Consider the following 56,727-nt stretch of genomic DNA (forward strand, 5'->3'; position numbering starts at 1 on the left):
CGTAAATGATGAAGCAGCTCCTGTAACGGAGATTTCAGAATATACTGAGCCTGTTGGTACAGTAGGCGAAGAAGCAGCACCGACGGTGGAAGTTCCAGAATTCGAAGGTGGCGTGAATGCGGTACAAGCACTAGTTAATGAACTCCCAGAATTCGAAGGTGGCGTGAATGCAGTACAAGCGCTAGTTCATGAACTTCCAGAATTCGTAGGAGGTGTCAATGCGGTACAAGCGTTAGTTCATGAACTTCCAGAATTCGTAGGAGGTGTCAATGCGGTACAAGCGTTAGTTCATGAACTTCCAGAATTTGTAGGAAGCGTTAATTCAGTAGCGTCTCTCAAGAATGAGGTTCCAGAGTTCGTGAGTGGAGTAAGTACAATAAAAGCCACTAAAAACGAATCGTTAGAATATAAGAGCGAGAAACGTCCAGTGGAAATTCTAGTAGTACAGCAAGATAAGACTTACCAAGCTCCTGCAGCCCAACAACTAACCCTTCCTGAAACAAGAAGTGAAGTTTCAACCTCTTTAGTATCTCTGGGAATAGTTGGTACACTTTTAGGATTATTTGGAATGGCCAAGAAGAGAGAAGATTAAAGCCATTTAAGAAAGAATAATAGGCTTAGAATGAAAGAGTCTGTGACGATTGTTTGTCACAGACTCTTTTCTTTCTAGAAAGCCAATAAAGTAATGATAATAGGAATCGAAGATGATTCAGGAAACAAGCAATCTCTGAAACTACTTTCAGAAGAATCTGTTTCATAAAATTGTTTTGAAACTTCAATCTATTATAACACAAGGTATTGAAAGCGCTTTAAAAAAGATATATAATAAACCCGTAAGAAAAAAGAAAAGGAGGAAAGTAGATGCCACAAATTACTAAAGAAGCTTTGATTGAGCAGATTAAAGATGGGATCATCGTTTCTTGTCAGGCCCTTCCTCACGAACCGCTGTATACAGAAGCGGGGGGTGTTATGCCCTTGCTAGCAAAAGCAGCTGAGCAAGGTGGAGCAGTGGGTATCCGAGCAAATAGTGTTCGAGATATTAAGGAAATTCAAGAGGTCACAAAACTTCCGATTATTGGAATTATCAAACGTGATTATCCACCACAAGAGCCATTCATCACTGCTACCATGAAAGAGGTCGATGAATTAGCAGCTCTGGACATTGAGGTTATTGCTCTTGATTGTACCAAGAGAGAACGCTATGATGGTTTGACTATTCAAGAATTTATCCGCCAAATCAAAGAAAAATATCCAAATCAACTCTTGATGGCTGACACAAGTACCTTTGAAGAAGGTCTAGCAGCAGTAGAAGCAGGAATTGACTTTGTTGGAACAACCTTATCGGGCTACACATCATACAGCCCGAAAGTGGATGGTCCAGACTTTGAATTGATTAAGAAACTTTGCGATGCAGGAGTAGACGTCATCGCTGAAGGAAAAATTCACACGCCAGAACAGGCTAAGCAAATCCTAGGCTATGGGGTGCGAGGCATTGTAGTTGGTGGAGCTATTACTAGACCAAAAGAGATTACGGAACGATTTGTTGCGGGTCTCAAATAAGACAATTAAAACACGAGGAGAGTGGTTCATTAACAAAACAAAATGTAAACGTATACAAAGTCGCCAATACTCATTATCCACTTCGGATACGCTTATCATCATTTAGGAGAATACTAATGAAATTTAAAAAACTAGCTTGTACAGTACTTGCGGGTGCTGCAGTTCTATCTCTTGCTGCTTGTGGCAAGTCAGACGCTAAAAAAGACGCTGCAAGTGATTCAGGAAAAACTGAAATTACTTGGTGGGCATTCCCAGTATTTACACAAGAAAAAACTGGCGATGGTGTAGGAACCTACGAAAAATCTATCATCGCAGCTTTTGAAAAAGCAAATCCAGATATCAAGGTTAAACTAGAAACAATCGACTTCAAATCTGGTCCTGAAAAAATCACAACAGCAATCGAAGCAGGAACAGCTCCAGATGTACTCTTTGACGCACCAGGACGTATCATTCAATACGGTAAAAATGGTAAATTAGCTGACTTGAACGACCTCTTTACAGCTGACTTTGTAAAAGATGTTAATAATGAAAATATCATCCAAGCAAGTAAAGCCGGCGACAAAGCTTACATGTATCCAATCAGTTCAGCACCATTCTACATGGCTATGAACAAGAAAATGTTGGAAGAAGCTGGTGTCGCAAACCTTGTTAAAGAAGGTTGGACAACAGATGACTTTGAAAAAGTTTTGAAAGCTCTTAAAGATAAAGGCTATACACCAGGTTCATTGTTCAGTTCAGGTCAAGGGGGAGACCAAGGAACACGTGCCTTCGTCGCTAACCTTTATGGCGGATCTGTAACTAATAAAGAAGTAAATAAATATACAACTGACGATCCTAAATTCGTTAAAGGTCTTGAAAAAGCATCTAGCTGGATTAAAGACGGTTTGTTGAACAATGGTTCACAATTTGACGGTGGGGCAGACATCCAAAACTTTGCAAATGGTCAAACTTCTTACACAATCCTTTGGGCACCAGCTCAAAACGGTATCCAAGCTAAACTCTTGGAAGCAAGTAAAGTTGAAGTTGTTGAAGTACCATTCCCATCTGATTCAGGTAAACCAGCTCTTGAATATCTTGTAAACGGATTTGCAGTATTTAACAATAAAGACGAAAAGAAAGTCGCAGCAGCTAAGAAATTCATCCAATTCATTGCAGATGACAAAGAATGGGGTCCTAAAGACGTAGTTCGTACAGGAGCATTCCCAGTTCGTACTTCATTTGGTAAACTATATGATGACAAACGTATGGAAACAATTGGTAGCTGGACTCAATACTACTCACCATACTACAACACAATCGATGGATTTGCTGAAATGAGAACACTTTGGTTCCCAATGTTGCAATCAGTGTCTAATGGTGACGAACAACCTGCTGCAGCTTTGAAGACATTCACTGAAAAAGCTAACGAAACTATTAAAAAAGCAGCTAAATAATAAGCCCTAAATTAAAACTGAAATCCCCCCTTTTCCCTGTGCACATCTGTGTAAGAAAAGGGGGGCTTTGATTTTAAAATGTAAGGAACTGACAGGTCAAAATTAAAATGAAGTTCTTACATCGGCTAATCTTTAAAAGAATTTCATTCTGATTTTAGATTAATGTCAGATGACAGTCAAAAAACAAAAACTATTTGAAAGTGAGGTGCCAACTGTGAAAGTCAATAAAATTCGCATGAGGGAAACAATTATTTCTTACGCATTCCTAGCACCAGTATTAATCTTTTTTACCGTCTTCGTTTTAGCTCCAATGATTATGGGCTTCATCACAAGTTTCTTTAACTATTCGATGACTAGCTTTGAGTTTGTGGGCTTGGACAACTATGTTCGTATGTTTAAAGATCCTGTCTTTACAAAATCTTTAATCAATACGGTAATCCTTGTTATCGGGTCTGTACCAGTCGTAGTACTCTTCTCACTCTTTGTAGCATCACAAACATATCAACAAAATGCTATTGCTAGATCTTTCTACCGTTTTGTCTTCTTCCTTCCTGTAGTAACAGGTAGTGTTGCCGTAACAGTAGTTTGGAAATGGATTTACGATCCACTATCAGGTATTTTGAACTTTGTGCTTAAGTCAAGTCACATCATCAGCCAAAACATTTCTTGGCTGGGAGATAAGAACTGGGCTTTGATGGCGATTATGATTATCCTTTTGACAACATCAGTTGGTCAACCAATCATTCTTTATATCGCTGCAATGGGTAATATTGACAACTCACTTGTAGAAGCAGCTCGTGTTGACGGTGCGACTGAATTCCAAGTATTCTGGAAGATTAAATGGCCAAGCCTTCTTCCAACAACACTTTATATCGCAATCATCACAACCATCAACTCTTTCCAATGTTTCGCCTTGATTCAATTGTTGACATCTGGTGGTCCGAACTACTCAACAAGTACACTTATGTACTACCTATACGAAAAAGCCTTCCAATTGACTGAATATGGCTATGCCAATACAATCGGTGTATTCTTGGCAGTCATGATTGCCCTTGTCAGCTTCGCTCAATTCAAGATCCTCGGAAACGATGTAGAATACTAAGGAAAGGAGACAGCTATGCAACCTACACAACAAAAGAAACCTTTAACAGCCTTTACTGTTATTTCTACAATCATTTTGCTCTTGTTGACTGTACTGTTTATCTTCCCATTCTACTGGATCTTAACAGGTGCATTCAAATCACAACCAGATACCATTATGATTCCACCGCAATGGTTCCCTAAAGCTCCAACTATGGAGAACTTCCAACAATTGATGGTGCAAAACCCAGCTTTGCAATGGATGTGGAACTCAGTTTTCATTTCCTTGGTAACCATGTTCTTGGTTTGTGCAACCTCTTCACTAGCAGGTTATGTATTGGCTAAGAAACGTTTCTATGGACAACGTATCCTCTTTGCAATCTTTATCGCTGCCATGGCACTTCCAAAACAAGTTGTTCTTGTGCCATTGGTACGTATCGTCAACTTTATGGGGATCCACGACACTCTTTGGGCAGTTATCTTGCCTTTGATCGGATGGCCATTTGGGGTCTTCCTTATGAAACAATTCAGTGAAAACATTCCTACAGAATTGCTTGAATCTGCTAAAATCGATGGATGTGGTGAGATTCGTACCTTCTGGAGTGTAGCCTTTCCAATTGTGAAACCAGGGTTCGCAGCACTTGCAATCTTCACCTTCATTAATACTTGGAATGACTACTTCATGCAATTGGTAATGTTGACTTCACGTCAAAACTTGACCATCTCACTCGGGGTTGCAACCATGCAGGCCGAAATGGCAACCAACTATGGTTTGATTATGGCGGGGGCTGCTCTTGCAGCTGTGCCAATCGTAACAGTCTTCCTTGTCTTCCAAAAATCCTTCACTCAAGGTATTACTATGGGAGCTGTCAAAGGATAGTACTCTACGAAAATCGAATCTCGTACAATCTGTTTATCAATATACAGAAATATATTTGATAGACAAAAAGAATATAGGCTTATAAGTGTCTGCAAAATGGAGAGTATTTCTTACTCTGTGAAGTTTTGTTAGACACTTATAAACTTATTACTTAGACATTTTTTAATTTAAGATAACAGTCCAGTAAAGGAAACAGTATGATTTTTGATGATTTAAAAAACATTACTTTTTACAAAGGTATTCATCCCAATCTAGACAAGGCCATTGATTATCTCTATGAGCATCGTAAAGATACTTTTGAATTGGGTAAATACGAAATTGATGGGGATAAAGTCTTTCTAGTTGTGCAAGAAAATGTTCTCAACCAAGAAGAAAATGATCGCTTTGAGCATCATAAAAACTATGCAGATTTGCATTTGTTGGTTGAGGGACATGAATATTCTAGTTACGGTTCTCGTGTAAAAGACGAGGCTGTAGCCTTTGATGAAGCCAGTGATATCGGCTTTGTTCATTGCCATGAACAATACCCACTCTTGTTGGGATATCACAATTTTGCAGTCTTTTTCCCAGGTGAACCACATCAACCTAACGGTTATGCGGGCATGGAAGAAAAAGTTCGCAAATATTTATTTAAAATTTTAATTGATTAGTCAGATAGGAGAACAAACAATGGCACATAAAGGATCTAGATTGATAAAAGCGGCATTCGATACAGATAATTTTCTCATGCGTTTTAGTGAGAAAGTCCTAGATATTGTGACTGCTAATCTACTTTTTGTGGTGTCTTGTTTGCCTATTGTGACGATTGGAGTAGCTAAAATCAGTCTCTATCAGACAATCTTCGAAGTTAAGAGCAGTCGTCGTGTTCCGGTTTTTAAAACTTATATGAGAGCCTTTAAGCAAAATTTGAAATTGGGTCTTCAGCTAGGTTTATTAGAACTAGGAATCTTTCTGATTAGTGTCGTTGACCTGTCTCTATTTTGGGGACAAACAGGCCTAGGCTTCCAGCTTATTAAAGCTATTTGCTTAGGAATTCTGATATTTTTAACTCTAGTTATGTTGGCTAGTTATCCAATTGCGGCACGCTATGACTTAACTTGGAAAGAAGTGCTCCAAAAGGGCTTGCTCTTGGTCAGCTTTAATTTCGTGTGGTTCTTCTTGATGCTTGCGATTATCTTATTAATCATTATGCTCCTCTATCTATCAGGCTTTACGCTCGTACTTGGTGGGTCAGCATTTATACTATTTGGCTTTGGTCTACTTGCCTTTTTCCAAGCTGGATTAATGGAAAAATTGTTTGCTAAGTATCAAGCAGATTGAAAATGATATGAAACTACTTTCAAACAAGAAAAACTACTCGAGAGGAATAGAAATTAAAATCTAAGTGACTCGGATGTATTGAAAGCGCTTTTTACAAGGTGTATACTAATAATAGTAAAAAATCATCTGCCCAGTGCAGAAATAAAGATAACTTAGGAGAAATCTATGTCAGATTTAAAAAAATATGAAGGTGTCATTCCCGCCTTCTACGCATGTTATGATGACGAAGGCGAAGTAAGCCCAGAACGTATTCGTGCCTTGGTGCAATACTTTGTTGATAAAGGTGTTCAAGGACTTTACGTTAATGGCTCTTCAGGTGAATGTATCTACCAAAGTGTAGCGGACCGCAAATTGATCTTGGAAGAAGTCATGGCCGTTGCTAAAGGTAAATTGACCATCATTGCTCACGTGGCTTGCAACAATACTAAAGACAGTATTGAACTTGCTCGCCATGCTGAAAGCTTAGGAGTTGATGCTATTGCAACAATTCCACCAATTTACTTCCGCTTGCCTGAATACTCAGTAGCCAAATACTGGAACGATATCAGTGCAGCAGCACCAAACACAGACTACGTTATCTATAACATTCCTCAATTGGCAGGTGTTGCTTTGACTCCAAGTCTTTACACAGAAATGTTGAAGAACCCACGTGTTATCGGTGTTAAAAATTCTTCAATGCCAGTTCAAGATATCCAAACTTTTGTTAGTCTTGGTGGTGATGATCATATCGTCTTTAACGGTCCAGACGAACAATTCCTAGGCGGACGTCTCATGGGTGCAAAAGCTGGTATCGGTGGTACTTATGGTGCTATGCCAGAACTCTTCTTGAAACTCAACCAATTGATTGCAGACAAAGACCTTGATACAGCACGTGAATTGCAATACGCTATCAACGCTATCATTGGGAAATTAACCGCGGCACATGGAAACATGTACGGTGTTATCAAAGAAGTCTTGAAAATCAATGAAGGACTTAATATCGGATCAGTTCGTTCTCCGCTTACACCAGTGACCGAAGAAGATCGTCCAGTTGTAGAAGCAGCTGCGGCATTTATTCGTGAAACTAAGGAGCGTTTCCTCTAATCAACAGGAGGCTTTATGACTAATTACGTTGCAATTGATATTGGTGGAACTAATATCAAATATGGTTTGATTGACCAAGATGGACAACTTGTAGAGTCTCACGAAGTAGCGACTGAGGCTCATAAGGGTGGTCCACACATCCTACAGAAAACAAAAGATATTGTAGCTAGCTACCTAGAAAAAGGACCTGTGTCAGGTGTGGCTATTTCCTCAGCGGGAATGGTTGATCCTGAGAAGGGTGAGATTTTCTATGCAGGCCCACAAATACCAAACTATGCAGGGACTCAATTTAAAAAAGAAATTGAACGTGCCTTTGACATTCCTTGTGAGATTGAAAATGATGTTAACTGCGCAGGACTTGCAGAAGCAGTATCTGGATCAGGGAAGGGAGCAAGTATCACCCTTTGCTTGACGATAGGAACAGGTATTGGTGGTTGCTTAATCGTTGACAACCAAGTTTTCCATGGATTTAGCAATTCTGCCTGTGAAGTTGGTTATATGCATATGCAAGATGGCGCTTTCCAAGATTTGGCGTCTACAACAGCACTTGTCAAGTATGTTGCTGAAGCACACGGTGATGAAGTTGATCAGTGGAACGGTCGCAGAATTTTCAAAGAAGCTACCGAAGGTAATAAACTTTGCATGGAGGGAATTGACCGCATGGTGGATTACCTTGGTAAGGGTCTCGCGAATATTTGTTATGTTGCCAATCCAGAAGTTGTCATCCTAGGCGGTGGTATTATGGGACAGGAAGCTATTTTGAAACCTAAGATTCGTAAGGCTTTGAAAGATGCACTTGTTCCAAGTTTAGCGGAAAAAACTCGACTTGAGTTTGCCCACCATCAGAATACTGCTGGTATGCTAGGTGCTTATTATCACTTTAAAACAAAACAATCCTAAATTGGCTTTGCCAATTTAGGATTTTCCATTTCTACGATTTCTACGATAACCATTTAATTTTTTATTTTCCCAATAGCTGTTAAAGATTTTTTCCTTGCTTTCACGATCAATTTCTAGGAAATAAGCATAGAGCAAATCCACTAAAATGAGCATCGGTAGTTGAGCAGAGATTCGTTGGATATAAGAGGCTTGTTTTTGCATCGCCACTAATACTGTCTCTGTAAATTCTTGGGTATCTTTATTGGGAGAACTTGTAAAGAGAACTGTCTTAGCCCCCATATCCTGAGCATCTAATAGGCTATCAATGATAGATGGTGTTGTCCCTGAGAGGGAAAAACCAAAGACTAAACATTTTTCGTCAATGATGCTAGTTGTCCAGGCAAAACCGTCTGGATCTGTTAAAGCTTCACAGACTACGCCCAATCTCATGAAGCGTAGCTTCATCTCTCTTGCAACCAAACCAGAGCTTCCAGTTCCAAAAAAATACACACGTTCGGATTGGTCAATCATCTGAGCTATGCGTTCCAATTGTTCCTCATCAATCAATTCTTGAGAAATCTCTCGTAGGTTTGCATAACTTCTGAGAACTCTTTGGGTCAAAGGATTCATATCCTGTTGAGGAGTGGTAAGAGTGTCTTTTTGTTGTTGGTATTTAAAAATGAACTCTCGGTAACCTTTAAAACCACATTTCTTGGCAAAACGAGTGAGCGCAGCCTGAGAAATATGAAGTTTTTGAGTAACTTGTTGAGAAGATAAATCATCATGTATCGTATCTGCCTGCAGAAAATAGCGGGCAATCTCTTGTTCCAGATCTGTCATCTCTTCGAAGTGAAGGTCTATGATCGTAGAGATATCTTGCTTATTCATGGGACTCCTTTTATAGCCATTTGCCAGAATTTCCTTTGTAAAACTGACAAATAAAATAGCGCTTACTTCTATTATATCATAGAAACTAAATTTTGTGCCAAAAAGGAAAAGTCTTTTCTTTTTCCATAATTTTCTCCCTAAATTATGGTACAATGAAAAGTAAGATTTTGATTAGAAACGAGATTGATTTGTATGAGAAAATTCAATAGCCATTCGATACCGATACGGCTTAATTTATTATTCGCAATCGTCATTTTGCTCTTTTTAGCAATTATTGGCCGCTTGCTCTATATGCAAGTTCTTCATAAGGATTTCTACGAAAATAAACTAGCCTCTGCTAGTCAAACTCGAGTGACCATGGGTTCTGCTCGTGGAGAAATTTATGATGCAGCAGGAAAACCTTTAGTCCAAAATACTGTTAAGCAAGTCGTTTCTTTCACACGCAGTAACAAGATGACTGCCGCTGATTTAAAGGACATTTCTACTAAATTGTTGAACTATGTCACAGTCACTTCTCCCGAGGTGACAGACAGACAAATGGCGGATTACTACCTAGCAGATGCTGAAGTTTATAAGAAAACAGTCGAGGCTCTTCCAAAAGATAAACGGTATGATTCAGACGGTAATAAATTTTCAGAATCTGAACTTTATAACAACGCTGCAGAGAGCATTGCCCCCAATCAGCTAAACTATTCAGAAGATGAAAAGAAGGCAATCTATCTCTTTAGCCAGCTTAATTCAGTCGAAAATTTCGCAACAGGGAATATTCGAACTGATCCATTAACGGATACACAAATAGCCGTGATTGCTTCTGCTTCAAAGGAATTACCAGGAATCTCCATTTCTACTTCATGGGATCGAAAGGTCTTGGATACTTCTCTTTCATCTATTGTCGGTAGTGTTTCTAGTGAAAAGTCGGGTCTCCCAGCAGAAGAAGTTGATGCTTATTTGAAAAAAGGTTACTCACTCAATGACCGTGTTGGGACTTCCTATCTTGAAAAGCAATACGAAGAAGTCTTGCAAGGAAAACGTACCGTCAAGGAAATCCATTTGGACAAGCACGGAGACATGGAGAGTGTAGAGAATATCGAAGAAGGAAGCAAGGGTAAAAACATCAAATTAACCATTGATTTGGCCTTCCAAGATAGTGTGGACAGTCTTCTAAAGAGTTACTTCAATTCGGAATTATCAAACGGTGGAGCAAAATACTCTGAAGGTGTTTATGCAGTAGCTCTCAATCCTAAGACAGGGGCTGTATTGGCTATGTCAGGGATGAAGCACAATCTGGAAACAGGAGAGTTGACATCAGACTCACTCGGAACTGTCACCAATGTCTTTGTTCCAGGGTCTGTCGTTAAGGCGGCAACGATCAGCTCAGGTTGGGAAAATGGTGTCCTATCAGGGAACCAAACCTTAACAGACCAACCAATCGTCTTTCAAGGTTCTGCCCCTATCAATTCCTGGTATACTCCTTATTACGGTTCTTTCCCGATTACAGCCGTTGAAGCCTTGGAGTATTCATCCAATGCTTACATGGTCCAAACTGCTCTTGGAATCATGGGGCAAACTTATCAGCCGAATATGACAGTGGGAACCAACAATCTTGAATCTGCTATGGGTAAACTTCGTGCTACCTTTGGAGAGTATGGACTAGGAGTTTCTACTGAGATTGACTTGCCAGATGAATCGACAGGATTTATCCCCCAAAAATTTGACTTGGCTAATTATTTAACTAATGCTTTTGGCCAGTTTGATAACTACACACCGATGCAATTAGCCCAGTACGTTGCAACTATTGCTAACAATGGTGTTCGTCTAGCTCCACATATTGTCGAGGGAATATACGACAACAATGATAAGGGTGGCCTTGGGGAATTAATCCAAGCAATAAATACCAAGGAAATCAACAAGGTCAATATTTCTGAATCAGATATGGCAATCTTGCACCAAGGATTTTACCAAGTATCGCATGGAACTAGTCCCCTAACGACAGGACGGGCGTTTTCAGATGGTGCCACTGTTTCTATCAGTGGTAAAACCGGTACAGCTGAAAGCTATGTAGCTGGTGGTCAAAAAGAAGCTAATAATACCAATGCCGTGGCCTATGCTCCAACAGAAAATCCTCAAATTGCAGTTGCAGTAGTCTTTCCTCATAATACCAATTTAACCAAAAATGTTGGGCCAGCAATTGCTCGCGACATTATCAATCTATACAACCAACACCATCCAATGAATTAGAAAGGAAGCCATGCTTTATCCAACACCTATTGCTAAGTTGATTGACAGTTATTCTAAACTTCCGGGTATTGGGATCAAGACAGCAACCCGTCTAGCCTTTTATACTATTGGAATGCCGGATGATGACGTCAACGAATTTGCTAAAAATCTCCTTTCAGCTAAAAGAGAGTTGACCTATTGTTCTATCTGTGGACGTTTAACCGATGAAGATCCCTGTTCTATCTGCACAGATCCAAGTCGGGACCAAACAACTATCCTCGTCCTAGAGGATAGTCGAGATGTAGCTGCTATGGAAAATATTCAGGAATACCATGGGTTATACCATGTATTGCATGGGTTGATTTCACCCATGAATGGAATTAGTCCGGATGATATCAACCTTAAGAGTCTTATGACTCGTCTTATGGCCAGTGAGGTTTCAGAGGTCATCGTAGCTACCAATGCAACAGCTGATGGCGAAGCGACCTCCATGTATCTCTCTCGCTTGCTCAAACCTGCAGGTATCAAGGTTACTCGTCTAGCACGAGGTCTAGCAGTAGGAGCAGATATCGAATATGCAGATGAAGTAACGCTCCTAAGAGCCATCGAAAATCGTACCGAACTTTAGTCTGTAAGGATATAGAACAGGCAATTAACTAGCAGATACGATATATAAGAAATCAAGAGACTAGATTTATTTTTAATCCAGTCTCTTTTGTGCTATTCAAGTTTAAAAAAATAAACAAATGTGATATACTAAAAAGCGAGTATTCTAGTAGAAATAGGACAATCATATGAAACAAACAATTATTCTATTATATGGTGGACGCAGTGCAGAACGTGAAGTATCTGTATTGTCAGCTGAGAGTGTCATGCGTGCGGTCAACTATGACCGTTTTGCAGTCAAAACGTTCTTTATCAGCCAGTCAGGTGATTTCATCAAAACCCAAGAATTTACCCAAACTCCTGGACAAGATGAACGTCTCATGACCAATGCGACTATTGATTGGGACAAGAAAATTGCTCCAAGTGCTATCTACGAAGAAGGCGCAGTTGTTTTTCCAGTTCTTCATGGACCTATGGGAGAAGACGGTTCAGTCCAAGGTTTCCTAGAAGTCTTGAAAATGCCTTATGTCGGTTGCAACATCTTGTCTTCAAGCCTTGCTATGGACAAAATCACGACTAAACGTGTTTTGGAGTCTGCTGGGATTGCTCAAGTTCCTTACGTAGCGATTGTTGAAGGGGATGACTTGGCCTCTAAGATTGCAGAAGTCGAAGAAAAATTAACCTACCCAGTTTTTACCAAACCATCCAATATGGGTTCTAGTGTTGGTATTTCTAAGTCTGAAACTAAAGAGGAACTCCATCAAGCTCTAGAACTTGCCTTCAAGTATGATAGCCGTGTCTTGGTAGAGCAAGGAGTCAATGCACGTGAAATCGAAGTTGGTCTCTTAGGAAACTACGATGTCAAGAGCACGCTTCCAGGTGAAGTTGTCAAAGATGTAGCCTTCTATGACTATGAAGCAAAATACATCGATAATAAGATTACGATGGATATTCCAGCTAAGATTAGCGATGATGTGGTATCGGTAATGCGCAAGAATGCCGAAACTGCCTTCCGTGCTATTGGTGGACTTGGTCTCTCACGTTGTGACTTTTTCTATACAGATAAGGGAGAAGTTTTCCTAAACGAGCTTAACACCATGCCAGGATTTACCCAATGGTCTATGTATCCACTGCTTTGGGATAATATGGGGATTCCTTATCCGGAATTGATCGAACGTTTGGTAGAACTTGCTAAGGAAAGTTTTGCTAAGCATGAAGCACATTTATTGTAAAGACAGGTTAAGGGCGGGGAAGACTCCTTGCCCCTTTTTAAAGGAGTAAACATGAAACTTACCATTCATGAAGTAGCACGTGTAGTTGGTGCTAAAAATGATGTCACGGTCTTTTCAGATGATTCCCTAAACAAGGCGGAATTTGACAGCCGTTTGATCGCGGAAGGAGACCTATTCGTTCCGCTAAAAGGAGCGCGTGATGGTCACGGCTTTATCGAGACAGCTTTTGAAAATGGCGCTGCTCTAACCTTATCAGAGAAGGAAGTAGAAGGTCATCCCTATATTTTAGTAGAGGATGTCTTGACAGCTTTTCAAACTCTTGCAGCCTATTACCTTCAAAAGACAAGAGTAGATGTCTTTGCAGTTACAGGTTCAAATGGGAAGACTACGACCAAGGATATGTTAGCCCATTTGCTTTCTACAAGATACAAAACTTACAAAACACAAGGGAACTACAATAATGAAATTGGACTCCCTTACACCGTTCTTCATATGCCAGATGATACGGAAAAGCTAGTTTTGGAAATGGGACAGGATCATCTTGGAGATATTCACCTCTTGTCTGAATTAGCTCATCCAAAAACAGCCATTGTAACCCTGATTGGAGAAGCTCACCTTGCCTTTTTCAAGGATCGTTCAGAAATCGCGAAAGGGAAATTACAAATTGTCGATGGTATGCCTGAGGGTGGTTTACTCTTGGCACCTAGCGATTCCATTGTTGATCCGTATCTCCCAACTAAGCAACAAGTTGTGCGCTTTGGACAAGGAGCGGAATTAGAAGTTACAGACTTGGTTGAGCGCAAAGATAGTTTGACCTTCAAGACCAATTTCTTGGAGCAGGCTCTTGATTTGCCAGTAACCGGTAAGTACAATGCGACCAATGCCATGATTGCTTCTTATGTTGCTCTTCAAGAAGGAGTGCCTGAGGAGCAAATCCATCAAGCCTTCCAAAATCTAGAATTGACCCGCAATCGTACGGAGTGGAAAAAAGCTACTAATGGAGCAGATATCTTATCAGATGTCTACAATGCCAATCCAACTGCTATGAAGCTGATTTTAGAAACTTTCTCTGCCATTCCGGCCAATGAAGGTGGGAAGAAACTCGCAGTTCTGGCTGATATGAAGGAGTTGGGAGACCAGTCTGTTCAACTTCATAATCAGATGATTTTGAGTATTTCTCCGGATGTGCTTGATACCGTTATTTTCTATGGTGAAGACATTGCTGAATTGGCTCAGTTAGCTAGTCAAATGTTCCCAATCGGTCATGTTTACTACTTCAAGAAAACTGCTGATGAGGATCAGTTTGAAGCAATGACCAAGCAGGTCAAGGAAAGTCTTGGTGCACATGACCAGATTTTACTCAAAGGATCTAACTCTATGAATCTAGCCAAGCTAGTAGAAAGTTTGCAAGAAGACTAAAAGTCTTCAATAAGAAAAAATGCTTCAAGAGTCGATTTTTCTTGAAGGATAGCTTCTTTTACACAAAATTATAAGAAATAAATGTAAGCTAGGTTCTATAGAGATGAGTAAGAGGTCTGCTTATATAAAAACGAGGAAATGCACATGAATTTGTGGGATGTTTTATTTACAACCCAGCCGACGGAACCACCCCAATTTGATCTTCTTTGGTACGGAAGTCTATTTACATTATTGGCAGTGACTGTTTTTCTAGCTTATCGCTATAGAAACAATACAATCTGCCAGCGATTTTTCCAGATTTTACAGGCCACTCAATTAATTCTTCTTTACGGTTGGTATTTAGTAAATCAGATGCCTCTAACTGAAAGTCTACCCTTTTATCATTGCCGTTTGGCTATGTTTGTAGTGCTTTTGACACCAGGAGTGTCTAGAGTCAAACAGTATTTTGCTGTGCTGGGAACCTTTGGGACTTTGGCAGCCTTTGTGTATCCAGTGCCTGATCCCTATCCCTTCCCCCATATCGCTATCCTGTCCTTTATTTTCGGGCATTTAGCACTATTTGGAAATTCCTTGATTTATCTCTTGAAGGACTACGATTCCAGTTTATTGGATTTCAAACGAATTCTAATCATCACGTCTTCACTGAATGCGGTGATCTTTGTGGTTAATCTAATGACGGGTGGAGATTATGGCTTTTTGACAAAACCACCATTGGTTGGAGACCATGGCCGTTTGATCAATTATCTAGTCGTTACCCTATTCTTGACTTGCGCCATTTACTTGGTTTCTAAAGCATTTCATACAATGCTTGAGGAGAAGGGTGAAAGAAGACTGCGAATGGAACGAAAATAAAAAAATATTTTCCCAACCGCTTGACTTTTATCTGAGAATTTTGATACAATAGTAGGCGGTATTGTTTACCCCATTTGTAAGGCCCCGGAACCTTTCAAATACCCTGCGGACCGGAACATCCGCCCTGTAAACAAAAACGACATTCATATAGGAGAAATCATGAACAAAACTACATTCATGGCTAAACCAGGCCAAGTAGAACGCAAATGGTACCTTGTTGACGCAACTGATGTACCTCTTGGACGCCTTTCAGCAGTTGTTGCTAGCGTGCTTCGCGGAAAAAACAAACCAACATTCACACCACACACTGATACAGGTGACTTCGTAATCGTTATCAATGCTGAAAAAGTTAAATTGACTGGTAAAAAAGCATCTGATAAGATCTACTACACTCACTCAAACCACCCAGGTGGATTGAAATCAATATCTGCTGGTGAACTTCGTTCTAAAAATGCAGTACGTTTGATCGAGAAGTCAGTTAAAGGTATGCTTCCACACAATACTCTTGGCCGCGCTCAAGGTATGAAATTGAAAGTATTCGTTGGAGCTGAACACACTCACGCTGCACAACAACCAGAAGTTCTTGATATTTCAGGACTTATCTAAGGAAAGGAACAATAAAGTATGTCACAAGCACAATATGCAGGTACTGGACGTCGTAAAAACGCTGTTGCACGCGTTCGCCTTGTTCCAGGAACTGGTAAAATCACTGTTAACAAAAAAGATGTTGAAGAGTACATCCCACACGCTGACCTTCGTCTTGTCATCAACCAACCATTCGCAGTTACTTCAACTGTAGGTTCATACGACGTTTTCGTTAACGTTGTAGGTGGTGGTTACGCTGGTCAAGCAGGAGCTATCCGTCACGGTATCGCTCGTGCCCTTCTTCAAGTAGACCCAGACTTCCGCGATTCATTGAAACGCGCAGGACTTCTTACACGTGACTCACGTAAAGTTGAGCGTAAGAAACCAGGTCTTAAGAAAGCTCGTAAAGCATCACAATTCTCAAAACGTTAATCAACACGATTATATCAACGTTTACAGACATTCAAGAATTATCTCTTGGATGTCTTTTTTTGTTTAAAAATCAAGAATTTCCCTGAAAATTTCCCTGAGATTTCCCTGAATCATTTTTCGAGATTCCTAAAAGCAATTTCACCGACTGTCTGATCAACGGTATCAGCTGTATTTACATACATTTTTGTTATCTGTTTATCGCTATGAGTTAGAGCTTCAGAAATAGTCTCTAGTGAGACACCAGCTCGTTTCGCTAAAGTAGCACCTGTATGTCTCAATTTATGTGGAGATGCTGGGGCAAGTTCAGGATGTCTTTTTCTTACAGATTTCATTCGGTAGTTGAGATAGTCTGTATGGAGAGGTAAATTTATGTTATTAGTCCGATCATTATATGTAAACACAAATTGTTTCTGTGTTTGTCGTAGTCCAAAAAGTTTGAGTTCTTCTTGTTGTCTAATTTTCCAATTTGCTAGAAGTTCCATCAATTCAGTTGGAGCTTTAAAGAGAGTTTTTTTGTTCCCTTTAGTTGATTTTACATTGCCAAAACGATCTAAAGCTTGTTCTATGAGTATTTCTCCAGTTGAAAAGTTGATGTGCTTCCATTGCAAAGCATAACTTTCTGATTTTCGATCAGATAAGAAGAATGTAGTATAAAAGAGAGTGTAGTCTTTTAGGTCAATAAGTCCTTTCTCTAAATCAGTGTCAAAAGCTTGTAACCATAATTTTAGCTCCTCTTTATCGAGAGAAAGATCTTCTTCACGTTTACTCTCTTTAAGGAGAATTTTTTTATTCGCTTTAATTCTACTAATTGTCTTTCGGAGTTTATTTGATGGAATATACTCAAGCTCCTCAGCCCAATCAAAAACAGAGTTTACATAACTCCTGACTACTTTGAAATTAGCATAACTATTTGCTTTGGGAGTAAGGAGTGACAGAACGAGTTGTTTATTATTTATTAAATGCTCTAGCGAGTATTTTCCTAATATTGGAAGAATATGTAATCTAAAAATACTCTCTGTTTGAAAAACAGTAGCTTTAGTAGGAGGTTTTATAGTAGTAGTGGTTTGACCTGCTTTGTATGGCTCTAACCAGATTTTCTCATAAAAATCTTTAAATAAGATGTTTCCATTAACTTTTGAATCTATAGGTTGTCTACCTAATCGTGCATTTTCAATATCAATGTTTAATTTGATTTCTGCTTCTTTTGCTTCTCGTTTACTTTTATATCTTTTCTCAAAATATTGTCCTAAACCGAGTTTTCCTTGAACTTCTGATGGAATATATACTTTTAGATGGTATGTTCCATTTTTTGTTTTCTTTATTGCCATTGTTTTCCCCTTTTTATGCGCTAATTTCTAATCTTGTCATCCATTGATTGATACTTTCTTTATTAAACCGAATAGACTTTCCAATTCTAATATAAGGGAGTCCCATAGCAATCCAAATATCTAAAGTATTATTTGATACACCTAGATAATTACAGGTTTGCTTTTTATTAAGGAAAGGGCTATCTGCTCCAATATCTTCCTTAAAGTGATTGATTTCATCCTTGATTAATGTTGCGATCATTTGCTGAATTTCTTGAGTTTGTTCTTCAGGTAGTTGTACTAACATATTTTCTCCTTTCTAATGTCCTATAACGTATGTAAATTGTTTGGCAGTTTCTGCATCAAAAGTACGGTAACTTATGATTCCTAATCCCTTAACGTTGCATTCTGAGACAAGAATTGAGCCGTCAGATTTAACTTGCTCGACAAACGAAACGTGTCCGTATATTGGAGCAGCTCCAGCTTGTCCAGGGCTAAATGAAACTGCGGAGTGTTCGGTTGGAGTATGAGTCGTTTGAAAACCTGTAGCATTCATCCACTGCCCACCATTTCCCATGTATTCCCCAAAGTTAACACCAACTTCTTTGCCTCGATTATAAACAAACCATGTACACTGTCCATATGGATAAGATAGCCCAGTATAAGTTGAAGGGTTCATTTCTTTGGTCAAGCTATATCCTGATGGAATTTCAGAAGATGTGACACCACCTCCGTCTCTAGTTTTTCCAGTGGTTTGTTCAGGAGCTTTTGGAGTTCCACCATGTTCGTCTATATAGGCATCGAGTTTTTTCATGGTGTCGGCACGTCTTTTTCCAGATCCTGTAGTATCTGTGAAATAGACACCACCATCAGTAGAAGGATTTAGAGTACCATTCGCAAATTTCTTAGCCTTGTCATCTTGAATTTTAAAGGTTTGGTTTTTATTCCCAATAATGGTTTGTTGGGTTAGTCCTACAACAGCAACTTCATCGTTGAAATGATTTGCATATTCTGGATTGGAGTCATAGGCTCCAAAACCAAACATATTAGCTCCAGGGTTGGTAGCAACTCCAGCAGTTCCAAGAGAGCTTTCATTTAGTGCGATCGCAACAATTCCACGGACATCAAGATTAGATTTAGCTTCCCATTCTAGAAGCTTTTTCCCATTAATTCGGTTCTTATCATAGGAGATTCCTAAAGTATCTAAAAAGCCGTCTAATTGCTCTGCTTTAATTCCATAGCGATGGACAAGTAGGTTATGAGTATAGGGGTCACCATCTGACCAATGATCCGCATAAATCATGCCATTTTGGGATTGGGGAGAGCCACCAGTACCATTTCCCCCGATGGCTCCCATAAGGATGATAATAATAAGTATAGGTAGAAAGAGAGGAATGAGACCAGCTAATAGAAACCATTTTATTTTTTTCATCGAATCTCCTTTCTAGTTAATGTCTGATATAGGCGGTAAATAGAACCGTTCCAAAACGCCATTTGGCATCTAGAACGACCGAATAGGACTTGACCTGTGTGATGATTTTATCTCTTTCTTGTTCTAATACTGGAAATAAAAGAAGGAAATCGACTGAGCGTTTTCCTTCTTGGTAGGCTTGATAAAGGGTTTCTTCAAGGATTCTTGGAAAAGAAGTTCTTGAACGTATTTTAGTATTCATGTCATTCTCCTCTTAGTTGTTTTAAGCGTTCCGTCAATCGATCTCTTCGTTCAATATTGCTCCTTAATTTATCATCTCGGGTCATAGTTTTACGATAAGCACGAGTAAAAGCATTCGATCCTTGAGCTTTGTACATGGCTTGAGGATCTTTATATTCCTCTAATTTGCGCTCAAGACTATTAATTCGGAGTTGTTTAAATGGAGAGATCCATTCTTCTTTAAGGGTTTGGAATTCATCGTCTGAACTTGGAGTTGGCTCTACTGTGATTGGAGATTCTATTGATGGAGTTGGTGCTTTCTCTTCCACTGGTTTAGACTTCTCAATGATTGGTTTTGTTGTAGAAGTACTTGGATCGAGTGTATCTGGTGCTTCAGATGGAGTCATTTCCTCAAATTGGTTCTCGGATTCCTTATTGGTAAAGAAGGAACCAACATTTTGGAAGTGACTCTTGGCATTCATGAGCATTCCAACTCCCAAACCAGCACCTGCTAAAGCAAAATTTCCAAGGTGTTGAGCAGATGAAAGACTTCGTGATGGTACTTGTGAAGCAACTTCTCGAGTTTTTGTGATCCCACTTTCAACTTTATTTCCAATATCACTTGCCACCATTCGAGCTTTGGATCCAAGAATGAATTGGAGCAATTCAGCTTTGTATTTCCATAGAAAGAAATATACGAGTCCTTTTGAGACAACTGAAATGAGTAGTTTAAAGACAAGGCCAAAGATGATCAAGGATGGGAGTGTTTTAAGAATGCCATCAAAGCCTGTAATGATAATGTTTTCGATCATTTTTTCAATATAGAAGACTAATAGAGTTAATAGACTTGTGATAGCTGGGAAAAGTAACCCACCAAACATGACTTTTAGAACTCCAAAGATCAAATCTTGCATTCTTGGTACAAAAGACATCAATAGCACAATTGGAAAGAGCAGGATCATCATCAGAACGAGTGTCTGAGCAATGACATTTAACATTTGAATCAAAATAACTGGTATCGCTAATACAAAAGCATCAAAAATTTTAAATATGACATAAAACATACGAGTAAAGATGAAATCAGGCATTGCCGAAACCCAACGGTTCTTTTCGCCATCGTCATTAGCTCCATTTCCTAGTTCATCTAGATATTTGGAGCGGTCTTTGGATTTAACTGCTGTAAAGTTTCCATTTTTATCGCTTGTTCCTAGTACCTTACTATCGTCAAAAGTTTCTTGTTTTCCGTCTTGGCTATTCTTGTATTTTCCATTTTCTTGTCCAGTATTGACAAAGACATAGGCTTTATAAGATGTTTCTGCTATATAGCTATCTGCCATAGAATCACCGATTTTGATCGTCTTATTTTTTCCATACTCTACTTTAATATGAGTGATATTTTTAGTGACCTCTTTAGAGACATTATTGATGGTATCAAGCAGATAAAGACCACCAGAGGTCCCTGCAACTGTTCCGAAGTAACCAAAGCCAAGGATGAGAACTAGAAAAACATGAAGGAGTGTTCTTGAAAAGGATCCTTTCGAAAAGAAATATTGATAAAAAAGATAGAAAGCTAAAATCAGAAGCAACATTGAAACGAGTGATTGCTTGGCAACTCCACTTCCATTTGAGCCGATAAATCCTTTCCAGATACTCATTGCTCCATTAAATACATAGTTCTTATAGCTAGAGTAGAGATCAATTTTTTCAAGAATTCGAATCAGCAAAGAAAAAAATCCCACCACTGCATTTAGAATGAAAAAGAAGAAGTTGACGAAAAGCTCATTAATCAGTACCCAAGCACCGTTAAAAGAAGCGAACCCAGTCGGCTCCATGTAGGACTTGAGAGAGAAGATATCGACTCCCCTTAATTTGTCAAAAGCTTCTTGCATGGATTCACCTCCTAACTAGCGTACTTATTTTCAAGGCTTGATGATACCGTAGCTTTCATTGGTTTTAGAAGCATATCAATATCTTCAAAGATGTTGTGTACAGAAATCATGTTGAGATTGCCATACACATCATAGTACAGGCATTGACCAGAAATCATGTTATCAATCCATTCGAGATTACTTTCAGTGACTTCTAGATTGACGTGTTTTAAGATATCTTCCCGTTCAGACTTTTCATAAAAGGCAAAGATGGTCCCAAATCCAGTTGTATCATCGTCATTTTCTGCATCATGTACAGATTGAGTAATCAGTGCTAAGGTATTATTTTTGGAGCGTCCAATCCGACGCATATTTTTGATAACGGCTTTTCCTTCTGCGGACTTCATAAGAATCCATGCTTCGTCAAAGAATTCAATGGTATCTTCATTTTCATTTCTTTCTCCAAAATGGGTGCAGAAGGCACCAAGCGCAAACATGAGGGCAATAGAGTTGCGTTCATGATCGGAAATTTTTTTGGAATCGTCCTTTGGTAGTTTGAGGTTATTGACCTCTAGAATGGTCACTCGTGAGTCATAGTTAAGTCCTTGAGTGGTCCCGTCTGAGAAGGCTAGTTCCAAGATAGAATTTGTGACGATTGAAGTCAGATATCGACCAACCGAAGCAATTTCAGAGGAAGTGGAGTCTCTAAGCACTTTTAGGACGTGTTTAAATCCGACTTTCTCACCAGTGACTCGTTTCTCTACAATCGCATTAATAGCTTCTGTGATCGCTGTTTTTTGATCCATTGTGACATCATCTACGGCTTGTAGTAGAAACTCAAGCATGTTTTTTGCGACCTCTACAGCCTGTTCTTTATCTAGAACGACAATAGGATCTAAGACTCCGTGGTTTGATGGCAGTGAGCTATCTAATGTCACAAAGTTAAAGTTCTCGATCTGTCTCTTTCGTTCAGGATAGAGAAGTGCAAATTCAGGTGAGTTGATCACTTCTTGATAGTGATTTCTAAGTTCACGTTTAGGGTCAATATAAAGGGTTTTAACATTTTGTAAAGCCACACTTAAAAAGATGATTTGAGCGAGGAAAGACTTTCCTTGCCCTGTTGCGCCCGTGATAATGATATGCGGGTTCTTAGTAATCTTTCCAGCGATATCTTCTTTATTTCCCACTGTCGCATTATAGAGGACAATGTTCTTTGAAGAATCAATAGCTTTATCGATGTCGTCCCAACGGCCTGTCCAGTTATCTACTCGGCCAATATACCAACCGATACGGTTTCCAGAAGAGGTATTGGTGAAGGGCATGAGTTCTGAAAATCCACGAGCAGTGACCATATGTGTCCAGGTGCGAGTTTTCTTTTGAAGATTTTCTCCATAGAGCAGCGCTTGAAAGAGATAAGGTCCGTCTTGAGAAGCTTCACTAATTTCGACTCCCATATCATCAAAATAGTTCAAAACCACTTGCCGTCTTTGTCGTAGTTGGTTCACGCTAGAAGCAGAGACTATAAGATAGGCTCCATATTCGATGATATCTTCCTTGTTTCCGACTTTCTTCATTAAGTCTTTTAGGGAGATGGACCCCATGATGATCTCGTCTTGTTGGACAGTATCTGTATTTTCTGCCTCTTCCATGATATTCCGATAACGTGTATTCGAACGTCCCATTCGTCCCTTGATCTTGTTGGTATCAATGAACTCTGCCTTGATTTTTAGTTCTACAGGAAAATTAAATCGTTGGATAAATTCGCCAAGATGAAAACCATTGAATTGAACAGGAAATTTACCAACTGGAAGAATAGTTACAAAGGAAGATCCATAAGGGCTTTCTAGCTTGAGAAAGCCACCTTTTAAGACTTTGATCAAGGTATCCGTGATATTGAATTGAGCACGATTAGCGAGCACCTCTTTCTTGTAGTGAGGGATATAGCGGAGGTATTGCATCCGCTGGTAATAAAAGAGTTCTTCATTGGATAAACGCTTTGCCCGAAGAACGGAGAAAGCTTGGAAAATGGTGAATTCATCACTTTTATAGTCTTCATACCAGGTGGGACTTAATTCATATTCATAGCCCAGACCCTTGGCTATTTTTTCAGTGAACTCATTAAAGCTCTCATAGGCCAAGTCTTTTACTGTAGCTCCATGATTTTGTTTGCGTAAAGTCACTCCTACGACCCAGTCAAACTGATAAGGGATTTCCATTTCATCTGTTAGGCGATCCACTGTGTAGAGAAGAAGTTCTTCTCCTAGTTCACGACTGTCATCTGCTAGAGCATCTGAAAAGTCTCTCATTTTCTCTTCTAAGAGATAGTCTTTAGGGATCAGAGATATTTCAAAGAACTTGTTTTTCTGGAGCTTCTTCATCATTTGAGCAACCGTAATTTTATGTTTGCCCTTTTTTTCATCATCTGTAATTGTGATGGGAGTGTTTGGAATACGATAATAAGCAACGACTGTTTGATCTTTTTTGAGAGCTAGATTTTCATGTGTTTCCCTAATAGGATAAGTTAAAGTAATACTCATAGGTCCTCCTTTTCTATAGATTTGTTTTTTCAAAGACAATTTCTTCTACAGGCTCTATTCGATCTTCGTGGTAGATAGCTTTTTTGTTTAGCTTAAAATCCCAAAAGTAAATCAGGTAATCTCCAATAAAGACGTGCATCTTTTTACCGTGAGGCTCGTATTCAGTATAGAACTTGGCCAATTTGTAAGGGAGATACCAATAGAGCAAGAGAGAAATTGAGTGAGTGATTTTTGCGAATGGCACAAAGATAAAACCTCCAAAGAGTAACATGGCCACAAAGACGATGATAAAAACAATGAAAAAGGACAACTGCATGGGTGTCGCAAAGTACCATAGTCGAGTGCCCTTTTTTGTCTTGATTTCTTGGATCCAATAAGGAGCATTTAGGCCCTTACTGTAATCATAAAGTCTTTCTTCATTCATACTTAGAGTCCTGATTCAATACCGAAGAGTCGCAGGAACCAGCCGACTGCTTTTAGGATATCTTGTCCTTTCGCAATTGAAACAATAACGGCATAGAAACCAACGACAGAGAAGAGTTGAAGCCAAGAACTGTTCCGCCAAGCCTTGATCGCTAAGAGCACGGCAATGGCTGTCAGGATCCAAATTCCATCACCCTGAAGGAAGGTTCGTAGATTGTTTGTATTCATAGAGTTCTCCTATTCTTTATCATTTGCATAATTCAGTGGAATGGTGTGTTCTAGTTTTGAGACATAGTAGGTCTTTTCTTTTTCTGAGAGGATAAAAGTGAAGTTTTCCGAGTGAGTGGTCCCTCCAACTTCAAAGGTAGCTTGGACATAAGCGATTAAATCATCACCGTCCTGTTTGAGATAAGTGTAGTCGATCGTTTTGAAAGTGCTATTTGCGATGATATCCACATCCTTAGCAATCAGATTAAGATTATCTTGGCTTGTGGTGTAGTTGGTAAAGAAGACCTTGAGGAATTTCTCTACTTTCTTTCGCTCGCTGTCTGAAAAATGATCATTGGCAGTGAGTTGGAGCTTATCATCTTCGCTAAAGTGTCCAGCTTGTGAGGATTCAATGGCAGAAAACCAAGGAAGGCCAGAAACGTAATATTTTCCATCTTTTTCATCAAAAGGAATATTGAAACCTGTCACAATTTCTTTTTCTTCTGTGTTGTTATCCCGATGGATGCTTTCCTTGTATTTAACCTTATAGGTCGCAACTTCCCCTTCTACAGTCATTAACTGAGAATAGACAAGTGAGCTGGGATTTCGAACTTGCCCTTGAGATTTTACATCAGGGATGAAATTGTAAAATTTATTTAAGTAGTCAACTTGAGCTTTTTGTTTATCGCTTTCTTGTGGAAGAGTGAAATAGGCATAGACGTAGTCATTCAAGTAATACTGGAGTTTATAGTCATATTTTCTACTCGACTCCATAGGCTGTGTCTGTTGCTTTTGGGTGGATTCTACTTGGGCTTGTAGTGTACTTACCTTATTTGAGAGTGTGATAGCACGGATAGATCCCAAGAAACCAACAAAAAGGAGGAAAGAAATTCCTCCTATGACTGCGATATTGACGGTCTTTTTATTGGTGACTTTTAGCTTTGGTGGGCCTCCTTTTTTCTCCACCTTTTTAAAGTGTGAAAGATATTCTTTCGCTTGAAGCAAGTAGCGTTTAGCTTTATCCATAGATCCTCCTTTAGAGACCAGCAAGCTCAATGAGCTTTGATCCTTTTGCATAAAGGCGCTTATTGGCTTTTTCGATCTCGCCATTAATGTAATAGTAGCCTCGTAGCTCAGTTTGGAGTTTTTCGATCAGGTCAGGCTTTAGGTCTTTGGCTTCTTCTTTTTTTAGGAGACTATTTAATTCTCCAGCCTTGGTCCAAGCCTCTCTGTGATCTTTCTTTTTAAGTAATTCTCCCAGTTCATTCGTGACTTGAGAGACTTTCTTTTCAAAAATAGTTTTAGTGGCCATTTCAATTTCCTTTCTAAATTTTTCTTGATTGTCTTTGATGGTCTTTTGGATATAAGTAATGAGTGAGGGGCGCATTTTTTTATTTACACTCAACACTTGACCATCTAGCGTGAAACAGGCATGTTCATAGTCATAGAAACCTTTCGCATCTGGTGGTTTTTCTGTAGATCTTCCAGCGCATTCATAGTAGAAGTCTTTGCCTTTTCGTAAGAGAATGTACATATGCCAGAATTCTTGTTCTGGAAGAAGCAGAAAGTCTGCTTGATAAATCTTCTTTAACATCTCAAGAAGCCTCAAGCAGATCATCGTAGCCTAGAGCTTGGTAGATAAAATCTGAATCAAACCAGAGCCAGTCATTGATTTGTCCTTCTGTTGGAGTATCGCCAGAGAAGATATCTTCACAAATGACGGTTAGAGTATCTACTCCACCACGTTCACGGACAGTGTTCAAGGTGGTTAGTCCACCAGACCAAGCTTTAAAGTTTTCTAGTGAATTGATTTGAACTTTGTATTCCATATAGTTTTTCCTTTCTAGTGTTCATAGTGTTTATTGGCTTTGAGAAGTCGTAACATGGCTTTTCCTCGATCAGTGATCTCTCCGCTATTCTGAATCATTTTCATGTATTCTGTTTGGAGGATCTTGTCCGCTTCAGTGACTAGTGCAAGGGAGTTAGCAACTTGATAGGTCAGCCAGCGAATCGTTCGCTCAATACTGTAAGGCTGTGGGTTAGTTGAGAGCTTTAAGGGTTCGACACCCCCAAAGAGCCGTTGCCATTTTTCGTCGGGTTTATAGGCTCCAAAACGAGTAACTCCATCATAGACTTGGATTTCTTTGTTTATGATACCTCGTGCGATTTCTCCGAGGTCTACACCGTTAATGTATTCCTCCACAATGCCTTGAGCTTTCTGATCTGAAAACCGCAATTCATAGCGATTCCAAATACCAAAAATCTCCAAGGATTCGTCCAAGGAGATGTTTTCCATTCGAGCAATTTCATAGCGCTTTTCATAAAAGTTGAAATAGAGTTGACTTTGACGGCTTCCAAAGTAAATGGACAAGCCGTGATTCGCTTCCATGTCTTCATTATCTGTGAAAGATCCACCACCCGTGATATTCCATTTCTTGATCGTGTCTAGGACAATCTCTTTGGAATAGAGTTTATCAATCAGTTTGGGAATTTGAATTTGTTCGTCCTCGTGACCGTAACCCTTATAGAGTTCATCTAGAGCAATATCGAGACGTTTCACCCGAACATCTTCATAGGAATAAAGAATGTTTTGAAGAAAGATCTGCCAAGTGATCCCCTTGTCTTCTAAAAGCAACTCCAACTCACGGCATCCTTGACCAGATAGTTGAAGGCAAGTTTGGTAGTCATTTGTCACAGACTTATCAAAAAAATCAAAAATCCAGATGTTCCCTCGTTGCCATAAGTGGGTATAGTTCATAAGACGAGTTTCTTGGTCTGTAAATTCACTGAGGTGGCAGTGAAGAAAGTTTTCACAGAAAGCATCTAAATCCTTTAATCGAGGAAAGGTCAATCGTAGATAGTCGATCTGAGCCCGAAGACTGGTTTTATCGCAATCTTGATAGTAACCGAGTTTTTCTTTTAGTTCTCTGAACTTATCAATCGTCAGTCCTCTTTCGCCTGTTTCATAGGAGCGATAGGTTCTTGTAGGGAGATCAACAACTTGTGCAAATGATTTTTGACTAAGTCCTGTTTGTTTTCTGAAATTCTTAATATGAAAAGGACTAATTTTGTCCATTCATCGCAACACCTCTTTCTAACGAAGTGACACACTTTTTTTACGAAAGTGACACACTTCATAAAAATTGAAAACCCAACTCCCATAAGGAATGAGGAGGGGTGGACTTGGCGTTTTTGCCAAATGTAACCCCCCTATTAGAAAACGGGGGTTGAAGTTTCATCATGGCCTAGAAACTTCGGGCTACGGTCTGCGCCTGACCTGCGGTCAGGCTTGCCCTTGCCCTTGTCCTAGCCCATGATGAACAATCGTCGCTTCAACTGCTTTTGGATAAGACCTGCGTCCTCCCTCTTCAAATTGAGCGAGGATTTCAAGAAGAAGTTTTTCTTGAAAAGGATCCACTAGAATAGCGGATACAGTCCGTTCAAAGATGATCCCTTGTTCTGTTAAGAGATAGATAATCTTGCGTAAGGTTGGCATTTTAAGATTTTGTTCGTCCGCAAATTCCTTGAGTGGTCGTTTGTTTGGTTCGTTTTCTATAGACTCTTCTTCCTCTATAGGATCAATTGTTTCAACCGGTGGTTTATATTCTTCAAATACTGAGAATTCTTCTCCTTCAAACTCCATGATCGGAATGTTAGAGTAGGCATCATAGAAGGAAAAACCTTGATCAAGCGGTACATAAGGAGAGAAAAATTCTCCAGCCAGCTCACCGTTGTTTGCGATATAGCCCCGTCCTTTGACCTTGACTCCATTAATTTCATCCAGCTTTTTGAACTCTTTGGTTTTATTAGCATCTCCAAACATCATGTCATATCCTGTTGATTCTAAATGACCGACGGAGAGACGCTTCATAAAATTATCCCGAAGAGCAGTTTTAATAAATTCCCCATCGGGCCGTTGCATAGCAAAGATGATAAAGACTCCAGCTTGACGGCCTTCAAGAACTAACTGGGAGAGGTATTCCATGAGTTCGGACTGTTGGCTATAGTCACGGTCAATCTTTGCCATAAGAGCTGCCCACTCGTCCACTAGAATGAATTTTGGTTTCATATCATAGTGAGTAAAGTTCTTCCCAGCTTGGAATTTTGGCGAAGTAGACATCATTTCATAGCGTTTTTCCATGAACTCTACATTCTCTTTAAAACAGTTGATGATATCTTCCTTACTTGTGTAGACTCGACTATGAAAGACTGGGATTTTCTTTAATCCAGCCAGATCTGAATTCTTTGGATCACAGATATCGACAAAACCGATTTTAGCTAGGGCGTAGATAATGGTCATGAGAACAACGGTTTTTCCTCCACCTGTTCCACCACCGATGAGAAGATGAGGTTCTTCAATATAATCCCAAGATACATCTTTCATGAGCTGAAGTTTGGATCCCTTGACTTTTACTTCATCGATGGTGATTCTGCTATCAATTCGGTTAATAGCAATTTCATATTTGATAAAACGATTATCAAAGGTTTTATTACGAAAGTCCCCGTTAAACATGACTTCAAGCGTGGCTCCAAGGTTGAGAAAGCGATCTTGAAATTTATTACCTTCTAGAATGAAACTTACTTCAATCTTGTAGCGAGATTGTTTGATATACACTTGAGGCAAGGTGACTTTTTCAATGATCTTGTTTTCACGTCTAACCTTTTTAACGAGATAGAGGTTGTTCTCTAGCAAAAAGCGTGAAAGAATTCGAAGACTATTGAGTTTTTGAAAAAAGAGCATCTTCCTGTAGAAAACCCGATTAATAAACCAAGAGAGAAGCAAAGAAAAGAGAAGCCCAGCTCCTAGAAAATATCCTTGGGGTAAAGGATGGACTTTTAATTCTTCTAGATGTATGTAGCTGTAGTAACTAATAGCCAACAAAAAAGGAAACCACCAGATAAACCATGTGATTCCCTTTAGTTTACGATGAAAAACTCGAACTCTTTTTCCACGATAGGTAAAGAGTTTCATCCTGCATCACCTCCTAGTTTTCTTTCTTATTTTCTACCGGTTTGTTTTCTTTAGACGGTGCGCCTCCAGCTTTTTTCTTGATTTTAGAAGCAAAGAGCTTATAGATATCATTACGATTGACGTGGGTATGCGTGATAACAATATCTTCTAGTTCAACCTCTTCACGGTATTTAATTCCTAAGTCTTCAATTTCAGACTCAGACATATCTGCGATAGTGAAAAAGAGGGTTTCATGCTGGACAGAAGAGTGAATCCCTACGACAATCCCACGGATCTCACCCGTATTGACTTGTACAAATGATCCATCAGGATTCCGTTGTGAGCGATCCACTTCAAAGATGATATCAGGGCCCTCAATGCCTCGGAAAGTCAGTTTTCCAAGAACTGCTGGTACATCCAGCCCATCTGTAATGACACGATAAGTTTTGTCAGCAATTTGTAGTTTTTCTCCGTAGTTTAATCCAATTTTAGCCATGTGATTTTCTCCTTTTTATTTCTTATTTTTTAAGTACCAATTTTTCCGCAAAGACATTGAGATAAGGTGCAACAGTGATGCCATTTAAAGCAGTATCTGGGAAAAAGATTGGGTTAACCGCTTCTACTAGAGCATCTTCTGGGAAGACAGTGGTAGAAGCAGGTGTGATAACATGGAAGGAACCATGTATTTCACTGTTTAAAATATGCCGTTGGTATTTGCCTTCTTTTCCAAAAATAAATTTAGGAGCATTTCCCAAACGTTCATAGTAAGCAGGGCCAATAAATTCTGGTTTCATTTTCAATGTTTCTGAGATCATAAGATTTTCCTTTCTGAGTGTAAAATAAAAAGAGTTAAGCTAGTTGCTTCACTCTTGAGTAATAGTGATTAAAAATTTTGCGTTTATACATGCGACTATAGAGATCAATATCCCCATAAGCAAATCCTGTTTCTTTTGCCTTAGAGACTAACTGATCGATATCTACCAGAGCTTGGCTATATAGTTTAGCTAGTAGATTTTCTGAACTATCAAACATCTCATAAGTAAAGAGATAGTTTTCGTAGAGTCGCTTACATTGTAGTGCGAAAAAAGTTTGTCATATCATTCCCCTTTATTATAATAGTAAAAAAGCTACTAAGTGAAAAAAGGAAAGAACTTAGTAGCTTGAGAGTAGGTCTATCTAATTAGATAGACAGCAGTAAAGAAAAGTTACTTGGTTGGAAAGATCCCTCTTTCCACGGTGGCAACGTTTAGCAAGGTGCTTTGCGTCAATTACCATCGCTTTCCCAGCCAATCTCTTTAGGTAGTCATCATCATACCCTTAAGATTCTCTTACGCCCTTTGGCGAAGCCAGTTCACTTTACTATTCGGAAAAGTGCGAAAGTCCGAAATGCGTGGAAGCCCACAAAAATGTTTTATATCTCCACTTCAACCATAAAACGGACTTGACTTTTCTTATCAAAACATTTACAATAAAGGTACGAAGTTTATGTGTTGTTCTGATGATCAGTCCTCTGGTTGTCAGACGCACTTTTTATTTAATTGTCAATGATCAAAACCTTCTAAAATAAGGTTATTATTTTTAGAAGGAATATACTCTCTCGAATATATTTATATTATATACTCATCTGAGTATATTGTCAAGAGGTTATTGAAAAATATTTTAAAATTTATTGAGGAATTAGCAATGGGATTTCCAGAACGATTAAAAGAACTCCGATTAAAAAAAGGATTAACACAAAAGGAAATTGCGGAAAAATTTGGGATCAAACAACCTAATTATCAGCAATGGGAAAGTGGAAAAAGAAAGCCATCGTCTAAAACTTTAGAGAAATTTGCGAATTTCTTTGGAGTTACGATGGACTACCTTGCAGGGAATGATGAGGAACTAGATAATGTTGAGTTACTTTTCCGTATGAACTCAAAAGGTTTAACTAATGAAGAAAAAGAAATATTTAAAAAAGAGTTGATTGAATTTATGGAAGAACGGAAGAAAGCCTTTAAAAAGGGTGGTTTACTTTAAGAGAACTTTTGACAGGTTGTGGGGTTGAAGATATGATAAATTTTTTTAAAAAATATCCTTTTAGACGTAAGATATGGAAGAGGAATTTTCCGCTATCTGATAAAGACTTTAGTTCTCTAGATGATGGTATTTATTATGCTTTTGATCATTGGAACGATTATGGCTATAGAACATTATATGCATTGACGGCAAAAATTGAAGGTGAAATATACGATTTTGGTAGTCTTAAATTATCATTTATTCCTTATAGGCATAATGAGGAAATTGACCTACAATCGATTCTTGATAAAGAGGAAAAATATAATCTGATTTCATTTGGAGATAAAGAGTATTACGAGTTTTTAAATAAGTTTCTAACCTCAGCTGAAAAAGATGAGTATTTCAAAAAAATGGGTGATATTGCCTACGACTTAGATAGGCTAGATGAGGCAATTGAGAATGATTCGATTTATTATCCTGTTGAAGACTATTATTTATTGAAGAATTCTTTTTTACGCAGTGTTACTTTAAGCGAAATCAGAAATCAGTTTCATAGATTAAGTATGGGTGGGAACTACGTTGATGAATATCAAATTAGTATTATTGATAAAAATGGAAACAATGTTTTAGAGTTTAGAAAGGATCCACATTCAATAGAGTATTTTCCGGATACTCTATATGCAATTGTAGGAAATAATGGAGCAGGAAAAACATATTTCATAAAAAACTTGATTGATCTTTATATTGAGAAAAATAGTGATTTATTTAAAAATAGTACTTCCAATATTAATCAATTCGAGTCAATTGTATTAATTTCATATAGTCCTTTTGATACAGGAATCATAAAAAAAGATAGAGAAAATTATAAATTTATTGGTATTGATTTCAATCAGACAACTAATTTAGAAGATTATATTACTGAAGAAATAAAAACTCTTTTTAAGGAGGCGGCGACTCCCAAAAATAAGAATAGAACTAAAAAAATTATAGACAAATTTTCATTTGATCCTTTGTTTATGCGGATTCTTCCGTTAGTCGAAGAAAGAGAATTATCGGAAGATATAATTAATGAACTAAGTTCTGGTCAAAAAATAGTTTTACTTAGTCTATTGAATTTGATTATCAAGGTCTTTGAAAAAACACTTGTAATTATTGATGAGCCTGAGTTATTCTTACATCCACCACTTTTAAAAGCATATATTAGAGGAGTAGAAGAAATTGTTGAGGAAGGAAATGGTGTTTGTTTATTAGCAACTCACTCTGCAATCGTACTTCAGGAAGTACCTAATACAAATATTAGGAAGTTAAAATATGATTTTGAAAGCCATATGGGTAGTATAGTGAAACTATCAAGTAAAACTTATGGAGAGAGTATTAGCTTCATTAATGATACTATTTTTGGTACTGACTTAAGAAATACAGGGTTCTACAAAGTATTACAAGATAAAATAGGCGAAGAACAAATTTCAGATAGTTTTGAAGCAGTTTTGGGTAGTGAAGCAAGAATTATATTACAGCTATCGAGGGAATTAAAAACAAATGAAGAAGATTGACGAACCGGATTTTAAAGTTTCTGATGTATGTGATACTGTAATCACTGATGCTCCAAATAAAGAAGATAAGCACATCAAGGATGTTTTCACACAAGTAGATCCGGCAGGGTGGAAAGCACAACTAGAGCATTATGAGATAAATTATCTTGACAATAGAAATCAATTGTATACTATGGAAGAGATGGACGATGCATATGGAATAACAATTGAGCAAATGAAGGGTATTTTCACATACTGCATGACGGGTAGTCGTACTTATAAGGATAGACTATATTCTCTGGCTCCAGATAGATGTCCTATTTGTGATAAACGGTGGGGATTTAATGATAAAAATTTAGATCATGTTCTACCAAAGTCTAAATTTCCTCAATTTGCTATAACTCCCCATAATCTTGTTACAACTTGCGATACTTGTAATAAGCGAAAACATGATGGATATGGCAAGGATGAATCGACAGGTGTTTTTAATGCGTATTTTCATGAAGTTTCTTTAGCAAAGTATATAAAATGTTATATATATGCCTCTAGGGGGGATATAGTAGTAAATGTTCATTTAATATCTTTTGATGAATCTGAAATACAAGATGAGAATCAATATCAAAGATTAAAGTATTGGTTTGAAAAATTATATGACCTAGACCAGATTTATAATATTAATGTTAGAAATAATATTTTAAAGTTAGTTGATGAATTTGCCAGGAGTGATATACCAGAAGGTTTAATTTCTGAAGAATTCCTACGTAAGGAATTTCAAACGAATTATGATGAATATAATAAATTTGATTTTTCAGATGGTTTGATATCAGATGAATTTTTGATTTTTATAATGTATGATTCTCTAGCAAATAAATCTCCAAATGAATTAATAGCCTTAATTAAGGAAAATATTCTTGCTAGAAAATCAGAGATAGCTTTGGCTAAGTGTGAGGATATATTTTAGAATTTTCAGTAGACAATCGTCTACTTTTTTTATATAATCAAGTCAACCAATTTGGTTTAGTTTTGTGATTCATACATAAAGGAGGTGTCATTCTTTGGATGAATTGTATACAAGAATAAGTAAGTCTACAAAAAATTTGTTATACCAGTACATGAAGGATAACGACATTTCATTACTAAATTATAATTTCAATTACTTCTTTCGACATTGTATTCAAGAATATCAGATTCAAGTAATTAGTCATCACTTCTCAAATCACAAGATTGAAGGATTAACCATTATTGATGAATTAGGTATTAGTTTTTCTTACGAAAAAGATAATCCAATTGTAAAGCAAAATTTTACGCTGTGTCATGAGCTAGGACATTTTATCCTAGAGCATGAAGGTAATTATTTTGCAGAATCTATTGATAATCAGGAGAACCTACTAGAGCGAGAAGCGAATATTTTCTCTGCTGTAGTATTAATGCCTGACATTGTTTTGTTGTCAAAGATTTATTATAGTTGCGACACCTTTCAAAAGATTCAAAATAGTCTGGATGTTTCAAAACAGGCATTGTTTTATCGCCTTTTAGATCTTCTTAGAGAATATTATCCTGGAAAAGAAAGTACCATTAAGCAGGCTATCGATGCTTATATTGATGGACAAAATGCCACACTACTCCTTTTGTTTCACGGTGTCAAAGATCAGATTATAAAGGAATTCAACAAATATCAGACTTCTCTAATCAATAAGATTGAGCAATCAGTAATCAAAAAAGGCTTCGTAACTAGCCAAGAGTATCCCGAACTTCTGAATCAAGAGAATTGGAAAACAATAAAGACTAGCTGTGACAATGTAAAAATATGGCTCATTTATGACAAAGGAAAATCTATAGCTTATGTTTGGGATAAAAATAAGCTAACGGACAAAGAGGCAAAACAAAAAGCTGAATTGAAATTACTATTAATGTGAGGGAAACGATGTACCAACCAGAAAAACTAAGGGCTCGTAGAAAAGAGCTAAAAATGACTCAAAAAGATATTGCAGATCAATTAGGTATTACCTACCAAGCCTATTCTGCATGGGAACGCGGAATAAAACAACCATCTAGAGAAAAAATAAAGCTTTTGGAGCAGATTCTAAATGTTCCAAAAGGTTATTTTACAGAGGTCGAAATCGTCCGACTATATAATACTTTATCGGATGAAGGTAAGAATAATGCACTTAGTTATGTCAGAGGCCTAGTTCAAAAAGAAAAATGTAAGAACATTGTTTCAATGTCAGAAAAACTATACGAATACCATGTTTACGAACAAATGTCTGCTGGTATCGGTTCATCGGTGTATAACGATCAAAACTATGATACTGTCTATTTTGATGAAGAACTAGCCCACGATTTCGCCTCATGGATTTCTGGTGACTCAATGGAACCCAAATATCAAAATGGTTCTGTGGCTCTCATTCGTGAAACAGGGTTTGATTATGATGGTGCAGTATATGCAGTAGTCTGTAATAATCAGACATACATTAAAAGAGTTTACCAGGAAGAACAGGGTTTACGGTTAGTTTCTATCAATCCAAAATATCGAGATATTTTTCTTTCGTATGATGAAGATCCTAGAATTGTAGGGATTATTGTAGGGAATTTCTTACCTGTTGAACAGTGATATTGTTAATGTAAAATAATAATAGTGTACTATTTTTTTGTTTATGGAGATTGAAAATGAAAAAAGAAAATAATGAAATAAAAAAGGCATATGATGAATTACTGAAAACTAAAAATAAATGTGGAAAATACAGTAAAACATTGTTTCACATCCATACCCCAGTATCCCATGATTACAGGTTATTTAAAGTTTGGAACGATTTATCAGAGAAAGAATGGAATAAACTATCTGTAGAAGATTATCTTTTAGAAGTAAAAAATAATAAGCTTTTTCCAGAGGACTTTTTTAAAACAAAAGATGGTGATAGTATTATTTATAATAACTATCAAAAAAATGGTTTTGAAAATGAAAAAGAGCAAATATCATTTTTGGTAGTTGCTCAGAGTTTATATCGAGAAAATATTTCAACAATAGTGGTTTCTGATCATAATACAATTTCAGGAATTAAGAAAATGGAAAAAGCTATAAAAATTGTATCTGAATTGAATATCAATAAAGGTAAGGAGTATATTGAAGTAATAAATGGGGTGGAAATTTCATGTGCTGATAGAATACATGTTCTTGTAGCTTTTCCAAATGAGAAAAGTGAAATTATCAAAAAATGGCTAGAAGAAAACCTTATGGGTATTAAAGAGGGTTCATATAAAGCTAGTTTAGATGTTATTGATACTTTTAATAAGGAAGAATTTATCACTTATATTGCTCATATAAATAGTTCGGATATATTTAAAGATGGAAAACTCTTTACTAATGCTTATAAGAAAAAATTATTTTCGAAAGAATATTTGAAGTATATTGGAGTTTCAAATAAAGACAGTATTTCAAATGTAAGAAATTACATTTCCAAAATAAATAAAGGCGTGAATCCATTTTTTATTCTGGATAATGATTCACATTATATTGAAAATCATTCTATTAATCCCATGTGGATAAAATTCAGTAAGAGAAGTTATAAACAATTGAAAGAATCTTTATCAGAGTATGATGTTACAGTAAAATTAGACAAACCAAATAAAAAAATAAAAAAAGTTATACGAGGTATATATATACCTACGAATAAAGAGGCTTTTTTATCAAGTAATAAGAAATTTAAAATTTTGTTTTCCGACTCATTAAATAGCATTATAGGAGGAAGAGGGACCGGGAAAAGTACTATTTTAGAATTAATTCAATTTGTTCTTTCACAAAAAGCTGACTCAAAACAGAAGTTGGAATTTTTATCTAAACATTCAAAAGTCTATTTATGGTATGAAATGCTTGAAAAACAATACATAATTGAGTTGAATCTTCCTAAACAAAAGGAGAATGAAGACATCTATGATTTATATCAAGTTAGAACAAGAAGTACTGATAAATATTGGTTTCATGAAAATAGAATAAAATCAAAGATAATAGAAAATCATTTATTAATTTATGAAATTCTAGATGATGAAAGAATTATTAAAGTACCAAAAAGAAAGAATCATTACTTAATGAAATGTTTGATAGTAGATATTCTGTTAACGAATTAGTTAATTCTGCGAGTAGTGGCAAAATAGATGATTTTCTACGTGGTACACTTTTCAAGGATAGAAAGAACAAAAAATATATCTTCTCCGAAAAAATTGATAAAATAGAAAAGATAATTCCAGCAATTGAATCTGCTGATGAGAAATTAAGTAAACAATCTAATTTTATAAATTCAATTATTGATAAGTTTAATAACCAACAAACGGGGAATTTACAAATTGTTTATAAGCAGGAACTTAATTATCTTTTACCGGACCGCTTTGAAACATGGTTTTTCCCACCAGGAAAAAATTTAAAAAGGCCTTTCAAAGGGTACATGCTGTCCTGTGAAGATATTATTGACTACTTATCATTTGTTTTTGACAAGATAGGATTTACAAATTTTGTAAAAATGATGAATGATAGGGAAATTCTTTATGAGAATCAACTAATTCAAATTGCAAATCAGAGGATCTCTAATTCAATTTATTCCGACATGTCCTTAATAGAGGTAAAAAAATCAAATGTACATGATATTTTTGATGAAATTTTCAGTATTTGGTACAAACTAGATCTATTTAGAATAGAAGACTATTTAAAGGATACATATAATAATTGTGAAAAGCTCTCTTTAGAATTCAATATAAACTCGAAAGTTACAGATAAAAATAAGAAAGCAATTTTTAAAGATGTTACCAACTTAAGTTTAGGCCAAAAAGTGGTTGCAATGCTTGATTTTATTCTTGCATATTCTGAATTAACTGATGATAATCGTCCATTGCTAATTGATCAACCAGAGGACAACTTAGATTCCAGATACATTTTTAATAATTTGGTCAAAATATTACGAGATGTAAAATCAAATCGTCAAATTATTATTGCTACACATAATGCTACAATTGTGACAAATGCATTGTCAGATTTAGTTATATTAATGAAATCTAATGGTGAACATGGATGGATTGAAAACTCCGGATATCCAAGTGAAGATAAAATAAAAAAATATATTGTTGATTATCTTGAAGGTGGAATAGAATCTTTTAAACATAAAGTTAAAATATATAAAAGTATTATTTAATTAAAATAGTTGAACCATAGTTTTTTGATTTAAAGAAATTCTTTCTACAATAGTTGTTAATAAGAAGAATTATTTTCCTTTAAATTGTAGTAATAAAAAGGGATATTTGCTATCCATTTCACCAATTTTATTGATATTTAAGCATGCTAAAGTAAGGCCAACGTTATCTCTATTATATGACTTTACACAAAGAAAAGTCCATAGAAACTTGGGTTCCAGGACTTTGTCTTCAATCTGAGGGATTGAAATTTTATTTTCAATCCCTTTTTGGATAAAGAAAATAATAATGGTGCTAATTAGGATTAATACCTAAATAAGTTTTAATTTTCTTTTCAAGAAAATCAATATGTTGGTTTATTTCGGTTTGTTGCTTATGAAGCTCATCAAGTTGAAAAAATAGTAGTCTAAGTCGTTGAGGAATTGTGGAGTCTCCTTTATATCTTAGGTCAGCGTATTCTTGCATATTTTTAATAGACATTCCCGTCTTTTTTAATCTAATAATGAATTGAGTCCACGCTATATCAGAGTCATCATAGTATCTACGATTATTTTCTTCTCTATGTGAGTAAATCAATTTTTCTTGCTCATAGTATCGAAGTGTGGAAATAGAAAGTCCAGTTTTTTTAGCAAATTCTCCAATAGAATAGTGAGCCATAATATTTCCCCCTTTTTTTTAATATTTTAGCATAATTTTAAAAAAATCGAAAAATTTTCAGTTTTCTCTTGACATAAAGTGCACTTTACTATGTAAAATACATAGCATCAAAGGAATTTGATATAAAGTACTCTAATTTATGAGTTGATTGAAAATAAAGGAAATTATGGAATCGCTTCTCTGTGTAGGTGGCGGAATGGGAGCAGCGACTCTTATAAAAAATGCAAATAGCAATCTGTAAAGGAGAAAATAGTATGGAACAAACGAAGAATTATACTTGTATTACTGGAGCCAGTGCTGGTATAGGAGCGGAGACAGCAAGACAATTTGCAAAATTAGGAAGGAATCTTATTTTAATTGCTCGGCGTCAAGAACGACTAGAAAAATTGAAGCAAGAGATTTTGAACCATTATCCGGATTTAGATGTTGTTATTAAAGTTGTTGATTTATCGAAGTCCAGTAATGTTTTTGCTCTTTATGAAAGCTTGAAAAAATATCACATTACTACTCTAATAAATAATGCTGGTTTTGGAAATTATGATAAGGTTGAATCTCAAGATTTAGAAAAGATAATAACATTAATCCATCTAAACATTGAAGCTTTAACAATTCTATCAACTCTATATGTGAGAGATTATAAAGATTGTAAAGGCGCTCAATTAATCAACTTATCATCTAGAGGCGGATACATGATGGTTCCAAATGCAGTTACATACTGTGCAAGTAAATTTTATGTTAGTGCTTTTACAGAAGGCTTGGCATTGGAACTAGAGGCAAATCAACATCAATTAAAAGCTAAGGTTTTAGCTCCAGCTGCCACAAAAACGGAATTCGGTCAAGTTGCTACAGATTCTAAAGAATATGATTATGATGAGCATTTTGCTAAATATCACACAAGTGAAGAGATGGCACAATTTTTGATGGAATTATATCAAAGTGACAAAGTTGTTGGTTTAGTTGATGTTACAAATTTTGAATTTCATCTTAGCGGACCACTACTTAAACATTAATTATTTTAATAAATATAGATAATGTGGTATCGATTAATAGTTGCAGTCGTTTTATGATAAGAAGAAAGCTTCTGAAACGTTAGATTTCAGAAGCTTTTTGTCTTTAAGTTTTGAGTAAGTTATAATTTTCTGTGATATTTAGGATATTTAAAAAATATACAAGTGTTTTTGTAGATTAATTTACAATTTTTCCAGTATTTTACCAAGTAGTTTTTCTAACTTTCCTAAGTCCCCATAGACTGTTCCGTCCATATAAAGATTGTAAACCTCGTCATCTTGTTCCACGCGTATTTGTGCAGAATACCCTTTTGATAATGCTAAGGAACGAATGACTTCTCGTTGAGTTCGTCCATTCCCTTCTCGAAAGGGATGGAAATAATTAAGATTATCAAGAATTTTTGCTAATTGTTTAATAATCTCATCTTTTGAATTAGCAGTTTGATAATAGGTATGAATAAGGCGGTTTATATATACTTGGGCAGTACTGAAAGATTGTATTGACATAAAAGGATTCCCATTTTTTGAGATATTCACCTTGCGAAATTGTCCCGCCCAAGCATAGACATCTTGAAATAAATATTTATGAATGGCTAAAATATCACTAATGGAGTAGACTTCAATGGTTTTCAAGCGCAAGTCTGCAAGCCTTTTAGTAACGAATAAATGCTCATTCCGGTAGGCTTCTTCAATATTTGTAATATTTTGTTTGTTGATTAAGACTGTAGAATTTGGATAGGTATATTGGTGATTGGGGTCAATGTACTCATAGCCTTCGTATTGATTTTTAACCAATATTCAATTCCTTTCGTTTGTTGATAACATAAGTTTTTAAATCAATCACATCTTGAACAGTAGGTTCATAATTTTCAATCATTGATGACCCAATAGCATACCAGACAGTATCAAAATCTGAAAAGTTATCAAAGGGAATTCCTAAAATTGTTAATTCTTCTTTATTTACATCAAGAGTCATGGCACACCTCCTTGTATAGAGTTACCCTTATTATACCATAAAATCGGTATTTTCACCTAAAGGATAGAGACTGTTATTAAAGGCTGAGACGATTTGTCTCAGCCTTTTGGATTGAAGATAAGGTCATCTTAGAAACACTCCTAAGGAAAGTTTTGAGTATTTTTTTATTTGACAAATATAAGTAGACGGTGTATACTTTATAAAAAGTAGACAACGTATACTTCGATAAGGAAAGGTGGTCAAATGAAACGGAATACGGAAGAACTGAAAGAAAAGTTAATTTCGGTCGGCATTGAAGAAATCAGAACTAACGGGATTGACCGGATGTCTATGCGTACAATAGCTCAAAAATGTGGGGTGACTCATGGAGCTCCCTATAAGCATTTTGGAAGTAAAGATAGATATATTCAAGTTGTTATGGAACACTTATCAATGTTCTTTTTGAAAAATATGATACTTGGAATTGATACTTCCATAGATGCAAGAACTCAACTAACTCTGATGGGCTGTAACTTTGTAAGGTTTGCCCAAGAGGAAACCTATCTATTTGAAGCATTATTTATCAAATTTCCATATAACTATATGGAGTTATCCCAGGAAACTATTTCAGTCAACTCCTCTTTACCAGGATTTGAACATTTTAAGTCGGTAGCGTTAAGACTTAAAGATGAGGAAAATCTTTCTAGTGGTGACGCAGAAATTTTGATCCATTTTTGGAGTTTTATTGCTGGTTTGGCTCTATTGGTAAGGAGTCCTGTTGGAGAAAGCTTTAAAGAAAATGATGTTCAAAAGACCGTCAGAACGATGCTTGATATTTATATAAAAGGAGATAGCTGATGAATGTTTTAATAATCTATTCACATCCGAATGAAACAAGTTATAATGCATCAATCCTTCAAACTGTGCAAAAGCATTTAGCACCAGAGCATGAGGTTAAAATAGTAGACTTATATAAAGAAAACTTTGATCCGGTTTTACGTTTTGATGAAAGGCATAAAAGGAGAGATTTACAGCATAATGAAGACATGAAACCGTATAGAGATTTATTGAGTTGGGCGGATCAGTTGATTTTTATTTTCCCTACTTGGTGGAGTGGAATGCCAGCTATTTTAAAAGGTTTTATTGATCGTGTTTTTGTTGCAGGTTTTGCTTATCAGAATGGACCTCGAGGTCCGGTGGGGCAACTAGATGGAAAAGCGTGGATCATTACGACGCATAATACGCCAAAAATTTTTCTTCCTTTTTCTCAAGACTACGCAAAGGTTCTAAAATCTCAAATCTTGAAACCCTGTGGTATTAAACCGGTTAAAATGACACAAGTTACACGAGTGGAGTATATGAGTGATCGTCAACGGAAAGAAGAACTCGAAAAAATCGCACAGATAACCAAAAGGATTTAAAAACGTGCGTTACAAGTCATGATAGAGCATACAGAAGATGGGTAAAGAGGCTGGGACAAAAAGATTTCAATTTTTAAAAATCTTAATTACTAAGCCCTTCAAATCTATAATTAAATGCGAAAAGCGAACAAAGCAGAATTCTGATTACCAGAAAACTAGTTTTGTTCGCTTTTTATATTTGAGATCGGACTTTTGTCCCAGCCTCTTTATTTTATATTGTTTTTAGAATTAAAATATTGAGATTAAGATTTATCTTTCTTAAACGCCCCTGCTTGTGCATACAATAACCATGATAAGGCAATCATAATAGCTGCGAAAACAGAAATTCCTGAGAATCCTGTAAATTTCACAAAGAGAACTCCTCCCACTATACCTGCAATTGTTTCACCTAAATACATTACTGCATTTGATAATGAAGAAATCGTACTTCGTGCATTTTCAACAGTACCTTGCAAAGTCGTCATAAACAAAGGAAAAATAAATCCATTATTTATATAGATAATTGTTAATAAAATTTCGGCTACCCAAAAATTATTAGCAAAAGGTAGAATAAGATAGAGGATAATTAATGTAAGTAATTCAGTTTTAAAAGTTCTTTGTAAACCAAATCTTTTAACCAATTGACTTCCAAATAAAGACCCCAATAAGTTACCCGCACCAATAGCTATAATTGCAGTACTAATGTTAGTTAAACTCATATTAAAGTCATTGGTAAACCATGTAGATATAAAGGTAATGGCTGTAAAAGAACCTGTTTGAAAAACAAAATAAGCAATTAGATAACTAACTGATTTTTTATTAGTTAGGACATTTTTATAAGCCTCTGTAAAAGAAATTCTATTTGCTTTTCCAATTTCAAGTTTTGGTAGAAAAATATGGATTAAAATGAGAAGTATTAAGGAAGCAAACGCAATCGTATAAAAGGGAGTTTGCCAAGAAAAGTTTGCCAGATAGCCACCAATAGGTACCCCAGCCATTTGAGAAACGGATAAACCAGCGGTCGCATATCCCATAACCTGCACAATATACTTTTTATCAACAACAATAGGAATTGAAGCCCAAACTTGTGGAGTTACAAATGAAGAACTGATACCTGCAAATAAGCGAAAAAGGAGCATTAAAGGAAAACTTGTTGCAAAACCACATAGAAAAGTTGAAATGGTAAAAGCAATCAGCCCATAAGTCATTACTTTTTTTCTATCACGACCATCTGAAATTGGGCCTGATATAAGGGCAAATACAGCATAACCTATTGCATATGCGCTGACCATCCAACCAGAAACTGAAGAATTTATATTATATAGGTTTGCTAAAGTTGGAAGCAGTGGAGAAATTAAAAATGTATCAGTTCCTATAATGAACATTGTTAAGAAGAACAAAAGAGAGTATTTTTTCATTGTATATTAACATCACTTTCTAAGAATATTTTTGTTATAAGTTATAAATATATACTTTACGTAATAATGGCTATCCAGTTCTGTTTCATAAAACACCTCCTTTTTAAATTTAATAGTTAAACAATTATTGAACTATTAAATTTTATATTATCACTATAATGCAGAAAAGTCAACGACGGCCGTACAAAAAATTGACAAGTGTTTATTTCAATAGTAAAATTACTTTATGACTATGAAACAATATAACCTTAGCGAAGATGATTTAAGAGTTAAAATTTTTAAAGCATTAGCAGATAATGTTCGTCTAAAAATTATTAGATTACTGTACAGAGCGAATACTGAACTAAGTTGTGGAGAAATTGGCGATTTGCTCATTATTAGTAAATCAGCTGCTTCGTATCATTTTAAAACTTTGCGAGAAGCTGGTCTTACTACAACAAGAAAAGTAGGTCAGAATAAATTTGTAAAGTTAAATCATGAGACATTTGATACTTTCTTACCTGGCTTTCTTAATTCTTTAGACAAATAAGCAAATGCATTTCAACTAGACCAGTAGTTTTTTTGTGTTAACGGGGAGGTATACCTAAATTGTCAAATTAAGTTAGATTTTTCATGTCATGTAACTCAGAAAAACTTGGTATGGTGTTTGATAATTTAGGAAATTAAAAAAATAAACATTATATCCTTAGGTGAGGCAAAATTCATGGATTATGTAGCAAGATTACATTTGAAGACTGGGACTGATTTCAGGCAGGGATTGGTAGATTTCTGTTTAAATAGAAAAAAACAGTATGTTGCTATTGGTTGGAGTAGTCAAAGTGAAGATCTCTATCGCGAGAGCTTTCAAGAGTATTATTACAGGGTTAAAGAGATATCTGGAAGAGCTAATCCAGCAATTAACGTTTTTAGGGATGCTAAAGTAGACGACTTATTCTGGACACGAGATCTGGATGGTAATTACTGGATTTGTAGAGTTATATCGCCTGTTGAAGTAGTATGTGATAAACGGTTGGATATTGGAGCAGTCTTACCAGTCGAAGCTTATAATTTTGGAATGCAAGTACCTGGCCAAATTAAATCGTCTTTCAATAGACCTCGGGGTGGTACTGTTGAAAAAATTCGTGATGGAATAATAATTGAGTATTCGAAAACGATTTTTAATCAATTATCAAGCAGTAAATATTATAAGGTTATTCAACAAGAGGGTAATCTTTTGGATAATCTACCAGATTTTGACTTAGAGGAACTTGTAATATCTTATTTACAAATAAAAGAGAACTATTATGTTCTGTCTAATTCAATAGCAAATAAATCCACTACAATTAAGATCGAGTGTGAAATGATTTCTAGGGATGTTTGTAATCTTAGAAAAGCGGTGCTTCAAGTAAAGGGGAAAAAAGCTAAGGAATTGGATGCTTTAGAATTCAATAGATATGTTGAGGATGGGTATATAGTATATCTGTATGCACCTAAAATAATCAATCTAAATCAGATTGGCAATGTGGTTCGAATAACTAATGATGACCTATTAGATTTTTACAAGAAAAATAAACCCATACTCCCATTATCAATCACTAAGTGGGGAACTCTATTCGAGGGTAATAACAGCTAAGTTGTTTACTTGAAATTTCCCTAATTCAATAAAACTTATACAAATTTTTTGAAATAAAAAAAGCAGTACAAGTCTGCTAGAATTTGATGTAAAGCTGTTTTAAAATTGCTTAAAATAAAGCCTTGTCAAACCAGGTCTTAAGAAAGCTCGTAAAGCTTCACAATTTAGTAAACGTTAATACGTTATTGGAATTTGTTACAAGATCTCAGCACTCTGTATTTACAGAGTGTTTTTTGTTTTATAGAATTTACGCGAATAGAATGCGAGTATGGTATAATGAGTTATAAATAATTTCTTTAGAGGAAGTGGGCAGATGAAAATTATAGTCGATCGAGATTCAGTTTGTGCCGGAGATGATATATACTACCATGAGATGACATTCGAGGTGCCAGAGAGTCTCACCGTTGCAGAATTCTTTGACTTCGTGAATTCTCATGGTTTCTTAGCTTTCATTCAAGGAAATGATGTAGCGTGGGGGCTTCAAAATCGCGCGGGTAAAATCGGAGAGTATTTTACAAAAACAGGAGAAGTCACTCATCCAGAAGTTAAAATTAAAGATAAAATGGATGAAGCTGGTGGCGATTCTAAATTATATGTACGCTATTATAGTAACCCGGAATGGGCAAAAGAGAACAGTAATAGAGAACAAGCGTGAAGAAAGAATAGTTTATAGACAGAATCAATAGGGATTTTCGTTTTCCATCGATATTACACGCTAGGAATTCTTAGATTTCAAGTCATTCGTTTCGCAGTTGCAGACTTTCTGAAGAACAGATCTACCAGACGTTTGTGAAATTCTGTGAGGAGCTTGAGAACTATCTCGAGGAAGCAGGGGACGAGTATCGCATATTATTTAAGAAGAAATTCTTGTGACAGGAGAGAGGTAGCAGACCCGCCTTCAAAACCGTACGAGACGTAGCGGTATTCACCAATAAACGCTTGATTGTCAAAGACGTTCAAGGACTCATATGAACGAAAGTCGAGATGTATTCCTTGCCGTATAGCGCTGTGAATATGTGGTCTACAGAAAATGCAGGTATCCTCGATTACACAGCAGAAGTGGAATTATGGACACGTTCAGATCATATTAAGATTGAACTGAAACGTGGCATTGATATCCGCGAGTTCGAACGATTACTAGCAGAATATGTTTTATAAAAAAAATAAGAGCCACTACAACTGTAGCGACTCTTATTTGTTGAAAGTATTTTCAATCCCTTCAACTGTGCCTTTAACGCCTTCTTTAACGTTTTCGAACACTTCTTTAGCTTTTGCTAAATCTTTTTCTACAGTACCTTCTGTTTCAGTGCTTTGATCACCAGTAACTTTCCCGAATAATTCTTTTGCAGCAGCTGATGCTTGTCGCACTTATTCTTGCAATTTATCAAATAAACTTCTTTTCAGCTTATTCTTTTATTTTTTTAAATTTCATTTCATAGCGAATAGGATAATGATCGGCATTGATGTCTTCTTCTGCTGGAACCTTCTCCAGTGTCAATGTCAAGATATCTCCGTCAATTGAGTACTGATAAGTCGCGGCCTCTTCAATATTTTCTCCACCATACAAGAGGAGGCCAAGAATATTTGGTGTTTCCGGGAACGTGATGGTTTGGTTCGTCGTGTCAATCTTAATATCCTTTAAAACGCTCTTCACAATGAATTGATTCATATCAAAGTCGAATTGATGATGCTTCAACTTACCAAATTTCGTTTGATACGAGTGAAGGTTGAAGCTGTAGTATGTTTTTTTCAGCGCATCATCTGGTTTATTATCTTTAAAGAAGTTTTGTAAATAAGGATCGATAAATACTTTGTAATCTACAGTGTATTCATACGTAGCACCATTTCCTTTAATGTCTAAGGTTGGTACGATATTTTCAGCGCCTTTGACATAGTAGAGACGTGTTGGTTTATTGTTGCTTTCTAGGTAATCCGTATACCCAGCAGCGCGTTCAGCGGTGTCTCTGAAGTTAAGAGCTTCCCATTTTCCTTCAAGCGAAACAGGTTCTTTCTTTTCCTTTGTGGCGCCAACGCGGTTAAAACGAAGCTCGAAGTGAGTGGGGACGTCCTCCTTTCCTTTAACATCTACACTTAAGACGAGTAATCCGTTCTTGAGTGAGTAGGTATAAGATGTTTCTGCTAATGAATTTGAGAATGGAAAAGTTGAAATTAAAACCAGCCCTTCGCTAAACGTGACAGTCTTATTCGATTCATCGACAGTTCCTTTCGTGTCGTAGGAGAAGATTCCTGTTGATTCATCCAAGGAAACTGTTGAAGATTTATATTTTTCTGAAATCGAACCAATTATTTTGAAGAGGGACTTTTTAAATTCTTTTTCGTCAGGATGAATACCAGGGTCTATTTTCATACGAGTTTCTGCGTATTTATTCAAATCGAACTGATACGATGCATCTGCTTTCCCATCTTCTATCTTTAAGCGGAAATCAAGTGTGTCAAACTGATTGAGTAATGTCCCGAATGTTGAGGGAAGCATATTGATCGTGAGAAACGACTTTTGCACGGTATTGCGAATATCGGTTAATTGCCATTCGCCAGCGATAGTATTGAGTTCTTGTTGTGCATTATTGGCATTTTTGTCTGAAGATTGGTTCTGTCCGCATCCAGCAATTACGAAAACTACGACAAGAGAGAGCAGACAAAGAAATAGTTTTTTAGCTTGTTTAATCATTGTTGGACCTCCTTGAAACAGATTGTGGTGTTATACATATATTATACGTCTAACACTTTAGTTTTGCAAGGGCTTTCACAAAAATGTCAACCTTACTCCGTAACTTCACCATTATTCAACAGGAGAAGAACGAATAACATAAGATGCAGGCGTATATAATTGTTGAGTTTCTCAAGGCCTTTCATGTGAAAAAACACTTTTTAATAGAGCATATGTTCTTAAATTAATTTATTGCTGAGAATTGATAGTCACAATTTAGTAAACGTTCTTCGAAAGAATGACTATACTTACAAAGAGCACCTTTTGGGGTGTTCTTTTTTTGTTGAAAAGTAAGACTTATCACAAAATTTTTCTTGAGTTATTTTTTATCGACAGCTTTTCTCAAATATATGAAATTCATTTGATATAGAAAAGGGCCTATATTTACAATACTTTTCAAAAGCATCTATTAGTTTGACAGTAATCAAAGGAGTGTTATAATAGAAAAAAAGAAAGAAATGAGAGATTGAGTGTGGGGAAAAAACTATTAGGTGTAGTTTCAATAATTCTACTAATGCTTTTGCTTATATTTAATGCAAGTAAAAACAACAATAATACCTATGATAATGAATTTCTAACTTCGTTAGCAAAAGGGTTAGATAAACGTTGGGAGGTTGTTGCCAAAAGGGAGTATGATAAAGAATCACTAAAAAACTATAGAACTTATGTGGATTATGAACTAAATGAACTTAAGAAATATAAAAATCGAGAGTTTGAAAATCCTGAGTTAAAGAAACTAGCTGACACCTATATTGATGTCCTTAAGAATGAAAAGGAAACGACAACAAATCGAAAATACCTGGATAGTATCTTTAGACGCGAGTGGAATAAACTCCAACATAAACGTTATGAATTACTTTTAGATATTAATTCAATAAGTGAAATTCCTGTTCAAGATAAAAATAGTTTAAATGATATATTGAGATCCGGTAAAGCTGTTAAAGAATTTAATAGAGTTTACGGAATATTAGTAGATACGTTTGATGCAAAAAACTTTGTTGTTGAAGAGGTTGAAGATGGATCAGAAAAAGAGAAACGCTACGTGGGGAATTTTGAAAATACTACAGGTCATTACATCAGTTACATAGATATAAATATTAATTTTTATGATGAAAATGATAAAATTTATTCTGGTTTTCGGTTTAACACAAGATATGGATGGGAAAATGGAACTAAACAAAGCTTCGAATTCTCGGTTCCAGATTCAGATACGAGGTTCAAATATTTTAAGGTTATTTTGGGTGAAAACAGTTTTAGGTATAAGTAGCCTTCTTGTTTTATAAAAAAAGAAATACTCCCCAATAGATCTTAAGAAAGTTCGTAAAGCATCACAATTCTCAAAACGTTAATCAATACGATACTATCAACGTTTCAAAACACTTCATGGTTCAGACCATGGGGTGTTTTTTTGATGATTTTTAGCAAAATTCACACCATTATTTTTTAACGAAAGGCAATTTCTCCAACAGCCATTGGAATTACATTTGAAGTGTTGACATAAGTCTTAGTTGTAATCGTATCACTGTGAGTGAGTGTTTCAGAAATAGCTTCAATAATTGTTAGAGCGATTATTGGATTACTTGCTATAGTGGGTAAACGAAAATATAGATAAAAATAAAGAGAGCAGTTAGCTCTCTTTTCTAATAAATAAAACAAGTTATTCTATATAAGGAAAACTTTTGATCCTTTGGTTCGATTTTTGTTTGTTTTTTATGAAAGTTAACCTTATTGTTATGAAAGTGATTAAAATTAGATGAAATAAGTGATGGTCCAATCCGGGACTTTTGAAAGAAAGATTGTCGAGAATCACGGTTCTAAAAAAGTTCAGTACCAGTTTTATTTAGTTTATGACAATGGTAAGTAAATGCTTTAATAAAGTTAGAATAATAATTGTTATCAATGAATTTAGCGCTTTCCAAATAATTTAATAAATTTCTAGCCAGATGAATAGCTTCAGGTTTGTTCCAACGGAATTGGTTATAGACATGTTCAACTTCTAAAAACATAAGAGGTGTAGATAGATATCCACGTTCAAATGTCTGTAATTCTTTGACTTTATTGATTATTTCGTCAGCTTTATTATAATAACCTTGTTCTGAAAAATGTTTTGCAGTAAAGGTTAATCCATTTAATATGCGAATGTAAGTATCAGTGTTAGCACTCTGCTTATACATAAATAGCAATTGTTTTGCCATGTGATTAACTAATTCCATAGGACAATGATTAACTATTCGATAGTAAATTTCTAGTTCCGCACTGTTAAAAGTTTCTGAAGACATTAAATGATTAATGATATTTTGAATTTTAGCAACAGTTTCATCAGATTTGTCTTTTGTTGGATAATAATTTAGTTTTATAGTTTTTAAAAGTATATCTGCTTGTAACTTATTATCGGTTAAGTAGTTGTCAAATAGTTTTTCGTATTCAGGAAGATACTTAATAATATCTTCCTCATTTTTAATGTGTTTTGCGAGCTCAATTGCAGGGAATTCTAAACAATCCCCTCCGTTGTTAGCATATATGGTTGCAAAATCGTTCCATTCTAATCCAAGAACAATTAATAGACGACTAAAGTTTTCGAGAGATATACCTTTTTCTCCACGTTCAAAACGTGCAAGAAATTGAGGAGAAACAACACCAGAGGCAGTTTCTTTTAAACTCAATCCACGTAGTTCTCTTAATTGCTTAAATGTTTGTCCAAATGGATGAATATTAATCATAAAGAAAATTAATCTCCTAGCTTTTTAGTAAATTAATAATTAATATTATACTTTAAATTCTTGTTAAAAGTTAGTGAAAATAAAACTATAGGTTCAAATTGTAGAAAAAGGCCTCTATTTAGGGGCTTTTTTTATAAAAATGAAACTATAGAATATAATAGATAAATTTTAATATATATTTTTGATACTATTTATTAGAAGATTGATAGACTACCTTTTATACTATTGGTCTAAAAAGAGCGAAAAGGAAGGATTGAGTTATAAATGCTTTAGATAGAGTTTTTAGATAGTGTTTAACGAAAAATATGAAATTGAAAAGAGGATAAAATGAACGAGATAAAAGAAATTTTTATGAAGATTGTTAATTGGTTTAAATGCTTATCAAGACTAAATCAGATAATTGTAGTAGGGATAGTAATAATTTTCGCGATGGTTTCTGGTAACTTTTTAAACAAGAGCGAACTTGATGGAAGTTATTCTGGTGAAAAAGGTGGATTTACTATTGTAATGTCAATACATGGTAACAAAGGAGATTTGATAATGAAAAAGGGTGATGAGAAACATGAGGGAAAAATTGAAAAGATTAATTCAACTACAAAAACTTTCACAGTAAAAGACGTCAAAAGCGAGTTAACCACAGATATGACTTTTAAGAAGGAAGGGAATATTTTAAGACTATCTGATGGTAGCAGTGATGATGAATTGATATTAATTAAAAAATAGAAGACTTAAAAATTAATAAGAAGAAGGAATTATTATGAAATATAAAAATATTTTAATTGGTACAACAATTTTAGGGCTTGTTACTTTTTTACTACCGGTTGTCACTGGTCGAGATATGTCACTTGCTCCGATTAGCCGAGAGGTTGCTAGCTATTTACGTGCTCGTTCTCCACTGATTTTGTTTATTGCATGGTATGGAGCATTTTCAATTACTTTAATATTATCTTTAGTCAATATTAAATCGATAATCTTTAGTAGAATCAGATTTGTAATTATCATATTGTTAAATATTTATACTATCGCTGTACATGTGTCAATTACTGGTGAACTATTAGGAAGGTCCGGAGGGCTAGGCTATGGAGGAGCCATCTATTATTTTTGTGCTGTGGCAAATATTTTTGTAAGTATTATACTTTTCAAAGAGGGTGGTTTAAATATAAGAAAAAAAGACTTATTGAAAGTAGCTGAAAAAGGAGTAGCTGTTGGAAAAGCAACAGCTAATGTAGCTACAAATGTAGCTAAGACAGCAGTCGCAGAAGTAAAAAAAGAAATTAATAACCATAAATCAGATTCTGAAGTGTAGTAATAAAATATTTACAAATATTTCTAAAGGAATAATTGAATATACATAGAAACTACTAAATGAAGATCAACATTCTGACAAATTATTATTCGTTTTAACTATTTAGTGTTTATGAGGTGTCTTTTGTGATTGAAAACTAATAAGTCAATTGCCTCAAAACGTTAATCAATACGATACTATCAACGTTTACAGACATTCAAGAATTTACTCTTGGATGTCTTTTTTTGTTAAAAAAACGAAAGTTCACCCCAAAATTTACTCAAATCATATATTTAAATCTAAAATTTTGTTCCGAGTATCAGTTTAGTATGATATAATTAAATACGAATAATATAAAGGAGTTATAAATGAAAATAGGAAAAGGCATCAATTGGATTTTGATTCTGTTAAGTTGCTTCATTGCTATAGTACTGATAGGTTCTCTCTTCTTCTTTAATCATAAGAAGCATGATGCAAAAGCAGTAAATACTACAACAGAACAGGTTTCTACTACTAGTACAACGACAACTACTAGTTTAACAACTTCTCAAGCTAGTGTTACTACTATTACAGAGGAAAAACCTTCAACACAACAAGAACAAGCACAGTCTAAATCACAGGAAATAGATGCGCAAGCCATTCAAAATGGAGACTTCTCTACTCTAGTTGGAACTTGGAGAAATGGTTTTGGTCAAGAATTCACATTCGATAAAAATGGACTAGTGAATAGTGGTAACATTGAAAAAGTGAGCCTAGGTAACGATGGGAGTATTAACTTTAGTGTTAGAAGTGGGAATACAGGATTTGGTATGAGTGTTTATCCTGCGGGAACTACTATGAAATGGGTTGATTCTGATTCAAGTAAAAATAGGCTTATTGCTGGTCAATCTGTTCCAACTAACTCAGAACAAGTTTTTTATAAAGTAGACTAAATGATTAACCATCTCATCAAATTTGAGATGGTTTTCTTCTTTATTTGTGAGTCATGATCATTTTATGAAGGTGAAGTAAACAGGGTTTAAAGTTGGATTTTTCCACTAGACATTCGTCTACTTTTTTTATATAATAAAACTAAACCAAAATGGTTTAATTTTTAAAATAAAGTCAACCTGCAACGAAAGCATCACGCTAGGAGGTAAAATATGTACCAACCAGAAAAACTCAAGGCTCGTAGGAAAGAGCTAAAACTAACACAAAAAGAGATTGCAGAGCAACTTGGGATTAGTTTTCAGGCTTATTCAGCTTGGGAGCGTGGAGTCAAGGAGCCTTCTAAAGAAAAGGTTAGTCAGCTAGAGAAAATCTTAAAAGTACCAAAAGGCTATTTTACTCAAATCGAAATTGTTCGTCTTTATAACAGCCTTTCCAATAAAGGAAAAGAGAAGGTAGTGCTCTATGCTCGCAACTTGGCTCAAGAAGAACAAGCCAAGAAGGTGACTGCTATTTCAGAAAAACTCTACGAGTATCATGTCTACGAACGCATGTCGGCTGGTATCGGAGCTTCAGTTTATGATGATCGAAACTTTGATACGGTTTATTTCAATGAAGAACTGGCTCACGATTTTGCTTCATGGGTGTCTGGAGATTCCATGGAACCCAAATATCAAAATGGTTCCGTGGCTCTGATTCGAGAGACCGGATTTGATTACGACGGTGCTGTCTATGCAGTGGTTTGCAATAACCAGACCTATATCAAACGGGTCTATCGAGAAGAGGATGGCTTACGTTTGGTCTCCATCAATCCTAAATACAAGGATATTCACATCTCTTACGAAGAAGATCCGCGGATTGTAGGCATTATCGTGGGTAACTTTGTGCCAATGGAGGGATAGTCTATGGGCTACTTTGATTATTCCAGAGAGCCCAAAAGTGATATTGCCTTTGTCGATATGAAGTCCTTTTATGCTAGCGTTGAGTGTGTAGAAAGAGGACTCCATCCCCTTAAAACCTCCCTTTGTGTTATGAGTCGGGCGGATAATTCTGTTGGACTGATTCTTGCCTCCTCGCCGATGTTTAAAAAGGTCTTTGGGAAAGCAAATGTTGGTCGTGCCTATGACCTCCCCTTTGATATCAAAACGCGTAAATTTTCCTACTACAATGCCAAGAAACAAGGTTTACGGACAGATCCAGCCTATGTGAAATTTATCGAAGATTGGGCTCGGGTGACCGTCATTGTCCCTCCTCGAATGGATAAGTATATCGCGGTCAATATGGAAATTCAGCGCATTTTCCAGAACTATGGCAGTCCAGATGATATTTATCCCTACTCTATTGACGAAGGCTTTATTGACCTGACCAGTTCGCTCAATTATTTTGTCCCAGATCGACAGATTTCTCGTAAAGATAAGCTGGATATGCTTTCGGCTCGTATCCAGCGAGATATTTGGCGGCAGACAGGGATTTACTCGACGGTCGGCATGTCTAATGCCAATCCTCTGCTTGCTAAGTTGGCCTTGGATAATGAAGCCAAGCACACACCGACCATGCGGGCCAATTGGTCTTACCAGGATGTGGAAGAAAAGGTCTGGGGTATTTCTAAGATGACTGACTTTTGGGGGATTGGGCATCGAATGGAGAAGCGCTTGAATGGTTTAGGGATTCATTCGATTAAGGAATTAGCCAATAGCAATCCGGATGTTCTGAAGAAAGAACTTGGTCAAGCTGGGTTGCGCCTGTGGTTTCATGCCAATGGGATTGACGAGAGTAATGTTCATAAACCCTATAAAGCTAAATCTCACGGCTTGGGCAATTCACAAATTTTACCGAGAGACTATGTCAAACAACGAGATATCGAAATTATCCTTCGAGAGATGGCTGAGCAAGTGGCTATCAGGCTTCGAAGGGCTAGAAAAAAGGCGACGGTGGTTTCTATTCATCTTGGTTTTTCTAAGCAGGAGCAGAAATGCTCCATCCATACCCAGATGAAGGTTGAGCCAACCAATAACACCAGTATTTTGGTCGGGCATGTCCTGCAATTGTTCCATAGCAAATACACTTCTGGGGCCGTCAGGAGTGTTGCTGTCAGTTATTCAGGATTTGTGGACGAATCCTTTGCTTTGATTTCCCTTTTTGATGATGTTGGTAAAGTAGAAAAAGAAGAAAGGCTCCAGACTGCTATTGATTCCATTCGAGAGCAATTCGGATTTACTTCTCTCTTAAAGGCGACTGCCTTAGAGGATGCATCGAGAAGTATTGCCAGAAGTAAGCTGATCGGAGGGCATTCTGCTGGAGGATTAGATGGCTTGAAATGATTGATCGTTCTTATTTGCCCTTCCAATCCGCAAGGGACTATCAGGATCCAGGGATGCAGAAGTGGATGGGCTTCTTTTTATCAGAGCATACGAGCTCGCTCAGTGAAGAAAAAAATCGTGTCGATTTCTCGACAGATTTGACTCCTGTTGAGAAGTTGTTGTTGCTTTCACAGCTATACATCGGGCGACTAAAAGGTTGCTTCGTATGTCGAGAAAAAAAGGGGAGAAGCACGATAATCGGTGAAGTAAGAGAATTATCTCCCGAAGAAATTTCGGTTAGAACTGATGAGGGTTATAGGCTACTAAGGGTTGGTGACATCCTAGAAATTCAACTGTGTCAGGAGGAAGTTTATGACTAGAAAAGAGCTTTATGAAAATAAATTGCAGATGGACTATTTCTCAGATGATTACATTCGTTTTGAGGAAGATTTTCAAAAATACTCTGCCATGAATGTACCCCTGACTTTTTTGATTGACGACATCCTACGAACCATGGCTATTAACCAAAAGGACTACTTTGTCTTAAACAAGGAAAACGCCAAGGACGGTAGGGAACATCGATTTTATTTTAGGGTGAAGATGGAAAAAGATTGTCCACGAACTCGGACTTATGCCTATCTTGGACTTGTGCGAAATCATCAGTAAAGATTCTTGTCTTAGATATATGTTGTTGCAATAATAACACTGCAAACAACTATCATTTCCAGCCGTTCGAGAGCTATTTCTTGAATGGTTTTTTGTATACTGTTTAAAAGCAATTGAACTATACCAATTTTTGTTCTTGACAAGTGAAAGAAACAAGTATATACTGTTTTTGCTGATTCTTCAAAGCGAGAATTAGACTATACCAATTTAAGGAGAAAGCACAGCTTGTCTGTGTCGTATGTACTATGTGTGGAATTGTTGGTGTTGTTGGAAACACAAATGCAACTGATATTTTGATTCAAGGGCTTGAAAAGCTCGAATACCGTGGTTATGATTCTGCGGGAATTTTTGTCCTGGGTGGTGCAGAAAATCATTTGGTAAAAGCTGTTGGTCGTATTGCAGAATTGTCTGCCAAGACAGCTGGTGTTGAGGGAACAACTGGTATCGGACATACTCGTTGGGCTACCCACGGGAAATCAACGGAAGACAATGCTCACCCACACCGCTCTGAGACAGGACGTTTTGTCTTGGTGCACAATGGGGTGATCGAAAACTATCTTGAAATCAAGGAAGAGTACCTTGCAGGTCACCACTTCAAGGGACAAACAGATACAGAAATTGCTGTTCACTTGATTGGAAAATTTGTGGAAGAAGACGGTATGTCAGTACTTGAAGCCTTCAAAAAAGCTCTTCACATCATCCGTGGTTCTTATGCTTTTGCTTTGATTGACTCTGAAAATCCAGATGTCATCTACGTGGCGAAAAACAAATCACCTCTTTTGATTGGTCTTGGTGATGGCTACAATATGGTCTGCTCAGATGCTATGGCGATGATTCGCGAGACAAGTCAGTTTATGGAAATTCATGACCAAGAGCTGGTTATTGTCCGTAAAGACAGTGTGGAAGTGCAGGATTATGACGGGCATACTCTGGAGCG

At 36.4% G+C, this 56,727-nt stretch carries 62 protein-coding genes and 2 pseudogenes (1 of these 64 running past the window's edge); 39 read left to right on the plus strand and 25 right to left on the minus strand.

What is annotated here, in order from left to right; genetic code table 11:
• From HMPREF3237_RS09065 to HMPREF3237_RS03640, 9 genes are all read left to right on the plus strand, one after another.
• Positions 1 to 592, plus strand: a 592-nt coding sequence (locus HMPREF3237_RS09065; RefSeq protein ID WP_373879053.1) for an SIALI-17 repeat-containing surface protein, incomplete at its 5' end; no start/stop codon positions are given.
• 269 nt (positions 593 to 861) lie between these two features.
• Complete coding sequence (locus HMPREF3237_RS03605) at positions 862 to 1,560, plus strand: N-acetylmannosamine-6-phosphate 2-epimerase (RefSeq protein WP_006146322.1); 699 nt, start codon at positions 862 to 864, stop codon at positions 1,558 to 1,560.
• 116 nt (positions 1,561 to 1,676) lie between these two features.
• Positions 1,677 to 2,993, plus strand: coding sequence for an ABC transporter substrate-binding protein (locus HMPREF3237_RS03610; RefSeq protein ID WP_006146323.1), 1,317 nt, complete (start codon positions 1,677 to 1,679; stop codon positions 2,991 to 2,993).
• 235 nt (positions 2,994 to 3,228) lie between these two features.
• On the plus strand, positions 3,229 to 4,095 hold the full coding sequence (locus HMPREF3237_RS03615) for a carbohydrate ABC transporter permease (RefSeq protein ID WP_180364196.1): 867 nt from the start codon (positions 3,229 to 3,231) through the stop codon (positions 4,093 to 4,095).
• Positions 4,096 to 4,110: 15 nt separating this feature from the next.
• Positions 4,111 to 4,953 (plus strand): carbohydrate ABC transporter permease, encoded by an 843-nt coding sequence (locus HMPREF3237_RS03620; protein ID WP_001183246.1) that lies wholly within the window; start codon positions 4,111 to 4,113, stop codon positions 4,951 to 4,953.
• Positions 4,954 to 5,150: 197 nt separating this feature from the next.
• Entirely contained in the window at positions 5,151 to 5,603 is a 453-nt protein-coding gene (locus HMPREF3237_RS03625) for a NanQ anomerase/TabA/YiaL family protein (RefSeq protein ID WP_070888864.1), read from the plus strand.
• Positions 5,604 to 5,622: 19 nt separating this feature from the next.
• Complete coding sequence (locus HMPREF3237_RS03630) at positions 5,623 to 6,273, plus strand: DUF624 domain-containing protein (protein ID WP_070888865.1); 651 nt, start codon at positions 5,623 to 5,625, stop codon at positions 6,271 to 6,273.
• A 165-nt stretch (positions 6,274 to 6,438) separates the two neighbouring features.
• On the plus strand, positions 6,439 to 7,356 hold the full coding sequence (locus tag HMPREF3237_RS03635) for a dihydrodipicolinate synthase family protein (protein ID WP_070888866.1): 918 nt from the start codon (positions 6,439 to 6,441) through the stop codon (positions 7,354 to 7,356).
• Between the two features lie 15 nt (positions 7,357 to 7,371).
• Positions 7,372 to 8,256: an ROK family protein gene (locus HMPREF3237_RS03640; protein WP_070888867.1), complete on the plus strand. Its 885-nt coding sequence runs from the start codon at positions 7,372 to 7,374 to the stop codon at positions 8,254 to 8,256.
• A gap of 15 nt (positions 8,257 to 8,271) precedes the next feature.
• On the opposite strand, the gene HMPREF3237_RS03645 is transcribed toward HMPREF3237_RS03640, so the two are convergent.
• Positions 8,272 to 9,123, minus strand: coding sequence for a MurR/RpiR family transcriptional regulator (locus HMPREF3237_RS03645; protein WP_070888868.1), 852 nt, complete (start codon positions 9,121 to 9,123; stop codon positions 8,272 to 8,274).
• 192 nt (positions 9,124 to 9,315) lie between these two features.
• Between HMPREF3237_RS03645 and pbp2b the strand changes: the two genes are divergently transcribed.
• The 7 genes from pbp2b (at position 9,316) to rpsI (ending at position 16,466) form a co-directional block, all read left to right on the plus strand.
• Positions 9,316 to 11,361 carry a penicillin-binding protein PBP2B gene (gene pbp2b, locus HMPREF3237_RS03650; RefSeq protein WP_070888869.1) on the plus strand — a complete coding sequence of 682 codons (2,046 nt, stop codon included), beginning with the start codon at positions 9,316 to 9,318 and terminating at the stop codon, positions 11,359 to 11,361.
• Positions 11,362 to 11,371: 10 nt separating this feature from the next.
• Positions 11,372 to 11,968, plus strand: a complete 597-nt coding sequence (gene recR, locus HMPREF3237_RS03655) for a recombination mediator RecR (RefSeq protein WP_070888870.1) — start codon at positions 11,372 to 11,374, stop codon at positions 11,966 to 11,968.
• Positions 11,969 to 12,134: 166 nt separating this feature from the next.
• Positions 12,135 to 13,178 (plus strand): D-alanine--D-alanine ligase, encoded by a 1,044-nt coding sequence (locus HMPREF3237_RS03660; protein WP_070888871.1) that lies wholly within the window; start codon positions 12,135 to 12,137, stop codon positions 13,176 to 13,178.
• A gap of 51 nt (positions 13,179 to 13,229) precedes the next feature.
• Complete coding sequence (gene murF / locus HMPREF3237_RS03665) at positions 13,230 to 14,597, plus strand: UDP-N-acetylmuramoyl-tripeptide--D-alanyl-D-alanine ligase (protein WP_070888872.1); 1,368 nt, start codon at positions 13,230 to 13,232, stop codon at positions 14,595 to 14,597.
• A gap of 144 nt (positions 14,598 to 14,741) precedes the next feature.
• Positions 14,742 to 15,449: a YwaF family protein gene (locus tag HMPREF3237_RS03670; protein ID WP_070888873.1), complete on the plus strand. Its 708-nt coding sequence runs from the start codon at positions 14,742 to 14,744 to the stop codon at positions 15,447 to 15,449.
• Positions 15,450 to 15,608: 159 nt separating this feature from the next.
• Positions 15,609 to 16,055 carry a 50S ribosomal protein L13 gene (gene rplM / locus HMPREF3237_RS03675; RefSeq protein WP_070888874.1) on the plus strand — a complete coding sequence of 149 codons (447 nt, stop codon included), beginning with the start codon at positions 15,609 to 15,611 and terminating at the stop codon, positions 16,053 to 16,055.
• Positions 16,056 to 16,073: 18 nt separating this feature from the next.
• Complete coding sequence (gene rpsI / locus HMPREF3237_RS03680) at positions 16,074 to 16,466, plus strand: 30S ribosomal protein S9 (RefSeq protein ID WP_000075969.1); 393 nt, start codon at positions 16,074 to 16,076, stop codon at positions 16,464 to 16,466.
• A gap of 110 nt (positions 16,467 to 16,576) precedes the next feature.
• Here rpsI and HMPREF3237_RS08920 read toward each other — a convergent pair whose 3' ends face one another.
• The 16 genes from HMPREF3237_RS08920 to HMPREF3237_RS03760 all read right to left on the minus strand — a co-directional run bounded on the left by HMPREF3237_RS08920 (position 16,577) and on the right by HMPREF3237_RS03760 (position 30,442).
• On the minus strand, positions 16,577 to 17,794 hold the full coding sequence (locus tag HMPREF3237_RS08920) for a tyrosine-type recombinase/integrase (RefSeq protein ID WP_070888875.1): 1,218 nt from the start codon (positions 17,792 to 17,794) through the stop codon (positions 16,577 to 16,579).
• A 13-nt stretch (positions 17,795 to 17,807) separates the two neighbouring features.
• Positions 17,808 to 18,080, minus strand: a complete 273-nt coding sequence (locus tag HMPREF3237_RS03690) for a helix-turn-helix domain-containing protein (protein ID WP_070888876.1) — start codon at positions 18,078 to 18,080, stop codon at positions 17,808 to 17,810.
• 12 nt (positions 18,081 to 18,092) lie between these two features.
• Complete coding sequence (locus HMPREF3237_RS03695; protein ID WP_070888877.1) at positions 18,093 to 19,205, minus strand: CHAP domain-containing protein; 1,113 nt, start codon at positions 19,203 to 19,205, stop codon at positions 18,093 to 18,095.
• Between the two features lie 16 nt (positions 19,206 to 19,221).
• On the minus strand, positions 19,222 to 19,446 hold the full coding sequence (locus HMPREF3237_RS03700; RefSeq protein ID WP_070888878.1) for a hypothetical protein: 225 nt from the start codon (positions 19,444 to 19,446) through the stop codon (positions 19,222 to 19,224).
• 1 nt (position 19,447) lies between these two features.
• On the minus strand, positions 19,448 to 21,313 hold the full coding sequence (locus tag HMPREF3237_RS03705) for a phage tail family protein (protein ID WP_070888879.1): 1,866 nt from the start codon (positions 21,311 to 21,313) through the stop codon (positions 19,448 to 19,450).
• An 11-nt stretch (positions 21,314 to 21,324) separates the two neighbouring features.
• Positions 21,325 to 23,829, minus strand: a complete 2,505-nt coding sequence (locus HMPREF3237_RS03710) for an ATP-binding protein (protein WP_070888880.1) — start codon at positions 23,827 to 23,829, stop codon at positions 21,325 to 21,327.
• 13 nt (positions 23,830 to 23,842) lie between these two features.
• Positions 23,843 to 24,253 (minus strand): conjugal transfer protein, encoded by a 411-nt coding sequence (locus HMPREF3237_RS03715; protein ID WP_070888881.1) that lies wholly within the window; start codon positions 24,251 to 24,253, stop codon positions 23,843 to 23,845.
• Between the two features lie 2 nt (positions 24,254 to 24,255).
• Positions 24,256 to 24,480, minus strand: coding sequence for a TcpD family membrane protein (locus tag HMPREF3237_RS03720; RefSeq protein ID WP_001095596.1), 225 nt, complete (start codon positions 24,478 to 24,480; stop codon positions 24,256 to 24,258).
• Between the two features lie 9 nt (positions 24,481 to 24,489).
• Positions 24,490 to 25,485, minus strand: coding sequence for a conjugal transfer protein (locus tag HMPREF3237_RS03725; protein WP_070888882.1), 996 nt, complete (start codon positions 25,483 to 25,485; stop codon positions 24,490 to 24,492).
• 10 nt (positions 25,486 to 25,495) lie between these two features.
• Positions 25,496 to 26,053 (minus strand): conjugal transfer protein, encoded by a 558-nt coding sequence (locus HMPREF3237_RS03730; RefSeq protein ID WP_070888883.1) that lies wholly within the window; start codon positions 26,051 to 26,053, stop codon positions 25,496 to 25,498.
• Between the two features lies 1 nt (position 26,054).
• Positions 26,055 to 26,288 carry a hypothetical protein gene (locus HMPREF3237_RS03735; RefSeq protein ID WP_000456042.1) on the minus strand — a complete coding sequence of 78 codons (234 nt, stop codon included), beginning with the start codon at positions 26,286 to 26,288 and terminating at the stop codon, positions 26,055 to 26,057.
• A 14-nt stretch (positions 26,289 to 26,302) separates the two neighbouring features.
• Positions 26,303 to 27,535, minus strand: coding sequence for a replication initiation factor domain-containing protein (locus tag HMPREF3237_RS03740; RefSeq protein ID WP_070888884.1), 1,233 nt, complete (start codon positions 27,533 to 27,535; stop codon positions 26,303 to 26,305).
• Positions 27,536 to 27,742: 207 nt separating this feature from the next.
• A complete protein-coding gene (locus HMPREF3237_RS03745) occupies positions 27,743 to 29,431 on the minus strand; it encodes an FtsK/SpoIIIE domain-containing protein (protein WP_070888885.1) in 1,689 nt (562 codons plus the stop codon).
• Between the two features lie 13 nt (positions 29,432 to 29,444).
• On the minus strand, positions 29,445 to 29,906 hold the full coding sequence (locus tag HMPREF3237_RS03750; RefSeq protein WP_070888886.1) for a conjugal transfer protein: 462 nt from the start codon (positions 29,904 to 29,906) through the stop codon (positions 29,445 to 29,447).
• Between the two features lie 22 nt (positions 29,907 to 29,928).
• Positions 29,929 to 30,225: a cytoplasmic protein gene (locus HMPREF3237_RS03755; RefSeq protein ID WP_070888887.1), complete on the minus strand. Its 297-nt coding sequence runs from the start codon at positions 30,223 to 30,225 to the stop codon at positions 29,929 to 29,931.
• Positions 30,226 to 30,259: 34 nt separating this feature from the next.
• Positions 30,260 to 30,442 carry a hypothetical protein gene (locus HMPREF3237_RS03760; protein WP_070888888.1) on the minus strand — a complete coding sequence of 61 codons (183 nt, stop codon included), beginning with the start codon at positions 30,440 to 30,442 and terminating at the stop codon, positions 30,260 to 30,262.
• A 651-nt stretch (positions 30,443 to 31,093) separates the two neighbouring features.
• Here HMPREF3237_RS03760 and HMPREF3237_RS03765 point away from each other — a divergent pair.
• From HMPREF3237_RS03765 to HMPREF3237_RS08925, 7 genes are all read left to right on the plus strand, one after another.
• Positions 31,094 to 31,429, plus strand: a complete 336-nt coding sequence (locus HMPREF3237_RS03765) for a helix-turn-helix domain-containing protein (RefSeq protein ID WP_070888889.1) — start codon at positions 31,094 to 31,096, stop codon at positions 31,427 to 31,429.
• A gap of 8 nt (positions 31,430 to 31,437) precedes the next feature.
• Positions 31,438 to 32,961: an AAA family ATPase gene (locus HMPREF3237_RS03770; protein ID WP_257365005.1), complete on the plus strand. Its 1,524-nt coding sequence runs from the start codon at positions 31,438 to 31,440 to the stop codon at positions 32,959 to 32,961.
• Complete coding sequence (locus HMPREF3237_RS03775) at positions 32,948 to 33,901, plus strand: HNH endonuclease (RefSeq protein WP_070888891.1); 954 nt, start codon at positions 32,948 to 32,950, stop codon at positions 33,899 to 33,901. The genes HMPREF3237_RS03770 and HMPREF3237_RS03775 overlap by 14 nt, the downstream gene beginning before the upstream one ends.
• A 94-nt stretch (positions 33,902 to 33,995) precedes the next feature.
• Complete coding sequence (locus HMPREF3237_RS03780; protein ID WP_070888892.1) at positions 33,996 to 34,856, plus strand: ImmA/IrrE family metallo-endopeptidase; 861 nt, start codon at positions 33,996 to 33,998, stop codon at positions 34,854 to 34,856.
• Positions 34,857 to 34,864: 8 nt separating this feature from the next.
• Complete coding sequence (locus HMPREF3237_RS03785; protein WP_070888893.1) at positions 34,865 to 35,551, plus strand: LexA family transcriptional regulator; 687 nt, start codon at positions 34,865 to 34,867, stop codon at positions 35,549 to 35,551.
• 56 nt (positions 35,552 to 35,607) lie between these two features.
• The gene (locus tag HMPREF3237_RS03790; RefSeq protein ID WP_070888894.1) at positions 35,608 to 37,062 is read left to right on the plus strand and encodes an AAA family ATPase; all 1,455 of its coding nucleotides are present in this window, start codon (positions 35,608 to 35,610) and stop codon (positions 37,060 to 37,062) included.
• Entirely contained in the window at positions 37,029 to 38,117 is a 1,089-nt protein-coding gene (locus HMPREF3237_RS08925; protein WP_257365006.1) for an AAA family ATPase, read from the plus strand. Before HMPREF3237_RS03790 ends, HMPREF3237_RS08925 begins: the two co-directional genes overlap by 34 nt.
• Positions 38,118 to 38,409: 292 nt before the next feature.
• Here the strand turns inward: HMPREF3237_RS08925 and HMPREF3237_RS03800 are convergent, their stop codons facing one another.
• Positions 38,410 to 38,772 (minus strand): MerR family transcriptional regulator, encoded by a 363-nt coding sequence (locus tag HMPREF3237_RS03800; protein ID WP_002888280.1) that lies wholly within the window; start codon positions 38,770 to 38,772, stop codon positions 38,410 to 38,412.
• Between the two features lie 254 nt (positions 38,773 to 39,026).
• Between HMPREF3237_RS03800 and HMPREF3237_RS03805 the strand changes: the two genes are divergently transcribed.
• Positions 39,027 to 39,782, plus strand: a complete 756-nt coding sequence (locus tag HMPREF3237_RS03805; RefSeq protein WP_070888895.1) for an SDR family NAD(P)-dependent oxidoreductase — start codon at positions 39,027 to 39,029, stop codon at positions 39,780 to 39,782.
• Positions 39,783 to 39,962: 180 nt separating this feature from the next.
• Here HMPREF3237_RS03805 and HMPREF3237_RS03810 read toward each other — a convergent pair whose 3' ends face one another.
• Entirely contained in the window at positions 39,963 to 40,574 is a 612-nt protein-coding gene (locus HMPREF3237_RS03810; protein ID WP_070888896.1) for a Fic/DOC family protein, read from the minus strand.
• Positions 40,567 to 40,755 carry a hypothetical protein gene (locus HMPREF3237_RS03815; RefSeq protein WP_000171299.1) on the minus strand — a complete coding sequence of 63 codons (189 nt, stop codon included), beginning with the start codon at positions 40,753 to 40,755 and terminating at the stop codon, positions 40,567 to 40,569. The genes HMPREF3237_RS03810 and HMPREF3237_RS03815 overlap by 8 nt, the downstream gene beginning before the upstream one ends.
• Before the next feature lie 243 nt (positions 40,756 to 40,998).
• On the opposite strand from HMPREF3237_RS03815, the gene HMPREF3237_RS03820 reads away from it, so the two are divergent.
• Both HMPREF3237_RS03820 and HMPREF3237_RS03825 read left to right on the plus strand, forming a co-directional pair.
• The gene (locus HMPREF3237_RS03820) at positions 40,999 to 41,592 is read left to right on the plus strand and encodes a TetR/AcrR family transcriptional regulator (protein ID WP_049503230.1); all 594 of its coding nucleotides are present in this window, start codon (positions 40,999 to 41,001) and stop codon (positions 41,590 to 41,592) included.
• Entirely contained in the window at positions 41,592 to 42,155 is a 564-nt protein-coding gene (locus HMPREF3237_RS03825; protein WP_070458764.1) for an NAD(P)H-dependent oxidoreductase, read from the plus strand. Before HMPREF3237_RS03820 ends, HMPREF3237_RS03825 begins: the two co-directional genes overlap by 1 nt.
• A 242-nt stretch (positions 42,156 to 42,397) precedes the next feature.
• Here HMPREF3237_RS03825 and HMPREF3237_RS03830 read toward each other — a convergent pair whose 3' ends face one another.
• Positions 42,398 to 43,552: an MFS transporter gene (locus HMPREF3237_RS03830; protein WP_070888897.1), complete on the minus strand. Its 1,155-nt coding sequence runs from the start codon at positions 43,550 to 43,552 to the stop codon at positions 42,398 to 42,400.
• 226 nt (positions 43,553 to 43,778) lie between these two features.
• On the opposite strand from HMPREF3237_RS03830, the gene HMPREF3237_RS03835 reads away from it, so the two are divergent.
• From HMPREF3237_RS03835 to HMPREF3237_RS03850, 4 genes and pseudogenes are all read left to right on the plus strand, one after another.
• Entirely contained in the window at positions 43,779 to 44,081 is a 303-nt protein-coding gene (locus HMPREF3237_RS03835; RefSeq protein WP_006146248.1) for an ArsR/SmtB family transcription factor, read from the plus strand.
• 174 nt (positions 44,082 to 44,255) lie between these two features.
• Entirely contained in the window at positions 44,256 to 45,164 is a 909-nt protein-coding gene (locus tag HMPREF3237_RS09070; RefSeq protein ID WP_070458768.1) for a ribonuclease D, read from the plus strand.
• Between the two features lie 313 nt (positions 45,165 to 45,477).
• Positions 45,478 to 45,819, plus strand: a complete 342-nt coding sequence (locus tag HMPREF3237_RS03845; RefSeq protein ID WP_070888898.1) for a hypothetical protein — start codon at positions 45,478 to 45,480, stop codon at positions 45,817 to 45,819.
• 284 nt (positions 45,820 to 46,103) lie between these two features.
• A pseudogene (locus HMPREF3237_RS03850) lies at positions 46,104 to 46,322 on the plus strand (PH domain-containing protein).
• A gap of 33 nt (positions 46,323 to 46,355) precedes the next feature.
• Here HMPREF3237_RS03850 and HMPREF3237_RS03855 read toward each other — a convergent pair.
• Complete coding sequence (locus tag HMPREF3237_RS03855) at positions 46,356 to 46,532, minus strand: CsbD family protein (protein WP_070888899.1); 177 nt, start codon at positions 46,530 to 46,532, stop codon at positions 46,356 to 46,358.
• A 37-nt stretch (positions 46,533 to 46,569) separates the two neighbouring features.
• Positions 46,570 to 47,853, minus strand: coding sequence for a hypothetical protein (locus HMPREF3237_RS03860; protein WP_070888900.1), 1,284 nt, complete (start codon positions 47,851 to 47,853; stop codon positions 46,570 to 46,572).
• Positions 47,854 to 48,364: 511 nt separating this feature from the next.
• On the opposite strand from HMPREF3237_RS03860, the gene HMPREF3237_RS03865 reads away from it, so the two are divergent.
• Entirely contained in the window at positions 48,365 to 49,159 is a 795-nt protein-coding gene (locus tag HMPREF3237_RS03865) for an FxLYD domain-containing protein (RefSeq protein ID WP_070888943.1), read from the plus strand.
• Between the two features lie 176 nt (positions 49,160 to 49,335).
• Here HMPREF3237_RS03865 and HMPREF3237_RS09145 read toward each other — a convergent pair.
• A pseudogene (locus tag HMPREF3237_RS09145) lies at positions 49,336 to 49,452 on the minus strand (integrase); the annotation flags it as partial.
• A gap of 254 nt (positions 49,453 to 49,706) precedes the next feature.
• Entirely contained in the window at positions 49,707 to 50,612 is a 906-nt protein-coding gene (locus HMPREF3237_RS03870; protein ID WP_006146340.1) for a helix-turn-helix domain-containing protein, read from the minus strand.
• Positions 50,613 to 50,939: 327 nt separating this feature from the next.
• Here HMPREF3237_RS03870 and HMPREF3237_RS03875 point away from each other — a divergent pair, with 327 nt between their 5' ends.
• The 8 genes from HMPREF3237_RS03875 to glmS form a co-directional block, all read left to right on the plus strand.
• Entirely contained in the window at positions 50,940 to 51,335 is a 396-nt protein-coding gene (locus HMPREF3237_RS03875; RefSeq protein WP_006146341.1) for a hypothetical protein, read from the plus strand.
• A 34-nt stretch (positions 51,336 to 51,369) separates the two neighbouring features.
• Positions 51,370 to 51,918, plus strand: coding sequence for a hypothetical protein (locus HMPREF3237_RS03880; protein WP_070888901.1), 549 nt, complete (start codon positions 51,370 to 51,372; stop codon positions 51,916 to 51,918).
• A gap of 347 nt (positions 51,919 to 52,265) precedes the next feature.
• Positions 52,266 to 52,829, plus strand: a complete 564-nt coding sequence (locus HMPREF3237_RS03885; RefSeq protein ID WP_070888902.1) for a DUF6287 domain-containing protein — start codon at positions 52,266 to 52,268, stop codon at positions 52,827 to 52,829.
• A gap of 210 nt (positions 52,830 to 53,039) precedes the next feature.
• Entirely contained in the window at positions 53,040 to 53,726 is a 687-nt protein-coding gene (locus HMPREF3237_RS03890; protein WP_016466166.1) for an XRE family transcriptional regulator, read from the plus strand.
• A 3-nt stretch (positions 53,727 to 53,729) separates the two neighbouring features.
• Complete coding sequence (locus HMPREF3237_RS03895) at positions 53,730 to 55,145, plus strand: Y-family DNA polymerase (protein WP_070888903.1); 1,416 nt, start codon at positions 53,730 to 53,732, stop codon at positions 55,143 to 55,145.
• The gene (locus HMPREF3237_RS03900; RefSeq protein WP_070888904.1) at positions 55,142 to 55,504 is read left to right on the plus strand and encodes a hypothetical protein; all 363 of its coding nucleotides are present in this window, start codon (positions 55,142 to 55,144) and stop codon (positions 55,502 to 55,504) included. The genes HMPREF3237_RS03895 and HMPREF3237_RS03900 overlap by 4 nt, the downstream gene beginning before the upstream one ends.
• The gene (locus tag HMPREF3237_RS03905) at positions 55,497 to 55,790 is read left to right on the plus strand and encodes a DUF5960 family protein (RefSeq protein WP_070888905.1); all 294 of its coding nucleotides are present in this window, start codon (positions 55,497 to 55,499) and stop codon (positions 55,788 to 55,790) included. Before HMPREF3237_RS03900 ends, HMPREF3237_RS03905 begins: the two co-directional genes overlap by 8 nt.
• Before the next feature lie 245 nt (positions 55,791 to 56,035).
• Positions 56,036 to 56,727: the 5' portion of a glutamine--fructose-6-phosphate transaminase (isomerizing) gene (gene glmS / locus HMPREF3237_RS03910; protein ID WP_070888906.1), read on the plus strand. It continues 1,120 nt past the right edge of the window; the window shows 692 of its 1,812 coding nt (coding positions 1-692); the start codon lies at positions 56,036 to 56,038; the stop codon falls past the right edge of the window.

It is taken from the genome of Streptococcus sp. HMSC34B10 (assembly GCF_001839505.1).
GTDB classification, from domain to species: Bacteria; Bacillota; Bacilli; order Lactobacillales; family Streptococcaceae; genus Streptococcus; species Streptococcus peroris.

Coding starts and splice junctions, on each gene's coding strand:
- HMPREF3237_RS03605 (WP_006146322.1), top strand. CDS start 862: ATGCCACAAATTACTAAAGAAGCTTTGATTGAGCAGATTAAAGATGGG.
- HMPREF3237_RS03610 (WP_006146323.1), top strand. CDS start 1,677: ATGAAATTTAAAAAACTAGCTTGTACAGTACTTGCGGGTGCTGCAGTT.
- HMPREF3237_RS03615 (WP_180364196.1), top strand. CDS start 3,229: ATGAGGGAAACAATTATTTCTTACGCATTCCTAGCACCAGTATTAATC.
- HMPREF3237_RS03620 (WP_001183246.1), top strand. CDS start 4,111: ATGCAACCTACACAACAAAAGAAACCTTTAACAGCCTTTACTGTTATT.
- HMPREF3237_RS03625 (WP_070888864.1), top strand. CDS start 5,151: ATGATTTTTGATGATTTAAAAAACATTACTTTTTACAAAGGTATTCAT.
- HMPREF3237_RS03630 (WP_070888865.1), top strand. CDS start 5,623: ATGGCACATAAAGGATCTAGATTGATAAAAGCGGCATTCGATACAGAT.
- HMPREF3237_RS03635 (WP_070888866.1), top strand. CDS start 6,439: ATGTCAGATTTAAAAAAATATGAAGGTGTCATTCCCGCCTTCTACGCA.
- HMPREF3237_RS03640 (WP_070888867.1), top strand. CDS start 7,372: ATGACTAATTACGTTGCAATTGATATTGGTGGAACTAATATCAAATAT.
- HMPREF3237_RS03645 (WP_070888868.1), bottom strand. CDS start 9,123: ATGAATAAGCAAGATATCTCTACGATCATAGACCTTCACTTCGAAGAG.
- pbp2b (WP_070888869.1), top strand. CDS start 9,316: ATGAGAAAATTCAATAGCCATTCGATACCGATACGGCTTAATTTATTA.
- recR (WP_070888870.1), top strand. CDS start 11,372: ATGCTTTATCCAACACCTATTGCTAAGTTGATTGACAGTTATTCTAAA.
- HMPREF3237_RS03660 (WP_070888871.1), top strand. CDS start 12,135: ATGAAACAAACAATTATTCTATTATATGGTGGACGCAGTGCAGAACGT.
- murF (WP_070888872.1), top strand. CDS start 13,230: ATGAAACTTACCATTCATGAAGTAGCACGTGTAGTTGGTGCTAAAAAT.
- HMPREF3237_RS03670 (WP_070888873.1), top strand. CDS start 14,742: ATGAATTTGTGGGATGTTTTATTTACAACCCAGCCGACGGAACCACCC.
- rplM (WP_070888874.1), top strand. CDS start 15,609: ATGAACAAAACTACATTCATGGCTAAACCAGGCCAAGTAGAACGCAAA.
- rpsI (WP_000075969.1), top strand. CDS start 16,074: ATGTCACAAGCACAATATGCAGGTACTGGACGTCGTAAAAACGCTGTT.
- HMPREF3237_RS08920 (WP_070888875.1), bottom strand. CDS start 17,794: ATGGCAATAAAGAAAACAAAAAATGGAACATACCATCTAAAAGTATAT.
- HMPREF3237_RS03690 (WP_070888876.1), bottom strand. CDS start 18,080: ATGTTAGTACAACTACCTGAAGAACAAACTCAAGAAATTCAGCAAATG.
- HMPREF3237_RS03695 (WP_070888877.1), bottom strand. CDS start 19,205: ATGAAAAAAATAAAATGGTTTCTATTAGCTGGTCTCATTCCTCTCTTT.
- HMPREF3237_RS03700 (WP_070888878.1), bottom strand. CDS start 19,446: ATGAATACTAAAATACGTTCAAGAACTTCTTTTCCAAGAATCCTTGAA.
- HMPREF3237_RS03705 (WP_070888879.1), bottom strand. CDS start 21,313: ATGCAAGAAGCTTTTGACAAATTAAGGGGAGTCGATATCTTCTCTCTC.
- HMPREF3237_RS03710 (WP_070888880.1), bottom strand. CDS start 23,829: ATGAGTATTACTTTAACTTATCCTATTAGGGAAACACATGAAAATCTA.
- HMPREF3237_RS03715 (WP_070888881.1), bottom strand. CDS start 24,253: ATGAATGAAGAAAGACTTTATGATTACAGTAAGGGCCTAAATGCTCCT.
- HMPREF3237_RS03720 (WP_001095596.1), bottom strand. CDS start 24,480: ATGAATACAAACAATCTACGAACCTTCCTTCAGGGTGATGGAATTTGG.
- HMPREF3237_RS03725 (WP_070888882.1), bottom strand. CDS start 25,485: ATGGATAAAGCTAAACGCTACTTGCTTCAAGCGAAAGAATATCTTTCA.
- HMPREF3237_RS03730 (WP_070888883.1), bottom strand. CDS start 26,053: ATGTTAAAGAAGATTTATCAAGCAGACTTTCTGCTTCTTCCAGAACAA.
- HMPREF3237_RS03735 (WP_000456042.1), bottom strand. CDS start 26,288: ATGGAATACAAAGTTCAAATCAATTCACTAGAAAACTTTAAAGCTTGG.
- HMPREF3237_RS03740 (WP_070888884.1), bottom strand. CDS start 27,535: ATGGACAAAATTAGTCCTTTTCATATTAAGAATTTCAGAAAACAAACA.
- HMPREF3237_RS03745 (WP_070888885.1), bottom strand. CDS start 29,431: ATGAAACTCTTTACCTATCGTGGAAAAAGAGTTCGAGTTTTTCATCGT.
- HMPREF3237_RS03750 (WP_070888886.1), bottom strand. CDS start 29,906: ATGGCTAAAATTGGATTAAACTACGGAGAAAAACTACAAATTGCTGAC.
- HMPREF3237_RS03755 (WP_070888887.1), bottom strand. CDS start 30,225: ATGATCTCAGAAACATTGAAAATGAAACCAGAATTTATTGGCCCTGCT.
- HMPREF3237_RS03760 (WP_070888888.1), bottom strand. CDS start 30,442: ATGTTTGATAGTTCAGAAAATCTACTAGCTAAACTATATAGCCAAGCT.
- HMPREF3237_RS03765 (WP_070888889.1), top strand. CDS start 31,094: ATGGGATTTCCAGAACGATTAAAAGAACTCCGATTAAAAAAAGGATTA.
- HMPREF3237_RS03775 (WP_070888891.1), top strand. CDS start 32,948: ATGAAGAAGATTGACGAACCGGATTTTAAAGTTTCTGATGTATGTGAT.
- HMPREF3237_RS03785 (WP_070888893.1), top strand. CDS start 34,865: ATGTACCAACCAGAAAAACTAAGGGCTCGTAGAAAAGAGCTAAAAATG.
- HMPREF3237_RS03790 (WP_070888894.1), top strand. CDS start 35,608: ATGAAAAAAGAAAATAATGAAATAAAAAAGGCATATGATGAATTACTG.
- HMPREF3237_RS08925 (WP_257365006.1), top strand. CDS start 37,029: ATGTTTGATAGTAGATATTCTGTTAACGAATTAGTTAATTCTGCGAGT.
- HMPREF3237_RS03800 (WP_002888280.1), bottom strand. CDS start 38,772: ATGGCTCACTATTCTATTGGAGAATTTGCTAAAAAAACTGGACTTTCT.
- HMPREF3237_RS03805 (WP_070888895.1), top strand. CDS start 39,027: ATGGAACAAACGAAGAATTATACTTGTATTACTGGAGCCAGTGCTGGT.
- HMPREF3237_RS03815 (WP_000171299.1), bottom strand. CDS start 40,755: ATGACTCTTGATGTAAATAAAGAAGAATTAACAATTTTAGGAATTCCC.
- HMPREF3237_RS03820 (WP_049503230.1), top strand. CDS start 40,999: ATGAAACGGAATACGGAAGAACTGAAAGAAAAGTTAATTTCGGTCGGC.
- HMPREF3237_RS03825 (WP_070458764.1), top strand. CDS start 41,592: ATGAATGTTTTAATAATCTATTCACATCCGAATGAAACAAGTTATAAT.
- HMPREF3237_RS03830 (WP_070888897.1), bottom strand. CDS start 43,552: ATGAAAAAATACTCTCTTTTGTTCTTCTTAACAATGTTCATTATAGGA.
- HMPREF3237_RS03835 (WP_006146248.1), top strand. CDS start 43,779: ATGACTATGAAACAATATAACCTTAGCGAAGATGATTTAAGAGTTAAA.
- HMPREF3237_RS09070 (WP_070458768.1), top strand. CDS start 44,256: ATGGATTATGTAGCAAGATTACATTTGAAGACTGGGACTGATTTCAGG.
- HMPREF3237_RS03845 (WP_070888898.1), top strand. CDS start 45,478: ATGAAAATTATAGTCGATCGAGATTCAGTTTGTGCCGGAGATGATATA.
- HMPREF3237_RS03860 (WP_070888900.1), bottom strand. CDS start 47,853: ATGATTAAACAAGCTAAAAAACTATTTCTTTGTCTGCTCTCTCTTGTC.
- HMPREF3237_RS03870 (WP_006146340.1), bottom strand. CDS start 50,612: ATGATTAATATTCATCCATTTGGACAAACATTTAAGCAATTAAGAGAA.
- HMPREF3237_RS03875 (WP_006146341.1), top strand. CDS start 50,940: ATGAACGAGATAAAAGAAATTTTTATGAAGATTGTTAATTGGTTTAAA.
- HMPREF3237_RS03880 (WP_070888901.1), top strand. CDS start 51,370: ATGAAATATAAAAATATTTTAATTGGTACAACAATTTTAGGGCTTGTT.
- HMPREF3237_RS03885 (WP_070888902.1), top strand. CDS start 52,266: ATGAAAATAGGAAAAGGCATCAATTGGATTTTGATTCTGTTAAGTTGC.
- HMPREF3237_RS03890 (WP_016466166.1), top strand. CDS start 53,040: ATGTACCAACCAGAAAAACTCAAGGCTCGTAGGAAAGAGCTAAAACTA.
- HMPREF3237_RS03895 (WP_070888903.1), top strand. CDS start 53,730: ATGGGCTACTTTGATTATTCCAGAGAGCCCAAAAGTGATATTGCCTTT.
- HMPREF3237_RS03900 (WP_070888904.1), top strand. CDS start 55,142: ATGATTGATCGTTCTTATTTGCCCTTCCAATCCGCAAGGGACTATCAG.
- HMPREF3237_RS03905 (WP_070888905.1), top strand. CDS start 55,497: ATGACTAGAAAAGAGCTTTATGAAAATAAATTGCAGATGGACTATTTC.